Origin of the sequence: Dactylosporangium sp. NPDC050588 (assembly GCF_040654975.1) — a bacterium.
In the GTDB taxonomy this organism is placed as follows: Bacteria; Actinomycetota; Actinomycetes; order Mycobacteriales; family Micromonosporaceae; genus Dactylosporangium; species Dactylosporangium maewongense.
In genome coordinates, this window is record NZ_JBFAJA010000017.1 from 96,277 (window position 1) to 151,070 (window position 54,794).

Here is a 54,794-nt window from a genome sequence, read left to right on the forward strand (position 1 = left end):
GTGGCGCGGTGCCATCGATTGGAGCCGCGGGCTCCGGAGCCGTCATGCCGTCCGGTGGCGCGAAACCGTCTGGTGGCACGGGGGCGGCAGGTGGTGCGGGACCGTCTGGTGGCGCGATGCCGTCCGGTGGCACGGGGGCGGCAGGTGGTGCGGGACCGTCTGGTGGCGCGATGCCGTCCGGTGGCACGGGGGCGGCAGGTGGTGCGGGGGCGGTAGGTGGTGCGGGACCGTCTGGTGGCGCGATGCCGTCTGGTGGCGCGGGGACGGCGGGTGGCGGGGCCGGGCGGGGTGGGGTTCCGGGGGTGTATCCGGTGATGTTCGCCGACGGGACGGTGGTGGCGTTGCGGGTGGTCGCGGTGATCTCCGATGCGTCCATCCCGGGGGACATGGTCCTGCCGCGGGCGGTGGTGCGGGCGCATGACCTGTCGGCGTTGACGTCGGCGGTGTTTGTGCGGGACCGGGTCGAGGTGCCGGCGGGGTCTGGTGCGCGGGTCGTCGACGTAGGCACGTGGGCGGCGGAGCAGGACAGTGCCGAGGATCGGCTCGTTTGGATGTTCACGGTGTTGCTGATCGCGGTGTCTGCTGGGTATGGGGCCATCGCCGTTGCCAACACGCTGCTCATGGCGGCGGCTGGGCGGGCGGCGGACCTGCGGGCGGTGCGGTTGGCGGGGGCGACGCGGCGGCAGGTGCTGCGGCTGGTGACGGCGGAGTCGGCGCTCATGGTGTTGATCGGGGCGGTGCTCGGGGGCGTGGTCGCGCTCGGTGCGTTGCTGAGCATCAGGGCGGGGCTGGCCGAGCAGGTGGGCGCGCCGGTGGAGCTGGTCGTGCCGTGGACGGTGGTGGGCGGGGTTGTCGGGCTGTGCCTGCTGCTGGCGGTCACGGCGAGCGCTGTGCCGACGTTACGCACGCTGCGGAGTGGGCCGGCGCAGGAGCCGCTATAGGGCCTGCGGAACGGTCACGCCGGCGGCGCTGCAGAGAGGTCCGCGGATGGGCGACGCAGAGAAGTCCGCCGGCGGCGGCGCAGAGACGTCCGCCGGCGGCGGCGCAGAGACGTCCGCCGGTGACGGCGCAGAGAGGTCCGCGGATCGACGACGCAGAGACGTCCGCAGGTGGCGGCGCAGAGAAGTCCGCGGATGGTGTCGCAGAGGTTCGCGGGTGGCGGCGCAGAGGAGTCCGCGGATGGCGTCGCAGAGGTCCGTGGGTGGCGTCGCAGTGGAGTCCGCGCACGGCAGCGAAGGAGGGGTTGTTCGGCTGTGGCAGCGATTGCGGGCGTGACGAGCGCCGTGGCGACCTTACGCGCGCTGCGGAGCGGGTCGGTGCAGGGGGCGCAATGCAGGGCCGGCAGAACGGGGGCGGCTGGCTCGCGGTGCGGGTCTGCGGCGTGCGCCGGCATCCGAGGTGGTGTGTCGTGCAGGCCGCTGGAGTGACAGTGGCCGACGTCCGGCGGGGCGTGGTGACCAGCGAGGTGAAGGGAGGGTGTCGAGGTGGGACCGTTGCGAGGAGTCGGTGGGCAGCCTGGTCAGGCGACGTCCATGACCTTGGTGGTGGCGGTGGCGAGGCCTTCGGGGCTGAGGACCTCGACCTGGTCGGCGAGGAACACTTCGACCTGGCCGAGCCGGTCACGGACCTCGACGAGGGGGATGCCTCGGTCGATGCCCAGCTTGAAGCGTTCGGTGGTGGTGGGCATGCGGCAGGTGAGCCGGCTGCCGCGGCCCATCACCACGATGCGGCGGGCGGGGCGTTCGCGGACGATCGAGGCGGCGCCGCGGCGGGAAGTGACAAGGCCTTCCTCGCGCAGGATGGCGAGGGCGCGGCGGACGGTGGTGAGGCTGACCGCGTACCGGTCGCAGAGCTCGCGTTCAGCAGGCAACGGCTGCCCGGAGGGATGGATGCCGCGGGTGATGTCGTCGCGGAGGAGGTCGGCGATCTGGTGGTACATGGCCGGGACGTGTCGCTGCACATTCACGGTGTTCACCCTATCACGATGTAGCCATAAGGCCATGTCTCGGGAACGGATAGACTTCCGCGCCGTGAACGTATCCGCCGCACCGATCGACGTGGCCGTCTCGCTCATGCATGAAGGGCGGTTCGTCGAGGCCGAGGAAGTGATGGTGCGCGAGCTGCGGGCGGTCACCGTCCGGCACGGGCACGGCAGCGCCGCGTGGGCTTCGGCGCAGTGCGACCTGGGCAACATCCTGCTCAACTGCGACCAGCCCGACCGGGCCATCGCCTGCTACCGGGCGGCGATCGCGGTGCCTGCTGTGGACCGCAAGGAGCATCTCACGTACCGGCTGAACCTCGGCCTCGCGCTGCGCATGACCGGCAGGCTCGAGGACGCCGAGGCCGAGTTGCGCCGTGGGGCTGAGGGGCGGCAGGCGTTCTACGGCCGGGACCACGCCGGGTACGCGTTCGGCCTCGAGCCACTGGCGGACGTGCTGTTGCAGCGGGGCAACGTCGGGCAGGCGCGGGACGTGATCGAGGAGGCGGTGCGCAACCTGTGGAGCAACGGGCACGACCAGGTCGCGTCGGCGCTCGCGCTGCGCGCGGAGGTCGTGCACGCCGGCGGGACCGGCGAGCCGCTGTTCGCAGGGCTGGACCAGCTGCCCGACGGGGTCGTCGAAGCCATGGCGTCGGCGGTGCTGCTGCGGCAGGGGCTCGCCGAGCCGGCCGCGCACCGGGCCGTCATCGCCGTGCTCGCCGCCGCGGTGGAGGCCAGGCTCGGCCCGGACCATCCCGTGACGCTCAACGTCCTCACCGCGCTCGCGAACACCGGCCGCGACCTGGGTGACCCGGCCGGGCGGGTCGACGCGATCCGCCGGGTCCTCGCCTCCCACGACCGGCAGGGGCGCGCCGAGGACGCTCTCACGGCGGAGCTCGGTCTCGCCCTCGCGTACGGCGACGCCGGTGACCGGGACGGTGCGCTGCGCACGTACGAGGCGGCGCACCGGCGGGCGCTGCGGATCGACCGGCCAGAGCTGACCAGTCTGGTGCTGCGCAACTGGGGGCTGGCGTTGCGCGACGCCGGCCAGACGGCGGAGGCGGAGCGGTGCCTCACCGAAGCGGTGACCCATGCGCAGCGCGGCGCGGACTTCGAGATCCTCGGCCGGGCCGGGGTCGCCCTCGGGATCTTCCTGCAGCATCAGGAGCGGCTGGCGCAGGCGCGGACCGCGTTGGAGCAGGGGCTCGCCGCGCTGCCGGACGCGCATCCGGACGCGATCGCCGGGCGGAGTCACCTCGGCGCGGTCCTGCAGGGCCGGACCTGCGGGTGCGGGGATGTGGCGGGCGCGGTCGAGGAGGCGTTCCGCGAGTTCGTGGTGCGCCGGTTGCCGCAGGATCTGCTGGAGCGGTTCGAGGCGAGGATCGTCGACGGGGACTTCAAGATCGAGGTGCACCTGCGCCGGGAGCCGACCGAGGAGGAGTTGCAACGGCTCAACGGCGTGGTGCAGTCAGCGCTCGCGGAGTTCCGGCACCGGGTCCAGGATCAGGGGTAGTGATCGACGTCGTTTCCTTGCCGGCCTGTGTACCGGATGACCGCATCGATGCCAGCATCGGCGAGCAAGGGTGGCGTCGTCGCTGGTGAGGACGAGGGCGGCCCGCCGGCCGACGCAGCACGGTCGGCAGAACAGCACGGCCGGCAGAGCAGCACGGCCGGCAGAGCAACGCGGCCGGCAGAGCAACGCGGTCGGCAGAGCAACGCGGTCGGATCGCCGACGGGCAGGGACGGCGGGGCGCAGGATGCGGACGGCACCGGCGGGATCCTTCGGTTTCTGGACCGGCGCGCGGCTCGACGCCCTCGGCTCGGGCGCGGGCGGGGCACGCCAACCGAAACCGACGGTCGGGTGGCGCGTCCAACCGGAGCGAGCGGCTGGGTGGGCGTGCCGCCCAGAGCGAGCGGCGGGACGAGCGTGCAGCCGAAACCAGCAGCCGGGCGGTGCGTCCGACCGAGACCAGCAGCCGGGCGGGCGTACCACCAGAGCGAGCGGCGAGACGAGCGTGCAGCCGAAACCAGCAGCCGGGCGGCGCGCCCACCGCAATCGGCAGCCAAGCGGCCCGCCCAACCGGAACCGGCAACCGGGCGGCGCGTCCAACCGAAACCGGCAACCAGGCGGCGCGCCCAACCGGAACCGGCAACCAGGCGGCGCGTCCAACCGAAACCGGCAACCAGGCGGGCGGGCCAGCAGAGCGGAGCGGCGGGACGGGTATGCAACCGAAACGAGGGGTGGGGCGCACCTAGGGGCTAGGGAGGTGCGATGCCGAGCGGAGAGAGCGAAGAGCAGCGCCAGTTCCGGGAATACTTCACGGCCCGGCGGGATGTGGTGCGCAGGACGGCGTACCTGTTGTGTGGGGACTGGCACTGGGCTGATGACCTGACGCAGACGGCGTTCATGCGGCTGGCGGTGGGCTGGCGGAAGGTGCGCGACCGGGAGGCGCTCGACGGGTTCGTGCGGACGTGTCTGGTGCGCGCGTACCTGGCGGACGTGCGGCGGGTCTGGCGGCGGCGGGAACGCAGCGTCGCGGAGCCGCCGGACGTGGCGGGGGCGGCCGGCGCGGCGGAGGGCAGCCCGGGCCGGATCGCGTTCGCGGAAGCGCTGCGGCAGTTGCCGCCGCGGCAGCGGGCGGTGCTGGTGTGCCGGTACTACCAGGACCTCGACGTCGCCGCGACCGCGGCGGTGCTCGGGTGTGCACAGGGGACGGTGAAGAGCCAGGCCGCGCGCGGGCTGGCGAAGCTGCGGGAGCTGCTCGAGGCCGACGGTGAGCTCGCGTTGACGGAGGGGCTGCGATGAACCAGATCCGGGAACGGTTCGACGAGGCCGCCGGCGAGGCGCCGCCGAGCAGGTTGTCCGCCGACGCGGTGTACGAGCGGGCGTTCCAGCGCAGGCGCCGGTGGGTCGCGGGGTGGACGGCGGTCGCGGCGGCGGTGGCCACCACCGCGGTCGTCGCCGCGGCGACGCTCACGCCGTCAGGGGGGCAGCCCGCGGACCCGCCGACGCAGACCGCCGACGGGTGGCCGGCGGGCACCCGCGACGGGTCCATCGTGTCGATCGCCGCCGCCGACGCCGAGCACCTGTACGCGAAGGTGAACGCGTGCGGTGAAGGGGCGCGGTGCACGGTGAACCTGGTGGGCTCCGACGACGGCGGCAAGACGTGGACGGTGCGGTCGAAGGACTTCGCCGGTGACGTGTCCGCGCCGTCGCCGGGGGTGCTGGCGCAGACCGTCGAGCAGCAGAACACCGACCCGGCGGGCCCGCAGCTGCTGCACATCCCGATGGTGAGCCGGGACGGCGGCCGGAGCTGGCGGGTCGTGGAGACGGTCGCCGGGAAGGTGCCGAAGGTGCCGGCGGGCGGCTGGATCATCTGCGCGCCGCCGACGAGGCCCGCCGACCTGTGCACGATGCTCGCCGTCGACCCCGTCACCGCCCGCGCGACGCTGCTGGCGAACCCGCCGGACATCGACGTCCACGACACCGTCGCGGTGCCGGCGGCGGGCGGGTTGTGGGTCAGCGGGTGGGAGCGCGGCGGCGAGCACCGGCCCGCGGTGTCCGTCAGCCACGACGGCGGTGTCACGTGGGCGACGTCCGTGTTCGGCCGCGGCGACGCCGATGTCCCGGCGCCGGAGATGTACGTGTACCCGACGGTGGACAGCGTCGACGGCGTCACCGGGTACACGGTCATCACCCAGCCGGACCCGGCGGACACGACCGGTGTGGGCCCGACGTCGGCGGCGACCGCGGGGGTCAGGACGCTGGTCTACCGGACCGGCGACGGGGGCCGCACCTGGCAGCGCGTGCACTCCGGGCAGACGTTGCCGCGGGCGGCGTACCAGGAGGGCGACGGCTATGTCGCGGCCGGCGGCATCCACGTGGTGCTGACCCGGATGGACCCGCCGCAGGAGTGGTACGCCAGCACCGACGGCGGGCAGACGTACCGCCCGGCGAAGCAGCCGGGTCTCGGCACCGCGCTGCTGCACACCGCCGGCGAGCGGGTCCTCGCCGCCGGCCCCGGCGCCTACTTCGCGTTCGACGCCGACGCGCTGTACCGCTCCAGCGACGGCCTGCAGTGGACCAGGACGGTGATCAAGGTGACGACCTAAGCGGTGGTGGGGTGATGCCGGAGAATGAGGGCCGTGCGGATCGAGGACGTGACCCCGGAGACGCTGCGGCCGGTGCGCCGCTCGATGCTGGTGCAGCGCTGGCACGACCTCGCGTTCCTGCACTGGGCGGTGCCGCCGGAGACGGTCGCGCCGTTCCTGCCCGCGGGCACGGTCCCTGACACGCTCGGCGGGGTGTCGTTCGTGGGGCTCATCGGCTTCCGGATGGTGCGGCTCGGCCTGTTCAGCGGGCCGGGCCTGCCTTATCTCGGCACGTTCTGCGAGACGAACGTGCGCCTGTACAGCGTCGACGGCGCCGGCCGGCGCGCCGTGGTGTTCCTGTCGCTGGACGCGGCGCGCCTGCTGCCGGTGCTGACCGCTCAGGTGTCGCTGCGGCTGCCGTACAAATGGGCGAGGATGCGGCTGGTGAAGGACGGCGACGTCGTGCGGTACACCAGCCGCCGCCGCTGGCCGGGTCCCCGCCCCGCGGTGAACGGTATGGCGGTGCGGGTCGGCGCGCCGGTCGCCGAGCCGTCGCCCCTGGAGCACTTCGTCACGGCCCGCTGGGGGCTGCACACCCGCGCGTTCGGCCGCACGCTGCACCTGCCGAACGAGCATCCGCGGTGGCCGCTGTACCGCGCGGACCTGCTCGACCTCGACGACACCCTGGTGACCGCGGCGGGCCTGCCCGCGCCGGCCGGCCCGCCGGTGAGCGTGCTCTACTCCCCCGGCGTCCCGGTCCGCTTCGGCACCCCGAACGTCGCCGCCCGCTGAACAAAGGCCACCGAAAAGCTCACAGGGTGACGACGATGCCGATGCTCACCCGCGGGCAGCGCAGCAACCGGTTGAACCAGTTGCCGATCCGCGAGGAGATGTACCGGCGGCCGATCGCCCGGCGGATGCGGTCGACCCCGTCGGCGTCCTCGACGAGCCGGGCGGTCCCCTCGAACGACGGCGCCCCCTCCGGCACCCGGCCCCGGATGTCGCTGGGGGCGACCACGACCCGGCCGCTGTTGCGCAGCCGCTTCACCTTCCCCGACCCGGGCTCGGTGAGGATCAGCACCTCGTCGCCGTCGACGACGTGCCACACGGCGGTGGAGACGGGCGTGCCGTCCTTGCGGAACGTGGTGAGGGCGACCTGCTTGCGCCGGCCCAGGATGTCCGTGCGACTGCTCATCACCCAACGGTAGGCCGCAGCCACGGCTCCACCCGCAGCAGGTCGAACCCGATGGCGTTGAGCTGCTCGTACAGCCGCGGGGTGAGCATCATGAGCTCGACGGTGGACACGTCGTCGCCGCCGACGGACCAGATGCCGCTGGCCGGGTCGGACATCAGCGGGTCGAGGCCGGCGCTGACCTGCTCCCGCAGCTGCTCCTGCCGGGCGATGCTGGGCCGGCCGGGGGCCGCGACCACGCACAGGTTGCCGTCGAACAGCTTCCGCAGCCGCTGCTCCTCGCCCGCGGCGTCACCGGCGACGACCTCGACGACCGTGACCTCGGTCGGCTGCGGGCCGGTGGTGGCCCCGGTCGGCGGCCCGTCCGGGTAGGCGATCCGCAGCGGCCGGAACCGGTCGGGGTGCTGCTCGTAGATGTACTGGTGCATCGCGTTGCTGTCGGCGCCGCCGCCGGGTTTCCAGCCGCCCTTCGGCGGCCCGCACGGCACGGTGTCGTCGAAGCCCACCGGCGCCGGCGGCTTCGGCGGCCCCTGCTCGGTGACGTGCAGCCGACCGTCGCGCCAGGTGCCGCGCAGCCGGGCCTGGCCGGTGGTGACGCCCGCCACGACGCCCGCGCCGGTGAGCTTCGCGGGGTCGACGCCGGTGACGTCGACGCCGAGCGCGCACGTCGGCGGCTGGTTGCCGGGGCGGCCGATCGCGGGGACCGGGGCGGGCGCGCAGAGCCGGGCCGGTTTCCCTGGCGCGACCAGCACCTGCCCGCTGGCCTCGACGAGGTCGCCGTCGTCGACGACGAGCGTCCTGGGGTCGGCGGCGGCCCGCGCCGACGGCGGCGGCTGCTGCTCACCCGGAGCGGCGGACTGCCGGTTGACCACCAGGACGGCGGCGACCAGGGCCACCAGGGTGCCGGCTCCCGCCGCGGCGACGACCGCCCACCGGCGGCCTCCATCGATGCTCATGGTACTGAGACGCTCCCGCGACCGAATCGGTTCCGTGGTGCTGTGGTTGCCGTGGTTGCCGTGCGGATGGGCGGGGCCGGGAAGCGGGCGCGCTGCAGGGTTCGTTTCCGGCGGACCGGAGTACGAGAAAGAAGGAAGCACGCCATGGAGCCGGCCCCGCACGCCGACAGTACCGCGTCGCGGCACCCGGGGTGCGGGCACCGCGACGCGGGGGGTCATCCTGCGATGTCGACCGTGATCCTCGACGGTGGCGGGGTGGCCGGCGTCTGGGCGTGCCGGCTCGGCCACCACAGCCGCGGCCCGACGTCGATGGCGAGCGCCGGCACCAGCAGCGTCCGCACGACGAACGTGTCCAGCAGCACGCCGAGGGCGACGATCAGGCCCATCTGCACCGCCGCGACGAACGGCAGCAGCACCAGCACGCCGAACGTCCCGGCCAGGACCAGACCGGCGCTGGTGATGACGCCGCCGGTGGCGGTGAGGGCGGTGAGCATGCCGTCGCGGTTGCCGCGGACCGCGACCTCCTCCCGCGCCCTGGTCATCAGGAAGATCGTGTAGTCGACGCCGAGGGTGGTGAGGAACAGCCACGCGTACAGCGGCATGCCGTGCACGATGTTCGGGTGCCCGAGTGCGGTGAACACCAGCCCGCACAGGCCCATCGCCGCGACGTAGGACAGCGCCACGCTCGCCGCCAGCAGCAGCGGCGCGACGAGCGCCCGCAGCAGCAGGATCAGCACGATCAGCACCACGCCGAGGATCAGCGGCACGACGACGAGGTTGTCGCGCTCCGACGCCCTGGCGACGTCCACGGCGGTCGCGGTCTCCCCGCCGACGACGGCGTCCGCGCCCGGCACCGCGTGCACGGCCGCCCGCAGCCGGTCGACGGTCGCCCGGGCGGCGGCGGAGTCCGGCGGGTCGGTGAGCGTCGCCGCGATCGATACCCAGCGGCCGTCCGCGGACCGGCCGGCCGCCGTCGCGTCCGCCACCCCGCCGGTCGCCTTCGCCGCCGCGACGACCGCGTCGACCGTCGACGCGTCCGCCAGGACGAGCGCCGGCGACGACACGCCACCCGCGAAGTGCCTGTCGATGAGGTGCTGGCCGGCGACGGAGCCGACCTCCGTGGTGTACATCTGGGAGGTGCTCTGCCCGAGCCGCAGCCCGTACACGCCGAGCCCCAGCAGCACGAGGACCGCCGCCGTGACCGTCCACAGCAGCCGCGGTCGCCGCCCCACGAGGTCGCCGGCGCGGTGCCAGAAGCCGCGCCTGGTCGTGACGGCCGCGCCGTAGCGGGGCACGAACGGCCAGAACAGCCACCGGCCGAGCAGCACCAGCATTGCCGGCAGCAGCGTCGTCATCACCGCGAACGACACGATGATGCCCGTCGCGGCGATCGGGGCGAAGCTGTGCATGTCGTTCATCCGCGCCGCGAGCAGGCACAGCACGCCGAGGGACACGGTGGCGGCGGAGGCGAGGATCGCGGGGAACGACCGGCGCACCGCGACCGCCATCGCCGCCGTGCGGTCCGGGTGCAGGTGCAGCTCCTCCCGGTACCGGGCGATGAGCAGCAACGCGTAGTCGGTGCCGGCGCCGAAGACGAGGACCGTCATCATCGTCGTCAGGTCGGCGGTGACCGTCACGTCCAGATGCTCCGCCATGAGGTAGACGAGCGCGGAGGACAGCTGGCTGGCCGCGACCGCCGCGACGAGCGGGACGATCCACAGCACCGGGCTGCGGTACGTGAGCAGCAGCAGCACCGCGACGATGCCGGCGGCGGCGAGGAACAGGGTGGTGTCGGCGCCCTGACCGGCGTCGTCGAGGTCCGACAGCGCCCCCGCGGACCCGGTGACCTCCGCGCGCAGCCCGGCGGGCGAGTCGGTGAGCGCCGCCTTCACCTGCTTGACGACGTCCTTGTCCCGGACCGGGAACGACAGCAGCAGCGCCTGCCCGTCGTCGCTCGCGGTGATCGCACCGATCTGCTGGCCGGTCGCCTTCCCGAACTCCTGCCGGTCGGCGTCCACCGCGGACCGGTCGGCGTCGGTGATGCCGCCGTCGCGGACGTACACGACGACCGCGACCGGGGTGTCGCTGCCCGGGAACGCCTCCCGCGCCCGCAGCAGCGCCTGGGTCGCCTCGGCGTTCTGCGGCAGCAGGGCCGCCGGGTCGGTGGTGGTGACGTCGCCGATCTTCCCGGCGAGGGGCAGCAGCAGGAACCCGGCGACGAGCCACAGGCCGAGGACCGCGACCGCGCGCCTCATTCGACGGTCCGCAGGATCTTCTCGATCGACGCGGTGCGGGTGCGCAGGTCCGCCACGTCGGTCGCGATCCGGTTCTGGGCGTCCATCGAGTTCTCCGCCAGCTGCTCGTAGCGGCGCACCAGCTGCCGCAGGTCCTCCTGCTGGTGGCCGGCGACCTTCAGCTTCCGGTACTCCAGCCAGCTGGCGAGGCTGAACCCGAACAGGAACAGCAGGGCCACCAGCAGGCCGAGAAACGCGGTGATCTCCGGCCAGGTGATTTCTTCCGCGCTCAGGTACATCAGGACCGCTCCTTGGGGTCGGTGAGGGTTTCGGCCGCCGCGGCGAGGGTCGCGGCGTTCAGGTGCAGGTCGAAGTCCGCGACCTCGTAGTACTTCATCGCCTTGCCGTCCTCGGAGAGCTCCAGGCTGCCGACGATCAGGCCGGCCGCCTCCAGCCGTTGGAGGTGCATGTGCAGCAGGGGCCGGCTGACGCCGATCTCCCGGGCGAGTCGGCTCACGTAGTCACGGCCGCCGGCAAGCTTCGCGACGATGCGCAGTCGCAGCGGGTTGGACAGGGCCGCCAGCATCTCGACCAGGTCGTCGCCGGTGGGCGAGCTCGCCGTCATGATGCTCCTTCACATGTAAGAACTTCCTTACACGTGAAACGCTAACACCCTGACGCTCGTGGGCACCTCAGGGTTTCCCCCTGACCCGCGGGCCGGACAGGGGTCAGGCGGTCAGGGCGGCTTCGGTCAGGACGAGCGCCATCGCGGTCTCGGCGGCGCCGATCGCCGGGCCCTGCGAGCCGAGCGCGGCGGGGACGACCGGGGGCAGGGCGTCGCGACGCCAGGCCATCACGCCCTCGGCGGTGGCGGCGTGCAGGGCCGGGCCGGCGACGTCGAGCAGGTCCACGCCGAGACCGCCGAGGGTGACGACGGCCGGGTCGACGGCGTTGATCAGGGCGCCGACCCCCCGCCCGAGGGCCGCGGCGACGGCCCGGCAAGCGGCGGCCGCGGCGGGGTCACCGTCGCGGGCCGCGGCGATGGTCCGCTCGGCGAAGGCCCGCGGGTCGGCCGGCGCGCGGCGGCCCAGGTGGCGGGCCATGGCACGGCCGTCGACCTCGAGGTCCCAGCAGCCGCCGGCACCGCACGGGCAGCGGCGGGACGGATCGCCGAACGGCAGATGGCCGAACTCGCCGCCCGCGCCCGCCGCGCCGAGCACCGGACGGCCGTCGACGATGAGCACACCACCGACGCCGACCTCGACCGTCAGGTGCAGGGCCACGCCGACGCCCTGCGCGGCGCCGCGCAGCGCCTCGGCGACACCGGCGAGGGAGGCGTCGTTGCCGACCGCGAGCGGCAGGGACGTCAGGACGCCCAGGTCGACGCCGCGCCAGCGCAGGTTCGTCGCCTCGATCAGGGTCCGGCCGTGGACGGTGCCGGGGATCGCGACGCCGACCGCCCGCAGCCGGGGGCCGTGCAGCGCGGCGAGCGCCTCCCGTACCAGCGGAAGGACGGCGGAAGCGGGCTGGCCGAGCAGCCGGTGGACGGGCGCGGCCGCGAGGGCCCCACCGATCGCCGCGGTCGTCACCGTCCAGGTCGCGTGGGTGATGTCGACGACGGCGACGAGCGGCCCGTCGGGGTGCGGGACCAGCACCGCCGTCGGCCGGCCGCGGCCGCCGGTCTGCGGGGCGGGCGCCTCCGCGAGCAGCCGCGCCGCCCGCAGCCGGCCCATGATGCCGGCCGCCGAGCCACTGCTCAGCCCCAGCCGCGCCGCCGCCTCGGCCCGCGTGATCCCCGGCGTCCGGTGCGCGCACCGCAGCATCGCGAGCGCCCCCTGCGCCCGCAGGGTCTCCGCCCGATGGTCCATGGGTGCCGATCCTGCCCGTCGTACAATATGCTCGCGTGACGAGTTTAAAGGAGGCGCCATGTCGGTGCTCGGTGTGCTCGCCGGAATCCTCACCACCGGATGCTGGCTGCCACAGCTCGCCCGGTCATGGCGGACCAGGTCCGTCGGCGACATCTCGTGGTTCTACCTGCTGGCCCTCGCCTCCGGGGTCGCGCTCTGGGTGGCGTACGGCGCATCCCAGGGCGACCTGCCGATCGTCCTCACCAACGCGGCGACCGGCGCGGCACTGGTGACCCTTTCCGTCATGAAACTCCGGTACCGACAGGAGGACACCGCATGAAAGCAGTCCTGCTCGACATGGACGGCACACTCGTCGACTCCGACAGCGCCGTCGAACGCGCCTGGCACCGGTGGGCGGCCGAACACGCCGTCCCCGTCGACGTCCTCACCCCGATCCTGCACGGCAACCCCGCCGCGACCACGATCCGCGTCGTGCGCCCCGACCTCGACGACACCGCCGTCGCGGCCGCCGCCCAGCGCAACCTGGAGCTGCAGTACGACGACCTCGCCGACGTCACCGCCACCCCCGGCGCCGCCCGGCTGCTACGGACCCTCGACGAGCTCGGCGTGCCGTGGGCGGTCGTGACCAGCGCCGACCGGCGGCTCGCCACCGCCCGCCTGCACGCCGCCGGCCTGCCCGTCCGGCACCTCGTCACCGTCGAGGACACCCCCCGCGGCAAACCCGACCCGGCCCCCTACCTGGCCGGCGCCACCCTGCTCAACGCCGACCCGCGGGACTGCCTCGTCGTCGAGGACTCCCAGCCCGGCATCGACGCCGGCCGGGCCGCCGGCATGCGCGTCGCGGCACTGCGCGGCCTGCCCGGCGACCTGCGCATCCGCGACCTCGACGAGCTCGCGGACACGTTCACGGCTTGAACAGCACCTTGACCGTGCCGTCCTTCTTCGCCTGGAACTTCTCGTACGCCATCGGCGCCGCGTCCAGCGGCACCCGGTGCGTCGCGAACGTGTCCACCCCCAGCGGGTCCCCGTCACCCGTCAGCAACGGCAGGATCGCCGGCACCCAGCGCTTCACGTTCGCCTGACCCATCCGCAGCTGGATCTGCTTGTCGAACAGCACCATCATCGGCAACGGGTCCGCGGTACCGCCGTACACGCCGGACAGTGAGATCGTCCCGCCGCGACGGACCGCGTCGATCGCGAGGTGCAGCGCCGCCAACCGGTCCACGCCGGTCTTCTCGATCAGCTTCTGCGCCGCCACGTCCGGCAGGAACCCGACGATCGTCTGCGCCAGCTTCCCCACCGGCGACCCGTGCGCCTCCATACCGACCGCGTCCACGACCGAATCGGCGCCCCGACCGCCGGTCAGGTCCCGGATCGCGTCGGCGACGTCGTCGACCTGCGTCAGGTCGATCACCTCCACACCGTTCGCCCGGGCCCGCTCCAACCGCTCCGGGACCAGGTCCACACCGATGACCCGCAGCCCCCGGTGCATCGCCACCCGCGCCGCCATGTCCCCGATCGGCCCCAACCCCAGCACCGCGAGGGTCCCGTTCGCCGGGACGGCCGCGTACTCGACCGCCTGCCACGCCGTCGGCAACACGTCCGACAGGTACACGAACCGGTCGTCCGCCGGCCCCTCCGGCACCTTGATCGGCCCGAACTGCGCCTGCGGCACCCGCAGGAACTCCGCCTGCGCGCCCGGCACCTGCCCGTACAACTTCGTGTACCCGAACAGCGCCGCACCCTTGCCCGCCGACCGCACCTGCGTCGTCTCACACTGCGTCATCAGCCCCTGCGCGCACATGAGACAGTGCCCGCACGCGATGTTGAACGGGATCACGACCCGGTCACCCTGCTTCAGGTGCGCGATGTCCGCACCCACCTCCTCCACGACCCCCATCGGCTCGTGCCCGAGAATGTCACCCTCACTCATGAACGGCCCCAGCACCTCGTACAGATGCAGGTCCGAGCCGCACAGCCCGCTGGACGTGAGCCGGATGACGATGTCGTTCGGCTCCTGAATCACCGGATCCGGGACCGTCTCCACCCGGACGTCCCGCCTACCGTGCCACACCACAGCCTTCACGGCCCCTCCTCCGTCGCGTTCCCCCTCCCCCGCTACCCGCCCCCAGCCCCTGGAAACGAACCCGACCGGCCGGTACCGTGCCCGCCCGTGAACCAGTTCGACGCGATGCTCACCCTGCTACGGCAAGGCCGGAACCCCGGCACCAGACCCGACACGGACCCGTGGCTGCCGACGTGGACGGCGGGCGAGCCCCTGTCCCCGGGCCTGCACCAGGTGCACCGGCTCGACGGCCTGCCCGAGGGCGCACACGTCGACGCCACCCACGCCTGGACGCTGATGTCCGACAAGATCCACCGCGTCGACCGCACCACCGGCGAGGTCCGGACCGTCGCCCTGGAGGCACAGCACGGCTACTCACCCGACGCGGTGTTCCTCGGCGGCACGCTCGTCACCATCTCCAAGCAGCAGGTGCTCGTATGGGACACCGACACCGGCAAGCTGCTCACCGCCACCGACCCCGACGACATCCCCGGACCCGCCGGCGACCTCTGCGCGCTCGACGCGGCCGGCGGGTTCGCGGTGACCGGGACCCGCAACGGCTACCTGCTCGCCTGGGACCTCACCGACGGCCGGCGGCTGGCGAAGGTCGCCGGTCACGACGGCTACGTCAACCGAGTCGCCGTCACCACCGACGAGCCCGCGTCGGTGCTCAGCCTCGGCGGACGCCCCACCGCCGTCCGGTTCTGGACGCTGGACGGGCTGCGGCCCGTCGCCGGACCCGCCGACCCCGGGCCGGACGCCGCGCGCGGCGCGTGGACCCGCCTCGACGGTGCGCAGCGCGCCGTCACCGTCGACCAGGACGGCGTCCTGCGGATCTGGGATCCCACCACCGCGACGGTCGCGGCGCGGTTCAGCACCTGCGTCGGGGGCAGCGGCGGTCTCGCGTTCGCGGATGCGGCCGCGGTACTGGCCAGCGGCCGATTCGCACGCGTCGTGGACCTCGCCACCGGCACCGACCGCGGGGCAGTGCGCACCACGTTCACGTCACGCGCCGACCACGTCGCCGTGCACGGGCGAACGGTGCTCGTCACGCAGGGCGGCCACACCGAAGGGCTGGTGAACGTCCTGCACCTCGACGGCCTCGAGGCCGTCCCGCCGGGCGACGACAGCGCCGGCCACCGGCTGGAGTTCCACGCGGCGGTACCAACCACCGGCGGCATCGCCGCCACCGGCACCGACGGGCTCGTGCGGATCTTCGACGCCGCTGACGGGCGGCAGCTGGGCGAGCCGCTCGGCACGCAGCGGTACGACCACATGGGCCGGCGCGGGCTCTGCCGGCTCACCATCGACGGCCGCGAGGCGTCGCCGTCGCGGCCGGGCAGGTCACGCTGCTGACTGGCGGATTCCTCGTGCACGTCGCGCGGGATTGAGCACCGTCGCTAACAAACCCGGCAGGGGAAACCGGGTTCTGGCAAATCTTGACGGAACGTTGATCAGCCAGTATGAATGCATCGAGAGCGCTCTCCCGTCCTCACCGCCACGAACGGGAGACCACCCATGTCCCGATCACGCACGGTCCGAATGCTCGCCGGTGCGGGCGCAGCCCTGCTGGGCAGCGTCTTCGTCGCGCTCGCGCAGGCACCGTCGGCGCACGCCGCCGACCTCAACCTGACCCAATACGTCAACCCGCTGATCGGCACCGACGACAGCAACTCCCCCAACCCTGTCGGCGGCGGCGCCGGCGGCTCCACGTTCCCCGGCGCCACCGTGCCCTTCGGCATGACCCAGTTCAGCCCCGACACCCCCACCGCGTCCCCGTCCGGATACCGCGACAAGGACCGCACCATCGAGGAGTTCAGCCTCACCCACTTCAACGGCGCCGGCTGCCCCAACAACGAGGACCTCGGCCTGCTGCCCGTCACCGGCGCCCTCGGCTCCTCCCCCGGCACCGCCTGGACCAGCTACGCCTCCGCGTACACGAAAACCAACGAGAGCGCGTCCGCCGGCTACTACAAGAACCGCCTCGACAAGTACGGCGTCGACGCCGAACTGTCCGCCACCACCCGCACCGGCGCGCTGCGCCTCACCTACCCCAACACCACCACTGCACGGCTGCTCATCAACACCAGCCGCTCCGCCACCGGCAACCGCAGCGGCACCGTGAACATCTCCGGCAGCAACGTCACCGGCAGCGTCACCGCCGGCGGGTTCTGCGGATCCAGCAAGACCTACCAGATCTACTACTCGATCCGCTTCGACCGGGCCCCGTCCTCCGTCGGCACCTGGAACGGCGGCACCATCAGCAACGGATCCACCAGCACCAGCGGCGTCAACACCGGCGCGATCATCACCTGGGACACCAGCAGCAACCGGACCGTCAACGCCACCGTCGCGCTGTCGTTCGTGAGCACCGCCAACGCCACCGCCAACCTCAACGCCGAAACCGGCGCGTTCGACACCATCCGCAGCAACGCCAACGCCGCCTGGAACACCGCCCTCAACCGCGTCCAGGCCACCGGCGGCAGCGCCACCGAACTGCAGAAGTTCTACACCGCGCTGTACCACGTCATGGTCAACCCCAACATCGCCAGCGACGTCAACGGCCAGTACCGCGGCTTCGACAACGCCGTGCACACCGCCAGCCACCCCGTCTACCAGAACTACTCCGGCTGGGACATCTACCGCTCGTGGGCCGCGCTCATCGCGTTCATCGCCCCCGACGTCGCCAGCGACATCATGAAGTCCATGGTCCTCGACGGCCAGCAGGGCGGCCTGCTGCCCAAGTGGTCGCAGCAGACCAACGAGGACTTCGTCATGACCGGCGACCCCGGCCCGATCATCGTGTCCAGCGCGTACGCGTTCGGCGCCCGCGCCTTCGACACCGCCGCCGCGCTCCAGCTGATGAAGAACGCCATCGCCGGCGGCACCATGCAGGGCTCCCCGATCCGCGGCCGCCAGTCGGAGTACGCGTCCAAGACGTACATCCCCGGCGCCCCCTCGGACTCCATGGAGTACTCGGCCTCGGACTTCGCCGTCGCCCAGTTCGCCAAGGCCACCGGCGACACCGCCACCTACAACTCGGCGATGACCCGCGCCCAGTACTGGCGCAACACCTTCAACACCGAATCCGGGTACATCCACCCGCGCAACAGCGACGGCAGCTGGCCGTGGCCGCTCAACCCCGCCCAGGAGAGCCCCTTCACCGAGGGCAACGCCGCCCAGTACACCTGGATGGTCCCCTACAACCTCGGCGGCGTCATCAACCTCATGGGCGGACCCACCACCGCGGTGCAGCGCCTCGACCACCACTTCACCGAGCTCAACGGCGGACTCTCCCGGCCGTACTTCTACATCGGCAACGAACCCGAGCACAACGTGCCGTGGGCGTACAACTTCGCGCAGCGGCCCGCCAAGACCGCCGGCGCCGTCCGCCGCGTCATGACCGAGTCCTTCACCACCGGCGCCGGCGGCCTGCCCGGCAACGACGACCTCGGCGCCACCTCCGCCTGGTACGTCTGGTCCGCGATGGGCATGTACCCGGTCACCCCGGGCGCCGACACCCTCGCCATCCACGGCCCCACGTTCCCGTCGGTGCTCATCCAGCGCGCCGCCGGCAACATCCAGATCAACGGCGGCAGCTCCACCAACGCCTACGTGCAGAGCCTCACCCGCGACGGCGCCGCCGTGTCCAACAACTACCTGCGCTACCCCGACCTCGCCGCCGGCGGCACCCTCCAGTACACGATGGGCGGCAGCGAGTCCAGCTGGGGCACCGGCGCCGGCAACGTCCCGCCGTCCTTCACCGACGGCGCCACCCAGCCGCCGACCCCGGCCAACCTCGGCACCAACCTGGCCCTGAACAAGGCCGCCACCGGCTCCGCCGCCTGCGCCACCGCCGAGTCCGCGGCCAAGGCCGTCGACGGCAGCCTGCAGAACAACAGCAAGTTCTGCACCAGCACCGCCCCGCGCTTCCTGCAGGTCGACCTCGGCTCCAACCAGACCGTCAGCACCTTCGTGCTCAAGCACGCGGGCCTCGGCGGCGAGTCGACCGGCTGGAACACCGGCGCGTACACCATCTCCACCTCCACCGACGGCACCACCTGGACCCAGGTCGTGTCCACCTCCGGCAACCGCTCCAGCCGCACCCAGCACTCGATCACGGCACGGACCGCCCGCTACGTGAAGGTCGACATCGGCACCCCCGCCAACGACGGCAACACCGCGGCGCGTCTCTACGAGTTCGAGGTGTACGGCGGCGGCACCCCGTCCGGCAATCTCGCCCTCGGCAGGCCGGCCACCGCCGACTCGTCCTGCGGCACCACCGAAGGCCCCGAGAAGGCGGTCAACGGCAGCGTCTCCGGCGGCAACTCCGACAAGTGGTGCTCGCTCGGCACGACCAAGTTCCTCCAGGTCGACCTCGGCAGCACCGTCCACATCGGATCGCTGGTCGTCCGCCACGCCGGCGCCGGCGGTGAGGACGCGGCCTGGAACACCCGCGACTACGACCTGGTGACCTCGACCGACGGCGCCACCTGGACCACCGCCGCACAGGTCCGCGGCAACACCGCCAACGTCACCACCACCACGACCAACGTCAACGCCCGCTACATCCGCATGAACGTCATCACCCCGACCCAGAACACGAACACGGCCGCGCGCGTCTACGAGTTCGAGGCGTACAGCTGACCCTGTGAACACAGCGAGGACCCGGGCTGGACCACGGCCCGGGTCCTCGCTGTTGTCGTTTCCTTAGTCCGGGGTCACACCCCGTAAGCCGTCCTAGGACACTAGTTCACCGTCCCAGCCAGGCAAAACGTCCGCCGGCACGGCCGGGAGACGCGAAGATCGACATGAGCCCGCAGCAGCACCGCCGACCACCTCGCCGCCCAGGGCGCGGGCCTCGGCCTCACCATCGTGAAGGCCATCATCGAGGCCCACCACGGCGACATCACCGTGGCCAGCGCCACGGCCAGGGCACCACGGTCCAGCTGACCCTGCCCGCCACGGCTCCCCCGCCGCGCGACGGCCCGGCCTGACCCCGTCCGCCCCCCGGCCGGTTCACCGGTCCGCTGCGGGACGGGTCAGCGTAAGCCCGCGTGCTGCCGGTCCGGCCGCGCCGGGACGTCCGGCTCCGCGGCGATGCGGCCGGTGCGGTCGGTGCGGTCGGTGCGGTCGGTGCGCCGGACCCGCCGCGCGACCGCCCGGACGGCGATGACGAACCCGAGTCCCGCGGCGACGGCGAACTTGACCACGCCCTTGTCCCACAGCAGGCCGTTCACGCCCGCCCACAGCAGCGACGGCCACGACCGGTCGTCGTGCTGCCCCCACAGGGCCGTCGCCAGCAGCATCGTCGTCACCGCCGCAGCGCCCCCGACCAGCAGCACCGTGCCGGCCCCCCGCCAGATCCTCCGCATACATCCGAACCTATGCCCGGCCCGCCCCTCGCTCATCGAGCCCCGGGTGGATTCCCGCCTCCACCCCAGGGTGTAGCCCGGGGTGGTACCGCAGACCGAGCCGGCCCGGCGCCGCGGGGTCCTTCAGGCCTACGCCGGGGGCGTCAGGTCGCCGACGGCGTCGGCGTAGTAGGTGCTGCCGAGGTGGAACGCGACCTGCCGCAGCGTCCACGCGCCGCCCTCGACCCGGTCGAGCCGCTCGTCGTCGAGGGCCCGCAACCGCAGCGCCCAGATCATGCCGAGGCGGTGGAGTCTGCTGTACGCCTCGTCGAAGTCCTCCTCGGTGAACGGGGCGAGATCGGCGGGCGTGGTCACGGCCGAGGCGTGCCAGTGGTCGGGCGGTGGCGGCGCGCCGGCGAGGCGGGCCTCCAGCTCGGCGAGGTGGTCGACGAGGTGGTCACCGAGGCGGCGGACGGCCTTGTGCGGCGTGTACACCCGGTCGCCGGCGGGAACCGGCCGCCCGTCCCACGCGGGCCAGGTCCTGGCGAGCCGCAGCGCGTGCGCCACGGCCTCCTCGATGACGCGGGCAGGGTCGCGGCCGTCTACTTCGGGAACGTCGTCGCTCATGCCCGCGAACGTAGCGCCGGCACCGTTCGGCCCCCGCCGAACGGACAGCGGACCCGGCACGGCTGACCCGGCACGGGCGGCTCAGGCGAAGCGGATGTGGACCGGGCTCACCCGCGCGGTCTCGGGCGCGAACGCGAACGCGGTCAGGGCCTCCCGCACCACGGCGAGGGTGTCGGCGCCCACGAGGGCGACCCAGGCCTGCTCGGCGGCGAGGCCCGCGGTGCGCATCGCGTCGACCGCGCGCGCCCCCGCCACGGTGAGCTCCAGGCGCCGCACGCGACCGTCGGCGCCCCCGGCCTGCCGCCCCAGCAGCCCCTCGGCGTGCAGGGTCGCGCAGATCTTGCTGATCGCCTGGGTGGTCATGCCGAGCCGGTCGGCGAGCTGGGTGACGGTGTCGAGGCCGTCGCCGATGAACAGCAGCGTGAGCGACTGCGACGGGGTCAGGTGACCGTAGCCGACGGTGGACAGCTCGCCGAGCACGTTGCGCACCAGCCGCTCGCAGCAGGCGGCCAGCAGCACGCCCAGGTCGTGCCCGGCGGCCGGTGCCGTCGAGGGGGCCTCACTCATGCCAGCACCTTACCGGCAGGACGGCACCTCCCGACCCTTGACTGCACAACTCGGATACGTATCTAATTTACGTAACTCGGTTACCAATAGGAGGAGTCATGGAGCTGACACCCGGCATCACGCTCGCGGAGCTGCGGGACGGCCGGCGCGGCGTCGCGGTGTACTTCGTGCGGGCGGCGAGCTGCGCGGTCTGCCTGCGGCACGTCAAGGAGCTGGCCGGGCTGCGGCTCGCCGACCGCGGGGTGACCCCGGTCGTCGTCGTGCCCGGCGAGGACGCGCAGGCCGACCGGGTCCGCCGGGTCGCCGGCCCGGTCCGCGTGGTGGCGTCGCCGGGCGCGGAGGCACACCACGCCGCCGGGCTGCCCCGCTCGATGCTGCTCCAGCACAGCGGCACCCTGCTCGTCGACGCCGCGGGCGAGGTCCGCTACCGGCTCGCCACGACCCTGCCGATGGGCAGCTTCGACGCGGCCGCGCTCACCGCCGCCGTCGACGCCCTGTAGCGGCACCTGCCGGGGTGTGACGTCCCGTACAGCCGCTCAGCTCCGCCCGCGGGATCCCGATGCCCAGGGGACACCGAACTCTGACGCACCGGGGGACAGACGACATGAGCACCACCACCGACCGCCGCGCACCCGCCGCGAGGCGCGCCGGCGCGAGACCGGGCACACCGGTACCGGCGCCGCAACCGCAAACTGGTCGGTGGTGGGCGCTCGTCGTGCTCGCCATGGCGCAGCTCATGGTCGTCCTCGACGCCACGATCGTGAACATCGCGCTGCCCACCGCGCAGCGGGACCTCGGCTTCTCCGACGGCGGCCGGCAGTGGGTCGTCACCGGCTACGCGCTCGCGTTCGGCAGCCTGCTGCTGCTCGGCGGCCGGCTGTCGGACCTGTTCGGCCGCAAGCGGATGTTCCTCGTCGGCCTGGTCGGCTTCGCCCTGGCGTCCGCGCTCGGCGGCGCCGCGCAGGGCCTCACCATGCTCATCGTCGCCCGCGCGCTGCAGGGCGCGTTCGGCGCCGCGCTCGCCCCGGCCGCGCTGTCGCTGCTGTCGATCACGTTCCCCGACCCGAGGGAGCGCGGCAAGGCGTTCGGCATCTACGGCGCGATCTCCGGCGCCGGCGGTGCCGTCGGCCTGCTCCTCGGCGGCGTCCTCACCGAGTACGCGTCGTGGCGCTGGTGCCTGTTCGTCAACCTCATCATCGCCGCGCTCGCCGTCGCCGGCGGACTGCTCAAGCTGCGCGACGAACCCGCCCGGACCGGCGGCCGCATCGACGTCCCCGGTGCGGTGACGGCCGTCGTCGGCCTGGTGTCGCTGGTGTACGGCCTGGCCAACGCCGAATCGGACGGCTGGGACGACGCGATGACCCTCGGCCCGGTGACCGTCGGCGTGCTGGTCCTCATCGCGTTCGTCGCCATCGAACGGCGGGTCGAGCACCCGCTCCTGCCGCTGCGCGTCGTGCTGGACCGCAACCGGGGCGGCTCCTACGCCGCGGTCGGCATCGCCGGCGCCGGCATGTTCGGCATCTTCCTCTTCCTCACCTACTACATGACGAGCGTCCTGGGCTTCACCCCGATCCAGACCGGCTGCGCGTTCCTGCCGATGCTCGCCGCCATCATGCTGTCGGCGACCACCGCCGGCTCGATCCTCACCCCGCGGGTCGGCCCGCGCCCGCTCGTCCCGCTCGGCGCCCTCACCGCCGGCGCCGGCATGCTGCTGATGACCCGGCTCGACCTGCACTCCACGTACGCCACCGGGGTGCTGCCCGGCCTGCTCGTCATCGGCCTCGGCATGGGCCTCATCTTCGCCCCGACGCAGAACGCCGCCACCTCCGGCGTCGCCCACACCGACGCCGGCGTCGCCTCCGCGATGATCAACACGACGCAGCAGATCGGCGGGTCCATCGGCACCGCGCTGCTCAGCTCGTTCGCGGCGAGCGCCGCCGGCGACTACATGGCCGGCCGGAAACCGACGCCGCAGCTGGCCGCGCAGGCCGCCATCGAGAGCTACCACACGGTGTTCTGGTGGTCCGCCGGCTTCTTCCTCCTGTGCGCGCTCGTGTCGGCCGTCCTGTTCCGCACCGGCCCCCTCGACGTCGACCCCGACGCCCCTCGCGCCATGGCGCACTGACCGCACGCTCTTTCGAGAAGCCGCTCCCTCCCGGGGGCGGCTTCTCGCATGTCATGCCGCCGGACCTCAGCGCGGGGACGCGCCGCCGTCGATGTCCACCGTGGCGCCGGTGACGAACCCCGCCTCCGCCGAGACGAGGTAGACGGCGGCCGCGGCGACCTCGGCGGCGGTCCCTCCGCGGCCCACGGGCAGCGCCGCCACGGTCGCCGCCCGCCGCTCCGGGGTGCTGAACGTGGCGTGGAAGTCGGTGTCGCCGATGTAGCCGGGCGCGAGGGCGTTGACGGTGATCCGGTCCGGCGCGAGCTCCTTCGCCAGGCCCTTGGTCAGGCCGATGACGCCGGCCTTCGCGGCGGAGTACGCGACAGCGCCCGGCCCACCGCCGTTGTGCGCCGCGAGGGACGCCATCGTGACGACCCGCCCCGCCCCGGACGCCCGCAGCGCCGGCAACGCGGCCCGCACGGTCCGGAACGTGGCGGTGAGGTTGACGTCGGTGACCTGCGCGAAGTGCTCGTCGCTCATGTCGGCGACCGCGACCCGCCCGACCAGGTGCCCGGCGTTGCAGACGAGGATGTCGAGGCCGCCGAGGTGCTGCGTCGCCTCGCCGACGAACCGGTCGACCTCCGCGGTGCTGGTCACGTCACCCCGCACCGCCAGGGCCCGCCGGCCCAGCCCCGCGATCCGCTCGACGACCGCGGCGGCCCGGTCCGCGGACCGCCCGTGGTGCACCACGACGTCCGCGCCGTGCTCGGCGAGCGCCACCGCGATCGCCGCACCGATCCCGTGCCCCGCCCCCGTGACGAGGGCCCGCCGCCCCGTGAGATCGAACATGCTGCCGCCTTCCGCTCGTGACTGGACGGCGCCTTCTACGGTGCCGCGCATGACAGAGACATTCTTCGCCCTCTTCGGGTTCACATTGTTGTTCGAGCCACCCGCCGTCGCCGGGGTCGTCGGGGCGGGCCTCACACTGGCGCTCCGGCGACGGCTCGGCAAGGCGTTCTGGCCGGCGCTGCTCGGCTTCCTCGTGCTGGTGGCGCGGAAGATGGTCGAGGTGTACGTCGACGTCGCCGAACTCCGCGACGACTGGATCAGGCTGGAGTTCACACTGGACGCCGCCTGGTCGGCACTGCTCACCGCCGCCTTCTTCATCGTGGCCACCCACCGCCACGCCCCCACCGCACCCCCGGACCCGGCGAGCTGACACTTCAAGGGAACCGCCGCCCTCCGCCGGGATTCTGCACGGGCATGGACGTCGCAAGCCCCTCTGCCCCGACGCGAACGGCAACGCCGGCCGGCCCACCACCACCGACGCGGACGCGGGTGGCAACGCCGGCCGGCCCACAGCCGCCAAGACCGACACCGACAGCGACGCCGACCGACACACTGCCGCCAGAACCGACGCAGACGGCGGCACAAACGCCGGGGCCGACACGAACAGCGACACGAACAGCGGGGCCAGCGCGGACAGCAGGACCGACACGGACCCGGATGCGGCTGACAGCGCCAGCCGGCCCACAGCCACCGAGACCGACACCGACAGCGACGCCGACCGGCACACTGCCGCCAGGACCGACGCAGACGGCGGCACAAACGCCGGGGCCGCCACGGACAGCGGCACAAACGGCGAGGCCGACACGGACAGCGGCACGAACAGCGGGGCCAGCGCGGACAGCAGAGCCGACACGGACCCGGATGCGGCTGACAGCGCCAGCCGGCCCACAGCCACCGAGACCGACACCGACAGCAACGCCGACCGACACACTGCCGCCAGGACCGACGCAGGCGGCGGCGCGGGCCGGCACACTGCCGCCGGGACCGACGCGGACGCGGATGCAGGTGACAGCGCCGGCCGACGCACAGTCGCCGAGACTGACACCGACAGCGACGCCGGTCGGCACGCTGCCGCCAAGACCGACGCGGACGGCAACGCGGACGGGAACGCGGACATGGACACGGGTCGCAGCGCCGGCCGGCACACAGCCGCTGAGACCGACATCGGCAGCGACACTGACCGGCACAATGCCGCCAGGAGCGACGCGGACGGCGGCACGGACGGCAGCACAGCCGCCGAGACCAACACGGACTGCGACGCCGACTGGCGCACTACCGCCGAGACCGACAGCGACGCCGGTCGGCGCACTGCCGCCAGGAGCGACGCGGACGGCGACGCTGGCCGGCACGCTGCTGCTGAGGCCGATGCGGGTGGCGACGCTGGCCGGCGTGCTGCTGCTGTCGGCGTGCACCACCGCACCGGTGTCGAATCCGCGACCGTCGCCGACCGACTCCACGGCACCGCCGACCGTGTCCACGGCACCGCCGTCCGTGTCCACGGCACCGCCGTCCGTCTCCGTGGCGCCGGCGGCCCCGCGGGACTGCGGGAGCCTGGTCAGCGTCGGGCTGGGCGGCGACGCGTGGCGTGCGGCGCCCGTGGCGGGGCCGGCCGCGTTCGGGGCGCTCGACTACCGCTGGGGCGACAGGGCCGCCTTCGCGGAACGGACCCCGGACGCGCAGGGCTGGCGCCGGTTCAAGGTGGCGCTGCGGCTGCGCGGCGGCACACCCGCGACGGTCACCGTGCCGGCCGCGGCGTGAGGTCGCCGCCCTCACGTACCGCAACGGCCTCGACGACACCGTCTCCTTCGCCGGCTGCGGCGCCGCGTCGGACCCGCCCGCGAGCGAGTTCGCCGGCGGCTTCGCGGTGCGGGACGCGGCCTGCCTGCCGGTCGAGGTCACCTGGCCAGGCGGCACCGCCCGGGTCGTGCTCGACTTCGGCGTGGGCGGCTGCTGAGCCACGACGGCCCGCAGGTCGGGCGGACCCGGTGCACGTAAACGATCCCCGTCATGCCCAGAACCTACCGCGGGGGTACGACAGAAAACCCGGTCAGGAGGCGGGCCACCTCCGGCGTCGCAGCGGCGTCCACCGGGGTCTGACCGGCGTGGTCCGCGGCGGCGGGGTCGGCGCCCGCGGCGAGGAGCGCCCGGATGAGAGTCGGCGACGCGCCGCGGCGGACCGCGAAGTGCAGCGGCGTGCGGCCCAGCCGGTCGCGGGCGCCGGCGTCGAGGCCGGCGGCCAGGAGCCGGTCCAGGACCCGCAGCCGCGCACCGGCGGGGAACAGCCACGGCAGCAGGTGCACGAGGGTCCGGCCGTGCGCGTCCAGCAGCCTCGGGTCCAGGCCCTCGTCCAGGAGCGCCTCGATCGCGGTCGCCTCGCCGTGCATGACGTACTCCAGCAGCTGTGACCGCAGCTCCAGCAGCGGCGTCGGCAGCCAGCCGCCGAGGGTCCGCCAGCCGCGGACGGCGACCGCGCAGCCCGGCTCGACCCGGCCCGCCAGGGCCTGCAGGGCCAGCTCGCGGGTCAGCTCCTCCGGCGGGTGCGGCACGTGCAGCGTCCCGTCGCGGACGGCGACCTCGTGCCACGTGCCGCCGCAGCTGAGCTCCACCGGCCCGGGCAGCCGCGGAGGCGCCGGCATCGTCACAGCGCCGCGGGCCGGAAGGAGCATGCCGCGGGCCGGGAAGAGCGCGGCGCCGACGAGCGGGTGCAGCTGCGCCGGGTCGAGCTCGCCGCCGCGCAGCTCGTCGAGGACGGCCGGCCAGTGCTGGGCGGCGTGGGGCAGTGCGGGCACGCCCGCCGGCGGGCCGTTGTGCGTGGGCACGACCCGCACTCGGGGCCGGGGCCCGTCGAGACGGTCGAGCAGCAGCCCGAGGAACGACGGCATCGGCGCCAGGACGACGTCGGCGCCGGTGGTCTCCGCCAGGTGGCGGGCCCGTTCGGCGAGCATCGTGAGCCCGGGCCGGTAGTGCCGCAGCAGGTGCTCGGGCGCGTCGACGTCGAACCCGGCCTCGTCCCACGCCTCCGCGATCCGCCCCTTCGCGAGCAGCTGCGTGGCGCGTTCGGTGCGGCCCTCGTGGTCGTCGCGGCCGAGCTCCGCCACGGGCAGCGGCGTCCCGGCGGCGGTGAAGAACGGCAGCCGGGTGCGGCCGCCGCAGCGGGCCAGCAGCTCGGTGGTGTGCCGGTCGTCCCAGCGTTCCCGGTTCAGGTGCAGGCCCTGCTCGACGTGCCCGGCAGCGACCGGCTCGGCGCGCAGCCGCAGCCGCTGCGGCTGGTCGGTCACGTCCGGGCCGTGCACGGTCAGGCCGACGCCGCCCTGGTACAGGGCGAGCGGCGTCACCGCGCGGGCACCGTTGAGCGGCTCGGGCCTGAGCGGCAGGTGCCAGCGCAGCAGGTCCGGCACCAGGTGGGCGAGGTCGTCGGCGACCCGTCCGGCGACGTCCGCGCCGTGCCGGTCGGCGACGGCCGCCAGGTCCAGCTCGACGGCGACGTTCGCCACCACGCAGGCGCCGCGCCAGTCACCCGCGAGGCGCAGCCGCGTGGCCTCTTCGATCATGTCCGCCGGCACCCCGTAGCGCCGCACAGGCAACCCCCGTTCACGTGAGTGGCATCCCCCGGTCACCGGCCGGACAGCTTAGTGCGCGGGGTGTTCGCGTTTCGTACAGTGCCCAGTGTGAAGGGCTCAGTGAACGGCGACGGCGGGCTCCCGGCCGGGGTCGAGGTGTACTCGCTGACGGCCGACGGCACGGCGCTGCTGACGTCCCGGACGGGCCGCGGCGACCTGCTCGACCCGGCCGAGCTGCTGCCGTTCATCGACAGCGGGCAGCACGCCCGGTATCTGATCGGCGACGCGCTGACGTCGCCGGAGCGGCCCAGCAACGCGACCTACAAGCTGGGCCTGATGCGGGGGCACAGCGCGTTCACGCCGCACGCGCACGGCGGGGAGCACTTCGTGCTGAGCCTCGGCTACGCGGCGTGCGGGCTCTACGACGACGAGCGGCAGGAGGCGGTGACGGTGCGGCTGACGCCGGGCGTCATGCTCCGCATCCCGGCGCTGCTGCCGCACTCGTTCATCAACCGGGGCGACGGCCGGCTGCTGATCCTCGCCGCCAACACCGGCTTCGGCATCGACCACGAGGACTACGCGATCACCGCCGAGGAGGCGGAGCGCCGCGCGACCGCGGAGCCACCGCACCACAGCGAGCTGGACTATCCGGCCCTGGCGAAGGCGCTGCGCGCCGTCGGCGAGGCGCCGTCACCGGGTGGGATGACCTTGCGGGAGCGGGCGGCCCGGGCCGCCCGCCGTCTCGCCGTGTGTCTGGAGGGATCGGCATGATCTGCCCGCACTGCACCGCCAACCTGAAGCGCACCGAACGCACCGGCAAGACGTGCGGCAAGTGCCGGAAGTCGTTCGTGTTCGAGCCGAAGGAGAACCCGTTCGCGCTGCACGACGTGAAGGTGCGCCGGCTCACCGGCAAGCTCAGCGAGGACAACCACTGGTACACGGTGACGCAGCTCTGGTACGCGGCAGCCCGCAAGACCAACAAGTCCGCCAACGACGGCACCGCCGGCTGCGGCGTGGTCGTGCCGCTGCTGATCGGCACCATCCTGCTCGCTGTCGGCGTCTTCGGTGACGTGGTGCCGCTCGCGATCGTCGGCGGGGCGCTGCTCACCATCGGTATCGTGATCGTCGTGCTGCGGCTGGCCGGCGTCCTCAAGCGCGAGGTCGCCGTGAAGATGCCGCTGGACCAGTTCCGCAAGGAGATCCTCGGCGGCTGGAGCCGGATCTACCTGAAGCCGCCCGGCGGGATCATCGACGAGGCGCACGTGCGGCCCGGGCCGCCGCCGCAGCAGCCGGCGTTCGCGATCCTGTCCCCGGACCCGTCCGTGCTCGCCTGCCTGCGCGTCAACGAGGTCGAGCGCTACTTCAACGCCGCGCTCGCCGCGAACGTGGCCGCGCTGCCGCCGTCGGTCCCGGTCGCGGTGCTGCGCGACGCGAGCCTCGACGGTGAGGTGTTCCTCGCGACCACCCGCCACGAGCTGCGCGGCCGGCGGGTCATCGACCTGGGCCTGCGGCCACGGACCGTGCTCGCGACGAAGGACCCGTTCAAGCTGCGCACGAAGGCCCGGCAGCCGGAGCGGGTCGCGTGGCTGAAGGCGCAGACGGACCTCACGCCGAAGGAGCTGGACTGGCTCGGCGAGGGCTGGTCGTCGCCGGTGGCGGCGCTGCGCCCGGCGCAGCTGCTGGCCCGGGTCAAGAAGGTCGCCGAGCACCTGCGCACGTCCACCGGGCCCGACCGTGACGAGAAGGCCGCGATGGCGGTCGGCTTCATGACGTGGCCGGGCGAGTGAGCGCCGTCGACCGGGCGCTGGCCTCGGCGGCGGTGCGGGCCGGGGCGCCGGGACGGATCCGGTTCACCCGCCGGCAGCTGTACTACGAGGTGTGCCGGGGCCTGCTGCCGCTGCACCGGCTGCCGCGCCGGCTGCGGTTCACGCTGCCCGCGCCCGTCGGCTACGACCGGTTCCTCGCCGCGCTGGACCGGCACGGTCCCGTGCCCGGGCTCCTCGACGATCCCGCGTCGCGGGTCGCGGCGCCCGCCGACGACGTGCCCGACCTGTACGACTACGGCCTCCCCCGGCTCCTCGTCTGCCAGGACGCGGCGATCGCCGGGATGCTGCTCGCCAACGAGCTGCACATGGAGTCGGCGTGCCCGGTGTTCGCGGAGCGGGACCTGCCGCTCGACCCGCGCCTGACCGACGCGCTGCGGCGTACCGGCGACGCGGCCGTCTTCGTCCTGCACGACGCGAGCGCCGCCGGGTACGCGACCGTCGACGCCGTCCGCGAGTGGGCCGGTGAGCTGCGCGTCCACCCGCTGGGGCTGCGACCGGTGCACGCCGCGGCGCTGCACCTGACCACGGCCTCACGAAGGCTGACCGCCGGCCCGCGCACCACCGCCGTGGACCTGGACGCGCCGGCGGGGCTGGAGCCGTGGGAGGTGCGGCGGCTGCGGGCCGGGCACACCGTCGAGGTCGCCGCCGTCAACCCGGCCCGCCTGCTGCGCACCGTGCACCGCCTGGTCCGGGGGCAGTCCCGGACGCGCCGCCGATCCGCCCGCCTCCGGCAGCTGCAGGCCGCGGGCTTCATGACCTGGCCCGCCGCATGACAGGAGAGCTGTGAGCCACTACCGGGAGATCCAGTTCACCGACGAGCTGCTCAGCGACCGCAGCGTCCATCGCCGCTTCGCCGACGGCCGGGAGGAGTGGCGCCGCCGCGCCGGCGACCATTACGTGCAGTGGCAGGACAACTCCGGCCGCAGCGGCATCGACGAGATCCTCGGCAACCGCATCATCAAGCGCACCTACAGCACCGGCCAGTTCGTCTACGGGCGCGACCAGGGCTACGGCCGCACCGCCTGGGGCGACGGCACGCTGACGGTGAACCGCACCTCGTTCGGCGGCCGCACCGGGGCGATCCTCGCCGCGGTCGGCGCCGGCGCGCTGCTCGGCGCGGTCGTCGCGCCGCCGCTGATGATGTCGCCGATCGAGGAGGAGGAGCTGCGCCGCCAGGCCCAGCAGCAACAGCAGTCCTCCTCCGGCGACGGAGGCGACGGCGGCGACGACGGAGGCAGCTGGTCCGACGACCACGACGGCGACAGCGGCTCCGACGACGACTTCGGCTGAGCCACAGGAAGCTGAGCCGCAGGAAGCTGAGCCGCAGGAACAGCAACACGGAACGGACAGGAGGACCCCGTGGCACGCATCGCGGCGACGCTCGGTGACCCGCAGGCGCTGACCGGGCTCGGCGCCCGGCCGGTCGCCTCGGCGGGCCCGGTCACGCTCGGCATCGTCGACGGCGAGCCGGGGTTCGCGGAGGGGCCGTTCGCCGCCGGTGACCTGCACGCCGTCGGCGAGGTCGTCCTGCACAACCGGGCCGAGCTGCTCGCCGCCCTCGCGAAGGCCGGCGACCCCGCACCGCCGGAGACCCCCGACGGTGCGCTGCTGCTGCGGGTGTACGCCCGGCTCGGCGCCGCCGGCGTCCGCGCGGCCGACGGCATGTTCGTCCTGGTCGTCGCCGACGGGACCGACCTCGTCGTCGTCCGCGACCACGTCGGGGCGCGCACCGCCTTCCACGCCCGGTCCGGGTCCGGCACGTGGGCCGTGTCGACGTCGCTGCGGGCGCTGCGGCACTGGCCGGACCTCGGCACCGGGCTCAACCTCGCCGCCGTGCGGTCGTTCCTCACGTTCGCGTACCTGCCCGGCGACGAGACCCTCCTGCGCGGCGTTCACGAGGTGCTCCCCGGCCGGATCGTGCGGCTGCGCGGCGGAGCCGGCCACGAGGGCACCGTCCGGGAGGAGGTGTTCTGGGAGGCGACCGAGGCGATCGACGAGACGGTCACCGCCGACGGGCACGCCGCGACGCTGCGGGCGCTGCTGGAGCGGGCGACGAGCCTGCGCCTGCCGCAGGCCGAACCCGCCGCCGTCCTGCTGTCCGGCGGCGTCGACAGCAGCCTCGTCACGGCGCTCGCGGCGAAGCTGCACGACCAGGAGGTCCGCACGTACAGCATCAGCTTCGGTCATGAGCTGCCGAACGAGCTGGCGTACTCGGGGCTGGTCGCCGCCCACTGCAACACCCGCCACCAGATCCTCAGCGTCTCCGGCGAGGCGGTCGCGGCGCGGCTCGCGGACACGGTCGCGCTGCTGGACAGCCCCGTCGGCGACCCGCTGACCGTGCCCAACCTGATGCTCGCCGAGGCGGTCGCCGGCGACGGGATGCGGGTCGTGCTCAACGGCGAGGGCGGCGACCCGGTCTTCGGCGGCCCGAAGAACCTGCCGATGCTGCTGTACGAGTTGCACCGCGACGACCCGTCCCCGGACGCACGGTCGCTGGCGTACCTGCGCTCCTACCGCAAGTGCTACGGCGACCTGCCGGCGCTGCTGACCGCGGACACGCTGCGCGCCCTGGACGGCGAGCCCGGGCCGGAGCGCTTCGTCGCGCCGTACCTGTCCCCCGGCACGATGCGCTCCCACCTGAACCGGCTGCTGCACTGCAACCTGCGCACCAAGGGCGCCCACCACATCCTCACGAAGGTCGAGCGGCTCACCGCCGCGCGCGGGTTGCAGGGGCGCGCGCCGCTGTTCGACCGCCGGGTGATCGACCACGCGTTCACGGTCCCGCCGAGGTTGAAGCTCGCCGGTACCGACGAGAAATGGATCCTGAAAGAGGCGGTCCGGGACCTGCTGCCGGCGACGATCATCGACCGCCCCAAGAGCGGCATGCGGGTGCCGGTCCAGCAGTGGCTGAGCGGGCCGCTGAAGGCGCTCGCCGACGACGTGCTGCTCGGCAGCCGCACCAGCGGCCTGTTCGACCCCGTCACGATCCGCGCCTGGCTGCGCGGCGAGGGTGCGCTGCTGCCCCGCCAGGGCGGCAAGGTGTGGCTGGTGCTCACGCTCGAGCTCTGGCTGCGTGCCTACGATGTCGTGTGAACTTCGTTGACCTTCCCGACCCGCGCACCGGCCACATCCGCAGCCGCCTGGACTGCGGTGGCCCCGCCGAGGTGTCGGCGGCCGTCGCCGCCGCCCGCGCCGCCCTGCCCGCCTGGGCCGGACTGACCGCGAAGGAGCGCTCGCACCGGCTCCTCGCGCTGGTCGCGCTCATCGAGCAGCACCTCGACGCGTACGTCACGGCCGAGGTCGCGGGCACCGGGAAGCCCACCGCGGACGCCCGGGCGGAGGTGCTGAACGCCGCCGACGTGCTGCGCTTCTACGCCGGTGCGGTCCGCGCCGACCTCACCCCGGCCGCCGGTCACCGCCTCCCCGGCCGGGAGAGCTGGGTGCGGTGGGAGCCGCTCGGAGTCGTGGCGGCGATCGTACCGTGGAACTATCCGCTGCTCATGGCGGCGTGGCGGCTCGGTCCGGCGCTCGCCGCGGGCAACGCCGTCGTGCTGAAGCCGGCCGAGACCACCCCCGACACCGCGGTGCTGCTGGCCTCGCACGCCGCTTCGACGCTCGGCGCGGGCGTGCTGGTCGCGCTGCCCGGCGACCGCGACACCGGGCGGCTGCTCGTCGGCGGCGACGTCGACGCGGTCGCCTTCACCGGCAGCCAGGCCGGCGGGCTCGACGTCGTCGCCCGGGCCGGGCTGCGCCGGGTCAGCCTGGAGCTCGGCGGCAACTGCGCCGCCGTCGTCCTGCCCGACGCGCCCCCGTTCACCTACGACGAGCTGGTCGGCGCGTGCACGTACAACGCCGGGCAGAGCTGCGCCGCCCCGGCCCGCGTCATCACGCTGCGCTCCCACCTGGACGAGGTCGTCGACGGGCTCGCCGCCGCCATGCTCGCCCGCCGCGCCGGCCCCGACTTCGGACCGCTGAACAACGCCGCCCAGCTCGCCCGCTTCGACGCGATCGTCTCCTCGTCCGCGGCCGGCGTGCGCCGCTCCGGCACCCTGACGGTCGGCTCCGGCGAGGCCGACGGGTTCTGGCGGGCCGGCCTGATCCTCGCCGACCTGCCGCCGGACGACCCGGCGGTCACGCAGGAGATGTTCGGGCCGGCGCTGACGGTACAGGCGGCGGACGACCTCGACGGCGTGGTCTCCCTCGCCAACTCCGTGCCGCAGGCCCTCGCCGCCAGCGTGTGGGGCACCGCGGTCGGTCCGTCGCTGCGGGTCGCCGGCCTGCTGGACTGCGGCGAGGTGTGGGTGAACTGTCACCTGGAGCAGACCGCGGAGCTCCCGCACGGCGGCCGGCGCGGCTCAGGGCACGGCACCGACCTGAGCGTCCTGGCGCTCGCGGAGTACCAGCGCCCGAAGACCGTCACCGTGCGGCTATGAACACGTGCTCCAGACCGGGCCGGTCTGGCGCGTCGCGCACGTCCAGGACCGTGAACCCGGCGTCCTCGAGCGACCTCGTGACCTCCTGCCGGTCGCGGAAGCGGAGCGTGGAGTCGGAGTGCACTGTTTCGCCGTTCTGGAAGGTGTACGTGTAGCGGAACGACACGAACGGCGGCCGGACCTCGGTCACCGACCTGCGTTCCTCCACGACGCCGACCCCGGGCACGTCACGTGTGTGCGGCCCGGGGTCGCGCGCCCAGCCCTCCCAGGCGCGGCGCTCGGGGCGCCGGGTCTCGAACACCAGCACACCGCCGGGCCGCAGGGCGTCGTGGATGCCGCGCAGGGTCGCGGCCCAGTCCCGGTCCTCCAGGAACACCTGGGCGACGTTGCCGGTCATCGTGGCCAGGTCGGCCTTCGCCGTGTCTTCTGGGATGCTGGTGGCGTCGCCGAGGATCCAGGTGACGTCCGGTGTCTTCGTTCTTGCCACATCCAGCGACGCTTCCGCCGGGTCGACCGCCGTCACCTTCGTCCCCCGGGCCGCCAGCAGGAGCGGGAGACTTCCCGTGCCGCACCCGATGTCGAGGACATGAGCGGCCTGGAACTCCTCGACGATGCCCAGGTACAGGTCGAGATCGCAGCGGTCGCCGTCGAACGCGTCGTAGATCGCGGCGAGGCGCGGATGGGTGAAGATGGCGTCGGGCACCCCCGCACTGTGGCACGATTCCGGGCGTGACCGGCAGACCCCCATCGCCGCAGCAGCTCAGCGACCTGGTCCGGCTGCGCCGCGTCCGCGACCGCATCGACCGTGACTACGCGCAGCCGCTGGACGTGGAGGCCCTCGCCCGCGGCGTCCACATGTCGGCGGGCCACCTCAGCCGCGAGTTCCGCGCCGCGTACGGCGAGTCGCCGTACAGCTACCTGATGACCCGCCGCATCGAACGCGCGATGTCGATGCTGCGCCGCGGCGACCTCAGCGTCACCGAGGTGTGTTTCGCCGTCGGCTGCTCGTCGCTGGGCACGTTCAGCACCCGGTTCACCGAGCTGGTCGGGATGCCGCCGAGCGCCTACCGGGCCCGCGCCGCTTCGACCACGGACGGCATGTCCCCGTGCGTCGCCAAGCAGGCGACCCGTCCGGTCCGCCATCCTTCTTGATTCCTGACCGGGCCGCCGCTCCGGCGGTCTCGCATCTGGTCAGGAATCAAGAAGCAGACGCATCCCGTTCTCACATAGCGTGACCGGTATGGACATCGTCATCCACTCATCGTTCCTGCCGCACACCGACCCGGACGCGTCCCTGACCTTCTACCGCGACGTCCTCGGCTTCGAGGTCCGCGGCGACACCGGCTACGAGGGCATGCGCTGGATCACCGTCGGCCCCGCCGGCCAGCCCGGCACGTCGCTCGTCCTGGAGCCCGTCGCGGTCCCCGGCAGCGGCGTCACCGACGACGAGCGCCGCACCATCACCGAGATGATGGCCAAGGGCACGTACTCCGGCGTGAACCTCGCCACCGACGACCTCGACGGCGTGTTCGAACGCCTCCAGAAGCACGACGCCGACATCGTCCAGGAGCCGACCGACCAGCACTGGGGCGTCCGCGACTGCGCCGTCCGAGACCCCGCCGGCAACCTCATCCGCATCCAGCAGCTGAGCCACCCCGCCTGACCCACCACTCTTACACTCGATGACGTTAACGTTACGCTCTCGAAGATCAATGCGGCGTTGCCGAACCTCAGCGCCGGTGGTCCACGCCGCCGTGGTCGCAGCCTGGAGGATCAGGCCGTCCACGGCCGGCCGGGCGCCCGGCGCGACGTGGCTGAGCAGGGCGGGCCCGGCATCGATTGGCACGCCGGCGAGCGGGGGTGGGGCCGGGGCGGCGCGGCTGGGCGGGGGGTCAGCGGCGTTGCCAGATCTCGGCGTCGGCGGTCCAGCGCAGGGTGGTCACGGCTCGGAGGATCAGGCCGCCGGCGGTGGCTGGGGTGAGGTACAGCTCGTCGGCGAGGGCGCGGATGATGTGCAGGCCGCGGCCGTGCTCGTCGAGGACGGCGAAGTCGGTGGCGGCGAGCTCGGTCGTGGTCATTTCCGTGGCGAGGACGAGGCGGCCCGGGTCGATGACGGAGCCGTCGTTGACGACGTGGATCACGCAGCGGAGGTCGGTGACCTCGATGCTGATCTCGTAGTCGTCGATGTTGCGGGCGTGTTCGATGACGTTGGCGCAGGCCTCGGTGAGGATCAGGCCGATGTCGTCGCGGCAGGTGGGTTCGACGCCGAGGGTCTGCAGCGCCTGGTCGAGCAGGCGGCGGGCCATGGGCACCGTCGCGGCGTCCCGCGGGAGATGCAGTGCGAGTCGCAGCGCGATCGACACGTGGTCGTCGCCTCCTTCCGAGTGGTCGTTCCCAGCGACCGTACCCTCAGCACCACAGGTTTCATGTTTGTCACACAGCAAGAATCCTCACCCGGTGCGGGTGAGGGTGGGTCGCGCGGATCTGGGAACGGGTCGGCAATGCGGCGAACACAGTGGTTGCTGGCCCTCTCGGTCGGGTACGTCGACGGCATCTGCCTGCTGTTTCTCGGCGGTGTGTTCGGTGGCGTCGTGGCCGGCAACCTGGTCGTCCTGGGTGTGGCGGGGGTGCAGCGGCTGCCGGATACGGCGCTTCGGGCGGGGCTGTCCGTGGCCGTGTACGGCGGGACCGCGCTGCTCGCCCGGCGGGTCGCCCCGAGCCGCTGCCTCGTCGGTGCGCTGCTCGCGCTCTGCACGCTCTGCGGCGGCTGGATGGTCGCCGCGCACGACCCGCGCGGCCTCACGCAGCTGCCGCTGCTCGCCCTCGCCGCCATCGCCGCGGCCCTGCAGCACACCGCGACCCGCGAGCCCGGGGACACCCCGGTGGCGGGCGTCCAGCAGCTGCTGCCCCTCGGCTGCATCCCGGTCGGGGCGTTGGGCGCCGGGCTGCTGCTGGAGCACGTACCGTGGATCGGCCCGCTACCGGCCGTGCTGCTCGTCGCCGCCGCCCTCGTGGTGGGGTCGCTGCGGACCCGGACGGAGACCACCGCACCCACCAGGCATCGCGAGCCCGCCAGGCTCTGACCGCCGCGCCCGCCGCGCATCGCGAGCCCGCCAGGCGCGAGCCCGCCAGGCGCGAGCCCGCCAGGCCGTGACCGCCAGGCCGTGACCGCCGCACCTGCCCGGCATCGTGAGCCCGCCAGGCCGTGACCGGCCGTACAGTTGCGGCATGGGCATGGTGCACACGGTCGGGCTGGTTCTGCACCCCCGCCGCGACTCGAAGCCGGCGATCGACGCCATCATCGACTGGGCGAAGACCCGCGAGGCGACGGTCCTCGGGCTGCCCGACGAGGTCGACCGCATCGACTGCACCGCCGTCGCGGTCGACGCCGACGAGCTGGTCAGCCGGGCGTCGCTGGTCGTGAGCCTCGGCGGCGACGGCACGATGCTGCGCAGCATGCGGCTGCTGTCCGGCAAGCCGACGCCGGTGCTGGGGGTCAACCTGGGGCGGCTCGGGTTCCTCGCGGAGGTCGCCGTCGAGGACCTGGCGGCGGCGCTGAGCTCGATCGACGCCCACCGGTACACCGTGGAGCCGCGCATGGCGATCCGCACCCAGCTGCCCGACGGCACCGGCGTCACCGCCTTCAACGACATCGCGCTGGTGCGGGTGCCGGGGCAGGGCCTCGCCGCGGTCGGCATCTCGATGCAGGGCTACCCGTTCGTGCGGTACTCCGCGGACGCGCTCATCGTCGCCACGCCGACCGGCTCGACCGCTTACAGCTTCTCCGCCGGCGGGCCGATCGTCTCGCCGAACGTCGAGGGCATCCTGGTCGTGCCGGCGGCGGCGCACTCCGCGTTCAACCGGGCGATGGTCCTCTCACCCGACGAGGACCTCGACCTGGAGCTGCTGCCGACCAGCGGCCGGCTGGTGGTGGAGGTCGACGGCATCCTCGGCGGCGAGCTGAAGGCCGGCGACATGCTCACGGTGTCGGCGGTCCCGTCCGCGGCGAAGGTGGTGCGCCTCGGGTACACCACGTTCTACGAACGGGCCCGCCGCAAGCTGCGGGTCAACGGCAGCCTGGAGGTGGAGGAGCCGTAGCTCATCCGAAGGCGACGTGATCCAGCCAGTGGCGCAGCACCCCGGAGTCGCCGTCGATCGCCAGACCGTCGGCGTCGCGGCGCCGGTACACCAGCAGCAACAGCTCCTGGACCGGCGCTCGGACGGTGACGGCCGCGGGTCCGCCGCCGCGGCGCCAGGTGTTGACGTCCCCGGTCAGGTCGACGAACCACGCCGCGGGCAGATCGTCCGCGCTCAGCGTCAGCGTGCGGCCGGGGCCGAGGACGGCCCGTTTGCCGGGGGTGAGGTCGAAGTGGATCGGGTGCGCGTCGAGCGCCATCCACTCGTCGAGCGCGTCGGCGGCGACGTCCGGCGCGACCGCGAACGGCACCCCGGCGGCGAGGCACGCGTCGGCCCGGTGCATGAGCGTCTCGTGGGCGAAGCGGCGCGCCCAGAAGGGCATGCCGCCCAGGTCGAACGGCGTCCACACGGCCGGGGACGGGCCGGCCTCGCGCAGCGCGCCGGCGAGCTCGCGGGCGCCGTCGAGCAGCCACGCCGCCGGGACGGGTCCGGTGTCGTCGCCGGCGACGTCGCGGACGATGCCGTCGGGCAGGAACCCGGTCGCCCTGGTCCGGACGATCTCGGCGGCCCACCGGTGCCCGCCGCCGATGTGCCGCAGCAGCGCGCCCAGGGTCCAGGCGGGGCACGACGGCACGGGTGCGGTCAGGGACGCGCCGTGCAGTCCGTCGACGAGCAGCTCGGTCTGGGCGACGATCCACCCGCAGTGGTCCTCGAAACGCATGGCTCTCCTCAGGTACGCGACGGTGACGCTGTCACGAGGAGGTCGGAGCCACCACGGCTTCCTCGACATGCGGCACGTCCGAAGACACCGAAGACACCGAAGACTCGGACGACGACGACGACGCCGCGGCGGCGACCGCGATCGACTCCATCGCCCACAGCAGCGCCTCGGCCTCGGAAGGGGCCATGAGGTGGCTGTCGACGTACATCGTGATCTCCACCGCCTCGTCGGAGCCGTCGACGCTCAGGAACAGCGCCGAGGACGGCTCGTCGGAACGGTCGACCCAGGCGAACTCGCTGCGCTCCGGGCGGGGCACGTCCTGCAGCTCGCCGCCGAGGCGCCGGTCGTTGAGACTGACGTCGAGGGAGAACTGCGGCCCCCGGTCGGCGACCACGCCCGCGATCACCGCGTTGAGGTCGTGCCGGTTGTAGTAGGCGTGCTTGTACGCGGTGAGCGCGGCCCGGCGGGTGCGGTCCAGCACGTCGGTGAAGCCGCCGGCGGTGTCGATGACGCACAGCCCCATCTGCGAGACGGGAGCGACGACGCCGGCCAGCCCGGCCCGGTAGCGGTTGCTGGAGATCAGCCGCAGCGGCACCACGGTGACGCCCGTGACCTGGGCGAACGCGATGGCGAACGCGGCCGGCAGGGCGGGCGCCGGCTCGACACCGGCCCGCAGTGCCGCCGTGCGCAGCGCCGCCGGCAGGACCGTGGAGTGCAGGACGCCGGTCCAGTGCCGCGGGGTGCGCACGTCGCGGGACGGGGCGAGGCCCGGGTCGGGGATGGCACGCAGGTGGGTGTCCCAGTGCCGCAGCGAGGCCGCGTTCTGCCGTACGCCGGCCGGTGACGCCTGCAGCCGGGCCTGCTCGAGCGCGGAGTGCCCCTCGACGGGGGTGTCGGTGCGGGCGTCGGTCTCGGTCATCATCCGCACCGCGCCGGCGCCGTCCATGACGAGATGCGACATGATCAGGACCACGTGGGAGCACACCCCGGCCGTGCGGACGACGGCCATGCGGACCGGCCACTCGTGGACGTGGTCGAAGGGGACGGCGCGGAACCGGGCCTCGACCCCGGCCGGGTCGGCGTCGTCGAGGACCTCGAGGTCGATCGCGCCGGCGCCGTGCACGACCTGGTGCGGCGGCCCGTCGCCGGCGAAGACCAGCCGCGTGCGCATGCTCTCGTAGCGGCTCATCAGGTAGCGCAGCTCGCCGGCGACGTCGTCGATGGTGGTCCCGGGCGGCAGCGGCCGGGTCCCGCCCATCGCCAGGGAATGCCCGAGCGTGGTCATCTTGAGCCAGATGTCCAGCTGCCCCCAGGACAGCGGTCCGGTGCCCGCGCCGCCGCCTTCGAACGTCACCCGCATCCGCTTACTTTAGGACGCGGAAAAAACGCCGGCCTATGGGTGGGACCGCGACGGCAGGCCGTCGACCTTGAGCAGGGCGTCGTCGGCGTAGCACCACACCCACTCCTCACCCGGCTCGAAGGACTGGACCAGCGGGTGACCGCCGGTGTGGTAGTGCGCGGTGGCGTGCTTCGCCGGGGACGAGTCGCAGCAGCCGACGTGCCCGCACGTCAGGCACAGCCGCAGGTGCACCCAGCGTCCGCCGGCGGCGAGGCAGTCCTCGCAGCCGTCCGCGCTCGGCTGGACGTCGTGGATCTGGTCGAGGTGCTCACACGGGTTGCTCACGGAGCACACAGTATCCAATGGGCGATCGAGGAAACCCGTGGTTGGATTGGGTCCATGGCCAAGCCAGCGATCTTGACCGTGGACGACGATCCCGCGGTGTCCCGGGCGGTCGCCCGTGATCTCCGGAAGCAGTACGCCGAGGACTACCGCATCATCCGCGCCGACTCCGGTCAGGAGGCCCTGGACGCGCTCAAGGAGCTGAAGCTGCGCGGCGAGCAGGTCGCGGTGCTGCTCGCCGACTACCGCATGCCGAACATGACCGGCCTGCAGTTCCTCGAGGCCGCGATGGACCTGTTCCCGCGCGCCCGCCGGGTGCTGCTGACCGCGTACGCCGACACCGACGCCGCGATCCAGGCGATCAACGTCGTCGACCTCGACCACTACCTGCTCAAGCCGTGGCACCCGCCGGAGGAGAAGCTGTACCCGGTGATCGACGCCATGCTCGAGGCGTGGAAGGCCGCCCCCGACCGGCCGGTCGCCGACGTGAAGGTCGTCGGGCACCGGTGGTCGGCGCCGTCGTTCAAGGTGCGGGACTTCCTGGCCCGCAACATGGTGTCGTACCGCTGGTACACCACCGACGACGACGAAGGGCAGCGGCTGCTGACGGCGGCCGGGCTGACCGAGGCCGACGTCCCGCTCGTCGTCACCCAGGAGGGCAAGACCCTGGTCGCGCCGGGTGAGGCCGAGCTGGCGGTGCAGGTGGGTCTGACCACGACGCCCGCGTCCGACTTCTACGACCTCGTCGTCGTCGGCGGCGGGCCCGCCGGTCTCGGCGCGGCCGTCTACGGCGCCTCCGAGGGCCTGCGCACCGTGCTGCTGGAGGAGCGGGCGACGGGCGGGCAGGCCGGGCAGAGCAGCCGGATCGAGAACTACCTCGGCTTCCCCGACGGCGTGTCCGGCGCGCAGCTCACCGACCGGGCCCGCCGGCAGGCGGTGAAGTTCGGCGCCGAGCTGCTCACCGCGTGCAAGGTCACCCGACTGGCGGTGCAGGGCTCGGCGCGGGTCCTGCACTTCGAGGACGGCACGACGATCGCGGCGCACAGCGTCATCCTGGCCACCGGGGTCGCGTACCGGCGGCTGCGCGCACCGGGGCTGGAGCAGTTCCACGGCCGGGGCGTCTACTACGGCTCCGCGTCGACGGAGGCGCCGAGCTGCTCCGACCAGGACGTCTACATCGTCGGCGGGGCCAACTCGGCCGGGCAGGCCGCGATGTTCTTCAGCCGGTACGCGCGCCGCGTCCACCTCGTCATCCGCGCCCCCAACCTGGACGCGTCGATGTCGCGGTACCTGATCGAGCAGATCGCGGCGGTCCCGACGATCGAGGTCCACCCGTGCACGGAGATCGTCGGCGCCGACGGCGACGAGCACCTGGAGCGGCTCACGCTGCGGCCGGTCGACGGCGGCGCCGAGCGGACCGTCGACAGCTCCTGGCTCTTCATCTTCATCGGCGCGGAGCCCCGCACCGACTGGCTGGACGGCGTGGTGCAGCGCGACGCCCGCGGGTTCGTGCTGACCGGGCCGGACGTCGCCGCGAGCAGCGACCATCTGGCGCTCGGCCGTGACCCCTATCACCTGGAGTCGAGCGTCCCGGGAGTGTTCGCCGCGGGTGACGTGCGCGCAGACTCGGTGAAGAGGGTCGCATCGGCGGTCGGCGAAGGCGCGATGGCGGTCTCACTGGTGCACCGGTACTTGGTGGAGGGGCAATGAACAGGCCGGAGCGCAGCGAAGTGGCTGCTCATCATGGGCGCAGGTTTGGCTCAGTCCGGCGCCGGAGCGCCGCGGAGGTGACGGAATGAGCCGACGGCTTACCCAGGAAGAGCTCCGCGGGCTGTTCCTCTTCGAGGCGCTCGACGACGAGCAGCTGGACTGGCTCGCCGCCCGCGGCACCGCGGTGCGCTACGAGTCCGGGCGGCCGGTGTACCAGGAGGGCGAGCCGGCGACCTGCTTCGTGGTGCTGCTGTCCGGCACCGTGAGCCTCAGCCGGAACGTGCACGGCGACGACATCGAGCTCAGCCGCACCGACCAGGTCGGCGTCTACGGCGGCGCCACGCAGGCGTACCTCGGCGACCGGGTCCCGCAGGTCTACAACAACACGATGCACGCGATCACCGACTCCGAGCTGTACGAGCTGCCCGCCGTCGAGCTCGGCGCCGCGATGCGCGAGTGGTTCCCGATGGCGATGCACCTGCTCGAAGGCCTGTTCTTCGGCATGCGCAACGTCAACAACGCCGCCGCCGAGCGGGAGCGGCTCCTCGCCCTCGGCGCGCTGTCCGCCGGCCTGACCCACGAGCTCAACAACCCGGCCGCGGCGGCCGTGCGCGCCACCGCCGTCCTGCGCGACCGGGTCGCCGGCATGCGGCACAAGCTCGCGATGATCGCCGACGGCCGGCTCGACGGCCAGCAGCTGCACGGCCTCGTCGAGCTGCAGGAGCGCGCCGTCAAACTGGCCGCGACCGCCCCGAAGCGCTCCGCCCTGGACGCCAGCGACGCCGAGGACGCCGTCGGCGACTGGCTCGACGAGCGCGGCGTCAACGGCGCCTGGGACCTCGCCCCGACCCTGGTCGCCGGCGGTGTCGACGTGCCGTGGCTGGAGGACGTGAAGGTCTGCGTCGGCAAGCTCGACCTCGAGCCGGCCGTGCGCTGGCTCGTCTACACCATCGAGACCGAGCTGCTGATGGGCGAGATCGACGACGCCGTCACCCGCATCTCCGGTCTCGTCGGCGCGGCGAAGCAGTACTCGCAGCTGGACCGCGGGCCGTTCCAGGTCGCCGACGTCCACGAGCTGCTCGACGCGACCCTCATCATGCTCAACGCGAAGATCTCCAAGCAGGGGGTCAAGGTCGTCACCCGCTACGACCGGGACCTGCCGCCGATCCCCGCGTACGCCGCCGAGCTCAACCAGGTGTGGACCAACCTCATCGACAACGCGGTCGCCGCCATGCACGGCGACGGCACCCTCACCATCACCACGTCCCGCGACGGCGACTGCCTGGCGGTCGAGTTCGCCGACACCGGCACCGGCATCCCCGCCGAGGTCCGGCCGCGCATCTTCGAGCCGTTCTTCACCACCAAACCGGTCGGTGAGGGCACGGGGCTCGGGCTGGACATCTCGTACCGCATCGTGGTGAAGAAGCACCACGGCGACATCCGGGTCACGTCAAGCCCCGGCGACACCCGCTTCCTCGTCCTGCTGCCGCTGACCGAGCCCGCCCCCACCGCCTGACGCCGGTCGCCGCGGCCCGCCCGGCGCGGTCACGGTGCGGTGGGTCAGCAGCGTGACCACCGCCGCGGCCACCGCACCGGCCAGGGCCACCGCGACCGCCGCCCGGGCCGACGCGCCGTCGACGGCCGCACCCGCGAGCGCGCTGCCGAGGGCCGCCCCGGCCGCCGTCGCCGTGCTCGTCCACATGCGGGCCTCGGTGCCGGTGCCCGGCGGGGCGGCCAGGTCGGTCAGCTCGTAGGCGAGCGCGTTCAACGGCGCGAGGGGCACCCCGGCCAGGACGAACAGCCCCGCCAGCCACCAGAGGCCGGCGGGGAGCAGCAGCGGTGCCAGTACCAGCGCCATCGCGGCCGACAGCAGGGTGAACCTCGCCGGCGCCACGTGCGGCCCGAGGCTGCCCAGCAGGCTGCCCGCCGCGAACCCGCCCAGCAGGACCCCCGCGAACCCGGCCCGCCCGCCGGCGGTGGCGAACGCGGCCGCCGCCACCTGCACCGCGCCGATCGCGACGCCGAGCGCCGCTCGCGAGCCGACCAGCGACAGCACCGCCGGGGCCCGCAGCGGCCCGAGGACGCCCGCCCGTGCCGCGCGCGGCGCCGGCCGCCACGCCCGGGCCGGTGGCAGCAGCGCGAACCCCGCCGTCGCCACGACCGCGAGCGCCGCCGTCAGCACCAGCCCGAGCGCCGGCCGCCCGACCGCGACGACCGCGCCCGCCACGACCGGCCCGGCGATGAACCCGACCTCCAGCAGCGCGCTCTCCAGGCGGTACGACGCCCGCAGCTGCGCGCCCTCGCCGAGCATCGCGATCCAGATGCCGCGCATGCACGCCGCGACCGGTGGCCGTGCCGCGCCCGCGACGCCGGCGAGCGCGGCGAGGACCCACAGCGGCGCCGACGGCCGGGCCGCCAAGCCGAGCAGGGACCCTCCGTGCAGGGCCGCGGTCACGAGCAGCACCGGTGTCTGGCCGGTCCGGTCGACGAGCCGCCCGACGATCGGCGCCGCGGCGGCGGTACCGACGGCGAACACACCGGCGACGAGCCCTGCCGCGCCGAACGACCCCCGCTCGTGCTCCAGCAGCAGGACCAGCGCAAGGGCGACCGCCCCGGCCGACAACCGGGTGAGCAGGTTCGTGACCGCCAGGGCCGTCGCGAACGGCCGCCGCAGCACCGCCGCCCAGAGTTGTAGCACCCGGCAGTTCTACGCGACCGGCACCGCGACCCGCACGCGCTTTTTCCGGGTGTCCGTGTATGGTGCGAGCGCCGTTCGTCGATCGGGGAGATCAAGTATGGACACGCCGGAACCGGCACCGAGGTCGCGTCGCGGATGGGTCGACTGGGTCACCGGGCTCGCCGGTGCGCTCACCCTCGGGGCGCTGGGCGCCGGCCTCGGCGGCTGGCTCGCCTGGCAGGTGTCCGACGACCTGCCCGCCGACCGGTTCGCGCTGGAGACCGTCCAGCCGCTGGTGCCGGGCACCCGCCTGCACGCCCCGGACCAGCGGCACGAGCCACCGTTCGGCTACGACCCGCCGTACGAGGGCGTGCAGGCGCTGCTGTTCGGCGGCGACGACTACAACGGCGGCTACATCGCCTACCACGTCGACCCTCCGGCGCAGAACGTCACGGGCGCGATCGGCGTCGCCCGGGAGGCGCTCGTCAAGGACCACTACTGGAAGGTCGACACCCGCGCCCCGGACCTGCCCGGCCAGGCCGAGGGCGTCACCGCGGTCAGCCGCCACCTGGTCGTGCAGGTGTACCAGGAAGGGGCCGGCGGGCTCGTCCTGGAGATCGGCCGGCGGGAGCCGTCGGTGGTCGCCCCGCTGGTCGCCCTCTTCGGCCTGGTCGGGTTCGCCCTCGGCTGGGTCGGGATGCGCCGGGCCGTGGGCAGCGGCCGGGTGGCGGCCGGGACCGCATGGGCCGGCGTCGGGTGCCTGGCGCCGTGCACCCTGCTGACGTTTGCGGTCGTCGCCACGATGTACCTGGCGCCGGTGACCGAGCCGATCCCGTCCTGGGACGCCTACACCGGCATCGGCTTCCGCCTCCTGGCCAACATCGGGGTCCTGCTGCTGCTCGCCGCCACGGCCGCGACCGTGCTGGCCGAACGCCGCCGCCGCCGTTTCCCGCTGTCCTGACCCCTTTCGCGGCGCCGCCTCCGGCTGCCCCGGCCCTTCGCGGCGTCGCCTCCGGCTGCCCCTGACGCTTTCGCGGCGTCGCCTCCGGCTGCCCTGACCGTTCGCGGCGTCGCCTTCCGCTGCGCTGACCGTGTGGTCTTCGCTCGATTCGCGGGTGCCGCTGGCCGTTTCGGCAGGGCGGGCCGCACCTTCGGCGGCTGGCAACGCCGGTGAATGCCCGGCTACGGTGAGCGTCCGCTGTTGCCTCCATGGATGGATGCTGTGACCGCTCCCGCGGAACGACCCGTGCTCTCCCCGGAGGTCGCCGGGCGCGCGCCGACGACCGTGACCCCCGCGAACGGGTTCTCCCGGATCAGTTCGCCGGTCACGATCCTCGTCGCCGGGGCGCCCGGAGCGGGCAAGGACATGCTCTGCGACTCGTGGACGACGGCGCAGCGGGGCAGTCCCGACCCGACCGAGATGAGCGACGACCGCGAGGACATGAACTTCGTCGTCGCGCGGTCCCGGACCATGTGGTTCCCGAAGCGGACCAAGGTCACCCTGACCATCGTGCCCGGCCAGGCGAGCCGCGAGCGGACCAGGACCTTCGGCGACCGGCTCATGCCCGGGCACACGACGATGGGCGCGGTCTACGTGACCTGCTGGGGGCACAACGAGATCTGGGACACCCGCGGCGACGCCGCCCTGGTCCGTAAGGTGCTGCGCACGACCGCGGGCAGCCCCGGCCACCGGCTCGCCGAGGACCACCTGAAGAAGCTGCGGGAGCTGCTGCTCAAGCGCGAGGAGCAGGACCTGGAGGACGCGCTGCAACGCCTCGCGGCGTCCTGGGTCCGCAACCCGGCCGGCGGCCGGCCGCGGTTCCTCATGGTCGCCGTCAACAAGGCCGACCTCTTCTGGTCGCGGATCGACGAGGCGCTGGAGTACTACCGGACCTCGGCGTTCGGGCGGCGGCTGGCGGCGTTCGGCCGCCGGTTCGGCCTGGAGGTCGACGTCGTCCCGGTGAGCACCGGACCGCAGCGCTGGGACCCCGACCCGCTGCTGGCCTGCAGCGTGGAGCCGGAGCTGGAGCCGGCCGACTCACTGGTCCTGCTGACCGAGTTCTTCGCCCGTCTGGAGGCGCACTGTGGCGTTCGGTGAGGCCGGCTCCCGGGAACCCACCGGCGCCGAGTTCGAGGAGTACCTGGCCACCGCCGAGCGTCTCCTGCGCGACTCGGACGCCCTGCGCCGCCGGGGCGCGACCGCCCGGATCGCGGGCTCCGCGGCGTCCATCCTGCTGCTGCCGGTGGTGGTCGCCGTCGCCATGGCGGCACGGACGGACGCCGTGAGCCTGGTCGTCACCGCGCTGGTGTGGCTCGGCGCCTCCGTCGCCGCCACGCGGGTGGTGCAGCAGATGGTCGTGGCCGCCGCCCGGGAACAGCTCTCCCGCGACTCCGAGGCCGCGGCCCGGATCGCCCGGCTGCTCAGCGACGTGTTGCCGATCATCGCGGAGGACGAGGGCTGGACCCACATCCGCGTACGGGTGGCGGAGAGCCGGCTGGCCCGCCTGCCGCTGGGCGTGGAGGACCGCTGATGAAGGGCCCCTCACCGGAAGCCGTCGGCCGGGCAGCCGACTGGTCGGCGGTCCTCGCCATCGTGGTCACCGGGTCGGTCTTCGTGCTGAAGCACTTCGGCCCCTGGGACCCCGACACCGACGCCGGGGACCTGCTGCTCGTCGGCATCTGCGCGACGATCCTGGGCATTCGTGTCGTCTGGCGCCTCCTCAGCCCGGTCTCCGACGACGGCGTGCACTTCGAGACCGGCGGCGGCCGGAGCTGGCTGTTCCTGGCCCTGTTCGCCGGCGCGCTGATGGCCGCCGGCGGGGTGGTCGCCGTGGTGTGGGCACTGATCGCCGGCAAGCAGGGCGGCCCACCCACGTAGACGCGCGTGATGCGCGGGGGCGGGCGGCACGTCGGCGGCGGTCACGGGTCGGGGGTGGGTGGTGGCACGTCTAGGCGTTGGTGGATGGCGCTACCGGAGCGGCGCCGACCGCTTCACTAAGCACCGTAACGCATACCACCTAATTGATCTTCAATGGCGTAGCGTCGGAGTCACCAAGTGTAAGAGTCGCGGGTCAGGCAGCGTCGCGGGCGCCCAAGTGCTGGCCGGTCGACTCCCTGGTGCGTGCCCTCGACCATACGGGTGCGTGGACGGTGCTGGTCGTCGGTGGCCCGTGACACCGGCTCGAGGATGGCGATCCTTGCCCTGGCAAGGGGCGGTCATGCGAACATATGTTCGTGTCCGACGGGGCCTCGATCCTGCACGCTGACCTGGACGCGTTCTACGCGTCGGTGGAGCAGCGCGACGACCCGCGCCTGCGGGGGCGGCCGGTGATCGTCGGTGGCGGGGTGGTGCTCGCGTGCAGCTACGAGGCGAAGCGGCGCGGGGTGCGCACCGCGATGGGTGGGCGGCAGGCGCGGCAGCTGTGCCCGGAGGCGGTCGTCGTGCCGCCGCGGATGCGGGCGTACTCAGAGGCCAGCCGGCGGGTGTTCGAGGTGTTCCGGGACACGACGCCGGTCGTGGAGGGGATCTCGATCGACGAGGCGTTCCTCGACGTGCGGGGGCTGTGGCGGATCGCGGGGACCCCGCGGCGGATCGCCGAGCAGCTGCGGGCCGACGTGCTGCGGGAGGTCGGGCTGCCGATCACGGTCGGGGTGGCGCGGACGAAGTTCCTGGCGAAGGTGGCCAGCGGGGTCGCCAAGCCTGACGGGCTGCTGGTCGTGGAGCCCGCCGACGAGCTCACGTTCCTGCACGCGCTGCCCGTGCAGCGGCTGTGGGGTGTCGGGGCCGTCACGGCGGCGAAGCTGCACGCGCACCGGGTCATGACGGTGGGGCAGGTCGCCCGGCTCGGTGAGGCGACCCTGGTGTCGATGCTCGGCGAGGGCACGGGGCGGCACCTGCACGCCCTCGCGCACAACCGGGACCCGCGGCCGGTGCAGACCAACCGGCGCCGCCGGTCGATGGGGGCGCAGCGGGCCCTCGGCCGCGGGCCGCACCAGCCGGCGTTCGTCGACGCGGTCCTCGCGGAGCTGGTGGACCGGGTCTGCCGGCGCCTGCGGGCCGCCGAGCGGGGCGGCCGCACGGTCGTGCTGCGGATGCGGTTCGCGGACTTCACGAAGGCGACGCGCTCGCACACCCTGGCGAAGGAGACGTGGCACACCGCGACGATTCTGGACGCCGTACAGATGCTGCATCACAAAGAAGCGTCGCTGATCGCGAACCGGGGGCTGACGCTCATCGGCATCGCCGTGGCGAACCTGGACGGGGACGGCGCCGTGCAGCTGGAGCTGCCGCTGCGGGCGCACACCGGCGGTGAGCTGGACCAGGCGATGGACCAGGTCCGGGACCGGTTCGGCTCGGCGGCGCTGACGAGGGCGTCGCTGCTGGGCCGGCAGCAGGGGCCCACAACTCCCCTGCTGCCGGACTAGCTCAGCCGCGCAGTGCCTTGATGGTGTCGCGGTACCAGTGCGCGGACTGCTTCGGGGTGCGCTCCTGCGTGTCGTAGTCGACGTAGACGATGCCGAAGCGCTTGTCGTAGCCGTAGGCCCACTCGAAGTTGTCCATGAGCGACCACGCGAAGTAGCCGCGGATGTCCGCGCCCTGCTGGCGGGCCACGGCGACCGCGCCGATGTGGGAGTCGAAGTAGGCGACCCGGTCGTCGTCGCGGACGAAGCCGGTCTCGTCGGGCTCGTCGTAGAAGGCGGAGCCGTTCTCGGTGACGAAGATCGGCAGCCGGTAGTCCTCCCACAGGCGCACGAGGAGCTGGGTGAAGCCCTCGGGGACGATCTCCCAGCCCATCGCGGTGATCGGGCGGCCGGTCGGGATGGGGCGGCTGACGGGCAGGCCGGTGGCGTCGTGGGTGTTGCCGTCCTCGTCGACGCCGGAGACCGTCTCGCTGAAGTAGTAGTTGACGCCCAGGACGTCCAGCGGCGTCTTGATGACCTCGAGGTCGCCGTCCTGCACGGGCAGCTCGATGCCCTGCGCGGCGAGGTCCGCGACGAGGTCCGCCGGGTACCGGCCGTGCACGAGCGGGTCGAGGTAGATGCGGGTGCTGAGCGCGTCGCTGCGCCGGGCGGCGTCGCGGTCGGCGGCGCTGTCGGTCTCGGGGGTGCTGACGCCCATGTTGAGCGTGATGCCGAACTCGTGGTGCGGGGCCGCCGCCGCCTTCATGCGCTGGGTCGCGAGGCCGTGACCGAGCAGGAGGTGGTGCACGGCGTGCATGCTGGCGGCGAAGTCGCGCCGGCCGGGGGCGTGCACGCCGTAGGCGTAGCCGAGCATCGCCGAGCACCACGGCTCGTTGAGCGTCGTCCAGGTCTTGACGCGGTCCTTGAGCGCGTCGAAGACGAGCATGCTGTAGTCCGCGAAGCGGTAGGCGGTGTCGCGGACGGGCCAGCCGCCGGCGTCCTCCAGCTCCTGCGGCAGGTCCCAGTGGTACAGGGTGATCCACGGCTCGACGCCGTTGGCGAGCAGCTCGTCGGTGAGCCGGTCGTAGAAGCCGAGCCCGGCCGGGTTGACCGGGCCGCGGCCGCGGGGCTGGACCCGCGGCCACGCCACGGAGAACCGGTAGAGGTCGACGCCGAGGTCGCGGATCAGCGCGACGTCCTGCGGCATGCGGTGGTAGTGGTCGCAGGCGACCTCGCCGGTGTCACCCTTGTCGATCGCGTCGGGCACCTCGCAGAACGTGTCCCAGATGGACCGGGTCCGCCCGTCCTCGTCGACCGCGCCCTCGATCTGGTAGGCCGAGGTCGCCACTCCCCAACGGAAGGAAGGCGGGAGTGTGGCGATCGGGTTCTGCACATCGAGGGGTGTCGCGGTCGTGTCCATGGTTCTCCTGTTTGCAGTTACTGGGACGGTGTGCCCGTGGCAGGCTCAGCCGGCGGTGACCGGATGCAGCCAGCAGGCGACGGTGCGGGGCTCACCGACGTGATCGTCGGGCTTGCCCAGGATCGGGATCTTGGTCGGGCACGGCTCGAACGCCTTCGGGCAGCGCGGGTGGAACGCGCAGCCGGACGGCATGCCGCGCAGGTCGGGCGGCGAGCCGGGGATGCCGGCCAGCTCCCGCCGTTCGCCGCGCAGCGCGGGGAACGAGCGCAGCAGCCCGGCGCTGTACGGGTGCTTCGGGTCGCGGTAGATCGCCGCCGAAGGCGCCTCTTCCACGATCCGCCCGCCGTACATGATCGCGATCCGGTCGGAGAACTCGACCAGCAGCGACAGGTCGTGCGTGATGAACAGGACGGAGAAGCCGAGCCGCTCGCGCAGCTCGACGAGCTGGCCGAGGATCTGCCGCTGCATGACGACGTCGAGCGCGGTGGTCGGCTCGTCCATGATGACCAGCTGCGGTTCCAGGGCGAGCGCCATGCCGATCATGACGCGCTGGCGCATGCCGCCGGACAGCTGGTGCGGGTACGCGTCGAGCCGGTCCTCGGCAATGCCGACGAGCCGCAGCAGCTCCTTGGCCCGCGCGACCCGGGCCGCCTTGGTGGAGCTCGGGTCGTGCGCCTTGATCGCGTCCATCAGGCCGACGGAGATCTTGTGCACCGGGTTGAGCGAGTTCATCGCGCCCTGGAACACGATCGACGTCTCCGCCCACCGGTACTTGCGCAGGTCCTCGTTGGAGAGGTTCAGCACGTCGTACGGGTCGCCGGTCGGCGGGTGGTAGATGACGGAGCCGTTGGCGACGACGCCGGGCGGCGGGAGCAGCCGGGTGACGCCGTAGGCGAGGGTCGACTTGCCACTGCCGCTCTCGCCGGCGAGGCCGACGACCTCGCCGCGGTGGATGGTGAGGCTGACGTCGCGGACCGCCTTGACCCCCTCCTCGCCGAGACCGTAATCGACGTCGAGGTTCTTGATCTCCAGCAGCGGCCGGGTCAGGGTGCGGGTCATGGCTTCGCTCCATACTCCACCGAGCCGACGGCGTCGTCGAGGTCGTCGGTCGGGCCGGTCTGCTTGGTCTGGTGCTTGATCTCGATCTCGGGGGTGCTGTCGGCGCGGCCGCGGATGACGGGCGTGAACCCGACCCGCATGGTGACCTTGTCGCCGTTGGGGGCGCGCCGGGAGCCCGCGCCGGAGGTGCGCAGGCGGGGGCTGACGAACTCGTCGATGCCGAAGTTGATCAGGCTGAGCGCGGTGCCGAGGAACGCGATGGCCAGACCGGCCGGCACGAACCACCACCAGGCGCCCTGCGCGAGGGCCTGCTGGCCCTGCGCCCAGAACAGGATCGTGCCCCAGTTCCAGGTCGACACCGACGAGATGCCGATGAACGCGAGGGTGATCTCGGACATGACGGCGAAGATGACGGTGCCGACGAAGCTGGACGCGATGATCGCGGTCAGGTTCGGCAGGATCTCGAACAGCACGATCCGCCAGGTCTTCTCGCCGGTCGCGCGGGACGCCTCGACGTAGTCCCGCCGTCTCAGCGACAGGGTCTGTGCTCGGAGGACCCGGGCGCCGTACGCCCAGGACGTACACCCGATGACCAGCGCCACGACGATGTCGCCGGCGTTGGTGATGGTGGACGTCACGATGATGATCAGCGGCAGGCCGGGGATGACCAGGAAGACGTTGGACACCGCGGAGAGGCTCTCGTCGGCGGCGCCGCCGAGGTAGCCGGACGTGACGCCGATGAGCACCGACAGGATCGTCGCGACGATGCCGGCGATCGCGCCGACCACGACGACGCCGCGGGCGCCGACGAGGATCTGGCTGAAGATGTCCTTGCCGAGGTGGTCGGTGCCGAACCAGTGCGAGCCGGACGGCGCCTGCAGCTTGTCGGCCGTGATGAGGTCCGGGTCGTACGGCGAGATCCACGGCCCGATGATCGCGATGAGCACGTAGATGCCGAGCACGATGAGGCCGGTCGCGGCCTTGCCGTTGGCGATGAACCGGAACCGCTTGCGCTTCGCCTTCGAGGCCGGCTTCACGCTCGGCTGGGCCATCGAACCCTGGCCCGGGATCACCTGCTCGATGCTGGACGGGGTGACGGTCATCTCAACCACTCTTTCGGGTGCGCGGGTCGAGCAGCAGGTAGGCCACGTCGGCCAGCAGGTTGGCCACCAGCACCGAGATCGTGATGACCAGGAAGATGCCCTGCATCAGCGGGTAGTCGTAGGCCTGGACACCCTGGAAGAGCTGGTAACCCACGCCCGGGTAGGAGAACACGATCTCCACCAGGAGAGTGCCGCCGACGATGTAGCCCAGCGACAGCGCGAAGCCGGACACGTTGGGCAGCAGCGCGTTGCGGGCGGCGTAGCTGAAGGCGACCCGCTTGTCGGACAGGCCCTTGGCGTGCGCGACGGTGATGTAGTCCTCCGAGGAGACGGTGACCATCATGTTGCGCATGCCGAGGATCCAGCCGCTCATCGAGGAGATGAGGATCGTCGCCGCGGGCAGGATGCTGTGGTTGAGCGCGCTGCCGATGAAGTACTGGTCGAACGCCGGCACCAGGCCGGGGGTGAAGCCGCCGGACGACGGGAACCAGCTGCCGGGGCCGGCGAGCAGGGCGATCGCGACGAGACCGAGCCAGAAGTACGGCACCGAGGACAGGAACGTGGTCGCCGGCAGCAGGCTGTCGATCCACGAGCCGCGCTTCCAGCCGGCGCCGACGCCCAGCGCGGTGCCGATGATGAAGCTCAGGATCGTGGTGATGCCGACCAGGCCGATCGTCCACGGCAGGCTCTGGCCGATGACCTCGGACACCGACGTCGGGTAGAACGTGAACGACAGGCCGAGGTCGCCGTGCAGCAGCTGCTTCCAGTAGCCGATGTACTGCTCCCAGAGGCTCTGGTCCTTGTCGAGGCCGAACAGCACCTTGATGGACTGGATCGCGTCGCTGGACAGCCGGCCCTGGTTCTTGGAGATCAGGGCGCTGACCGGGTCGCCGGGCATGACCCGCGGGATGAAGAAGTTGAGGGTGATCGCCGCCCACGCCGTGAACAGGTAGAAGGCGAAGCGTTGCAGCAGGAACTTCATCGTGCCTCCTCCGTCAGCGTCAGAGCCGGCGGCGTGGGGATGGCGGCGCTGCCGTCGGCAGCGGAGCCGATGCCTTCTTTGGCGACGGTGTCCGCGTCGTACAGCCAGCAGGCGGCCCAGTGCCCGTCGCGGTCACCGATCTCCAGCCGCGGCGGCAGGTCGACCTTGCAGCGGGGCATGGCGTGCGGGCAGCGGGGGTTGAAGCGGCAGCCGGCGGGGGGCCGGATCAGGCTCGGCGGCTCGCCGTTGCCCCGGTCCATGTTCGCCGGGTCGGCGATGCCTTCGATGCGGTCCGGGTCGGGCGCGGACTCGATCAGCAGCCGCGTGTACGGGTGCGCGGGGTTCTGCGTGACGGTCTCGCTGTCGCCGCCCTCGACCATCCGGCCGGCGTACATGACCATGGTCTCGTCGGCGAAGTAACGGGCCGAGGCGATGTCGTGCGTGATGTACAGGATGGCGAGGTTGAGCCGTTCCTTCAGGTCACGCAGCAGGTTGAGGATGCCGAGGCGGATCGACACGTCGAGCATGGAGACCGGCTCGTCGGCGAGCAGGGCCTCGGGGTCGGCGCCGAGGGCGCGGGCGATCGCGACGCGCTGGCGCTGGCCGCCGGACAGCTCGTGCGGGAACTTGTCGATGTAGCGCTCGGGCGGGGTGAGGCTGACCCGGGTCAGCAGGTTCGCGAGGGCTTCCTCGAGCTCGGCCGCGGTCTTGCCGGCGTTGCCGTGGATCTTCAGCGACCGGGTGAGGTGGTAGCGGACCGTGTGCACCGGGTTGAGCGAACCGAACGGGTCCTGGAAGATGAGCTGCACGCGCTTGACGTAGTTCCGGAAGCGCCTGCCCCCGTTGACCTTGGTCGACGTGCCGTGCAGCAGGATGTCGCCGCCGGTGCGCGGGTAGAGCTGCGCGAGCAGCCGGGCGACTGTGGACTTGCCGGAGCCGGACTCGCCGACCAGTGCCGTGACCCTGCCCCGTCGCAGAGTGAAGGAGACGTCGTCCACCGCGTGGACGGCTGCCTTGGTGCCGGAGAAAAGGTCACGCATTCGCCTGCGGACGGGGAAATGCTTGGTCAGGCCGACAGCCTCCAGCACCACCTCGCCGACCGGCGCCGCCGTGCTTTCGCTCAACGTCATGCCGATGTTCCTGTCTTGGGGTGTCGTCACGGGGTGGCGCTCCCCGGGTTGCCCGCGCGGGCAACCCG

At 73.1% G+C, this 54,794-nt stretch carries 54 protein-coding genes; 30 read left to right on the forward strand and 24 right to left on the reverse strand.

The features are described 5' to 3' along the window. Positions 1 to 347 precede the first annotated feature (347 nt). Positions 348 to 941, forward strand: a complete 594-nt coding sequence (locus AB0I21_RS14200; RefSeq protein ID WP_360561256.1) for an FtsX-like permease family protein — start codon at positions 348 to 350, stop codon at positions 939 to 941. Positions 942 to 1,519: 578 nt separating this feature from the next. On the opposite strand, the gene AB0I21_RS14205 is transcribed toward AB0I21_RS14200, so the two are convergent. Next, positions 1,520 to 1,966, reverse strand: a complete 447-nt coding sequence (locus AB0I21_RS14205; RefSeq protein WP_360561169.1) for a GntR family transcriptional regulator — start codon at positions 1,964 to 1,966, stop codon at positions 1,520 to 1,522. Positions 1,967 to 2,030: 64 nt separating this feature from the next. Between AB0I21_RS14205 and AB0I21_RS14210 the strand changes: the two genes are divergently transcribed. The 4 genes from AB0I21_RS14210 (at position 2,031) to AB0I21_RS14225 (ending at position 6,862) form a co-directional block, all read left to right on the forward strand. Then, positions 2,031 to 3,491, forward strand: a complete 1,461-nt coding sequence (locus AB0I21_RS14210; RefSeq protein ID WP_360561171.1) for a tetratricopeptide repeat protein — start codon at positions 2,031 to 2,033, stop codon at positions 3,489 to 3,491. Between the two features lie 759 nt (positions 3,492 to 4,250). Beyond that, entirely contained in the window at positions 4,251 to 4,784 is a 534-nt protein-coding gene (locus tag AB0I21_RS14215) for a SigE family RNA polymerase sigma factor (protein WP_360561172.1), read from the forward strand. Continuing rightward, positions 4,781 to 6,091: a hypothetical protein gene (locus AB0I21_RS14220; protein ID WP_360561174.1), complete on the forward strand. Its 1,311-nt coding sequence runs from the start codon at positions 4,781 to 4,783 to the stop codon at positions 6,089 to 6,091. Before AB0I21_RS14215 ends, AB0I21_RS14220 begins: the two co-directional genes overlap by 4 nt. A 24-nt stretch (positions 6,092 to 6,115) precedes the next feature. After that, positions 6,116 to 6,862 (forward strand): DUF2071 domain-containing protein, encoded by a 747-nt coding sequence (locus tag AB0I21_RS14225; protein WP_360561175.1) that lies wholly within the window; start codon positions 6,116 to 6,118, stop codon positions 6,860 to 6,862. Positions 6,863 to 6,881: 19 nt separating this feature from the next. Here the strand turns inward: AB0I21_RS14225 and AB0I21_RS14230 are convergent, their stop codons facing one another. The 6 genes from AB0I21_RS14230 to AB0I21_RS14255 all read right to left on the reverse strand — a co-directional run bounded on the left by AB0I21_RS14230 (position 6,882) and on the right by AB0I21_RS14255 (position 12,320). Further along, positions 6,882 to 7,265 carry a PPOX class F420-dependent oxidoreductase gene (locus tag AB0I21_RS14230; protein WP_360561177.1) on the reverse strand — a complete coding sequence of 128 codons (384 nt, stop codon included), beginning with the start codon at positions 7,263 to 7,265 and terminating at the stop codon, positions 6,882 to 6,884. Further along, positions 7,265 to 8,218, reverse strand: coding sequence for a hypothetical protein (locus AB0I21_RS14235; protein ID WP_360561178.1), 954 nt, complete (start codon positions 8,216 to 8,218; stop codon positions 7,265 to 7,267). The genes AB0I21_RS14230 and AB0I21_RS14235 overlap by 1 nt, the downstream gene beginning before the upstream one ends. A gap of 215 nt (positions 8,219 to 8,433) precedes the next feature. Then, complete coding sequence (locus tag AB0I21_RS14240) at positions 8,434 to 10,473, reverse strand: MMPL family transporter (protein ID WP_360561180.1); 2,040 nt, start codon at positions 10,471 to 10,473, stop codon at positions 8,434 to 8,436. Next, positions 10,470 to 10,751 (reverse strand): hypothetical protein, encoded by a 282-nt coding sequence (locus tag AB0I21_RS14245; RefSeq protein ID WP_344499238.1) that lies wholly within the window; start codon positions 10,749 to 10,751, stop codon positions 10,470 to 10,472. The genes AB0I21_RS14240 and AB0I21_RS14245 overlap by 4 nt, the downstream gene beginning before the upstream one ends. Beyond that, positions 10,751 to 11,077, reverse strand: a complete 327-nt coding sequence (locus AB0I21_RS14250) for a winged helix-turn-helix domain-containing protein (protein ID WP_344499236.1) — start codon at positions 11,075 to 11,077, stop codon at positions 10,751 to 10,753. Before AB0I21_RS14250 ends, AB0I21_RS14245 begins: the two co-directional genes overlap by 1 nt. A gap of 103 nt (positions 11,078 to 11,180) precedes the next feature. Then, entirely contained in the window at positions 11,181 to 12,320 is a 1,140-nt protein-coding gene (locus AB0I21_RS14255) for an ROK family protein (protein WP_360561181.1), read from the reverse strand. Positions 12,321 to 12,378: 58 nt separating this feature from the next. Between AB0I21_RS14255 and AB0I21_RS14260 the strand changes: the two genes are divergently transcribed. Further along, the gene (locus AB0I21_RS14260; protein ID WP_360561183.1) at positions 12,379 to 12,639 is read left to right on the forward strand and encodes a SemiSWEET family transporter; all 261 of its coding nucleotides are present in this window, start codon (positions 12,379 to 12,381) and stop codon (positions 12,637 to 12,639) included. Continuing rightward, complete coding sequence (locus tag AB0I21_RS14265) at positions 12,636 to 13,235, forward strand: HAD-IA family hydrolase (protein WP_360561185.1); 600 nt, start codon at positions 12,636 to 12,638, stop codon at positions 13,233 to 13,235. The genes AB0I21_RS14260 and AB0I21_RS14265 overlap by 4 nt, the downstream gene beginning before the upstream one ends. Here AB0I21_RS14265 and AB0I21_RS14270 read toward each other — a convergent pair. Continuing rightward, a complete protein-coding gene (locus AB0I21_RS14270) occupies positions 13,225 to 14,406 on the reverse strand; it encodes a zinc-dependent alcohol dehydrogenase (protein WP_360561187.1) in 1,182 nt (393 codons plus the stop codon). The two genes, AB0I21_RS14265 and AB0I21_RS14270, sit on opposite strands and share 11 nt — an antisense overlap. Before the next feature lie 87 nt (positions 14,407 to 14,493). On the opposite strand from AB0I21_RS14270, the gene AB0I21_RS14275 reads away from it, so the two are divergent. Both AB0I21_RS14275 and AB0I21_RS14280 read left to right on the forward strand, forming a co-directional pair. Beyond that, positions 14,494 to 15,741, forward strand: coding sequence for a hypothetical protein (locus AB0I21_RS14275; protein WP_360561189.1), 1,248 nt, complete (start codon positions 14,494 to 14,496; stop codon positions 15,739 to 15,741). 162 nt (positions 15,742 to 15,903) lie between these two features. After that, complete coding sequence (locus tag AB0I21_RS14280) at positions 15,904 to 19,032, forward strand: GH92 family glycosyl hydrolase (protein ID WP_360561190.1); 3,129 nt, start codon at positions 15,904 to 15,906, stop codon at positions 19,030 to 19,032. 395 nt (positions 19,033 to 19,427) lie between these two features. Here the strand turns inward: AB0I21_RS14280 and AB0I21_RS14285 are convergent, their stop codons facing one another. The 3 genes from AB0I21_RS14285 to AB0I21_RS14295 all read right to left on the reverse strand — a co-directional run bounded on the left by AB0I21_RS14285 (position 19,428) and on the right by AB0I21_RS14295 (position 20,933). After that, entirely contained in the window at positions 19,428 to 19,760 is a 333-nt protein-coding gene (locus tag AB0I21_RS14285) for a hypothetical protein (protein WP_360561192.1), read from the reverse strand. Between the two features lie 129 nt (positions 19,761 to 19,889). Then, positions 19,890 to 20,366 (reverse strand): hypothetical protein, encoded by a 477-nt coding sequence (locus tag AB0I21_RS14290; protein ID WP_360561194.1) that lies wholly within the window; start codon positions 20,364 to 20,366, stop codon positions 19,890 to 19,892. Positions 20,367 to 20,447: 81 nt separating this feature from the next. Then, positions 20,448 to 20,933: a MarR family winged helix-turn-helix transcriptional regulator gene (locus tag AB0I21_RS14295; protein WP_360561196.1), complete on the reverse strand. Its 486-nt coding sequence runs from the start codon at positions 20,931 to 20,933 to the stop codon at positions 20,448 to 20,450. 98 nt (positions 20,934 to 21,031) lie between these two features. On the opposite strand from AB0I21_RS14295, the gene AB0I21_RS14300 reads away from it, so the two are divergent. After that, positions 21,032 to 21,433 (forward strand): redoxin family protein, encoded by a 402-nt coding sequence (locus AB0I21_RS14300; protein ID WP_360561198.1) that lies wholly within the window; start codon positions 21,032 to 21,034, stop codon positions 21,431 to 21,433. 104 nt (positions 21,434 to 21,537) lie between these two features. Next, entirely contained in the window at positions 21,538 to 23,058 is a 1,521-nt protein-coding gene (locus AB0I21_RS14305) for a DHA2 family efflux MFS transporter permease subunit (protein ID WP_360561200.1), read from the forward strand. 66 nt (positions 23,059 to 23,124) lie between these two features. On the opposite strand, the gene fabG is transcribed toward AB0I21_RS14305, so the two are convergent. Beyond that, positions 23,125 to 23,886 carry a 3-oxoacyl-ACP reductase FabG gene (gene fabG, locus AB0I21_RS14310; RefSeq protein ID WP_360561202.1) on the reverse strand — a complete coding sequence of 254 codons (762 nt, stop codon included), beginning with the start codon at positions 23,884 to 23,886 and terminating at the stop codon, positions 23,125 to 23,127. Between the two features lie 49 nt (positions 23,887 to 23,935). Between fabG and AB0I21_RS14315 the strand changes: the two genes are divergently transcribed. Then, positions 23,936 to 24,256: a hypothetical protein gene (locus AB0I21_RS14315; RefSeq protein ID WP_360561204.1), complete on the forward strand. Its 321-nt coding sequence runs from the start codon at positions 23,936 to 23,938 to the stop codon at positions 24,254 to 24,256. A gap of 995 nt (positions 24,257 to 25,251) precedes the next feature. Then, the gene (locus tag AB0I21_RS14320; protein ID WP_360561205.1) at positions 25,252 to 25,644 is read left to right on the forward strand and encodes a hypothetical protein; all 393 of its coding nucleotides are present in this window, start codon (positions 25,252 to 25,254) and stop codon (positions 25,642 to 25,644) included. 260 nt (positions 25,645 to 25,904) lie between these two features. Here AB0I21_RS14320 and AB0I21_RS14325 read toward each other — a convergent pair whose 3' ends face one another. Then, positions 25,905 to 27,437, reverse strand: coding sequence for an ankyrin repeat domain-containing protein (locus AB0I21_RS14325; RefSeq protein ID WP_360561207.1), 1,533 nt, complete (start codon positions 27,435 to 27,437; stop codon positions 25,905 to 25,907). Between the two features lie 117 nt (positions 27,438 to 27,554). On the opposite strand from AB0I21_RS14325, the gene AB0I21_RS14330 reads away from it, so the two are divergent. The 6 genes from AB0I21_RS14330 to AB0I21_RS14355 all read left to right on the forward strand — a co-directional run bounded on the left by AB0I21_RS14330 (position 27,555) and on the right by AB0I21_RS14355 (position 33,705). After that, positions 27,555 to 28,217, forward strand: coding sequence for a hypothetical protein (locus AB0I21_RS14330; protein WP_360561209.1), 663 nt, complete (start codon positions 27,555 to 27,557; stop codon positions 28,215 to 28,217). Next, positions 28,214 to 29,233: a hypothetical protein gene (locus AB0I21_RS14335; protein WP_360561211.1), complete on the forward strand. Its 1,020-nt coding sequence runs from the start codon at positions 28,214 to 28,216 to the stop codon at positions 29,231 to 29,233. Before AB0I21_RS14330 ends, AB0I21_RS14335 begins: the two co-directional genes overlap by 4 nt. Continuing rightward, positions 29,218 to 30,045 (forward strand): hypothetical protein, encoded by an 828-nt coding sequence (locus AB0I21_RS14340; RefSeq protein ID WP_360561213.1) that lies wholly within the window; start codon positions 29,218 to 29,220, stop codon positions 30,043 to 30,045. The genes AB0I21_RS14335 and AB0I21_RS14340 overlap by 16 nt, the downstream gene beginning before the upstream one ends. A 10-nt stretch (positions 30,046 to 30,055) precedes the next feature. Further along, positions 30,056 to 30,562 (forward strand): hypothetical protein, encoded by a 507-nt coding sequence (locus AB0I21_RS14345; RefSeq protein ID WP_360561215.1) that lies wholly within the window; start codon positions 30,056 to 30,058, stop codon positions 30,560 to 30,562. A gap of 69 nt (positions 30,563 to 30,631) precedes the next feature. After that, entirely contained in the window at positions 30,632 to 32,365 is a 1,734-nt protein-coding gene (locus tag AB0I21_RS14350) for an asparagine synthase C-terminal domain-containing protein (protein ID WP_360561217.1), read from the forward strand. Beyond that, positions 32,362 to 33,705: an aldehyde dehydrogenase family protein gene (locus AB0I21_RS14355; RefSeq protein WP_360561218.1), complete on the forward strand. Its 1,344-nt coding sequence runs from the start codon at positions 32,362 to 32,364 to the stop codon at positions 33,703 to 33,705. Before AB0I21_RS14350 ends, AB0I21_RS14355 begins: the two co-directional genes overlap by 4 nt. On the opposite strand, the gene AB0I21_RS14360 is transcribed toward AB0I21_RS14355, so the two are convergent. Then, positions 33,689 to 34,408: a methyltransferase domain-containing protein gene (locus AB0I21_RS14360; protein WP_360561220.1), complete on the reverse strand. Its 720-nt coding sequence runs from the start codon at positions 34,406 to 34,408 to the stop codon at positions 33,689 to 33,691. The genes AB0I21_RS14355 and AB0I21_RS14360 overlap by 17 nt on opposite strands. Positions 34,409 to 34,434: 26 nt before the next feature. Here AB0I21_RS14360 and AB0I21_RS14365 point away from each other — a divergent pair, with 26 nt between their 5' ends. Together AB0I21_RS14365 and AB0I21_RS14370 are read left to right on the forward strand one after the other, a co-directional pair. Continuing rightward, positions 34,435 to 34,857: a helix-turn-helix transcriptional regulator gene (locus AB0I21_RS14365; RefSeq protein WP_344499190.1), complete on the forward strand. Its 423-nt coding sequence runs from the start codon at positions 34,435 to 34,437 to the stop codon at positions 34,855 to 34,857. Between the two features lie 88 nt (positions 34,858 to 34,945). Further along, positions 34,946 to 35,368, forward strand: coding sequence for a VOC family protein (locus tag AB0I21_RS14370; RefSeq protein ID WP_360561222.1), 423 nt, complete (start codon positions 34,946 to 34,948; stop codon positions 35,366 to 35,368). 229 nt (positions 35,369 to 35,597) lie between these two features. Here the strand turns inward: AB0I21_RS14370 and AB0I21_RS14375 are convergent, their stop codons facing one another. Then, positions 35,598 to 36,068, reverse strand: a complete 471-nt coding sequence (locus AB0I21_RS14375; RefSeq protein WP_360561224.1) for an ATP-binding protein — start codon at positions 36,066 to 36,068, stop codon at positions 35,598 to 35,600. Positions 36,069 to 36,206: 138 nt separating this feature from the next. On the opposite strand from AB0I21_RS14375, the gene AB0I21_RS14380 reads away from it, so the two are divergent. Both AB0I21_RS14380 and AB0I21_RS14385 read left to right on the forward strand, forming a co-directional pair. Next, positions 36,207 to 36,788, forward strand: a complete 582-nt coding sequence (locus tag AB0I21_RS14380; RefSeq protein ID WP_360561226.1) for a DUF1275 family protein — start codon at positions 36,207 to 36,209, stop codon at positions 36,786 to 36,788. 145 nt (positions 36,789 to 36,933) lie between these two features. Continuing rightward, positions 36,934 to 37,803 carry an NAD(+)/NADH kinase gene (locus AB0I21_RS14385; RefSeq protein WP_360561227.1) on the forward strand — a complete coding sequence of 290 codons (870 nt, stop codon included), beginning with the start codon at positions 36,934 to 36,936 and terminating at the stop codon, positions 37,801 to 37,803. A gap of 1 nt (position 37,804) precedes the next feature. Here the strand turns inward: AB0I21_RS14385 and AB0I21_RS14390 are convergent, their stop codons facing one another. Genes AB0I21_RS14390 through AB0I21_RS14400 form a run of 3 tightly spaced genes read right to left on the reverse strand, consistent with a single transcriptional unit; the run spans position 37,805 to position 40,247 of the window. Beyond that, positions 37,805 to 38,563, reverse strand: a complete 759-nt coding sequence (locus tag AB0I21_RS14390; protein ID WP_360561229.1) for a maleylpyruvate isomerase family mycothiol-dependent enzyme — start codon at positions 38,561 to 38,563, stop codon at positions 37,805 to 37,807. Positions 38,564 to 38,594: 31 nt separating this feature from the next. Further along, positions 38,595 to 39,923 carry a condensation domain-containing protein gene (locus AB0I21_RS14395; RefSeq protein ID WP_360561230.1) on the reverse strand — a complete coding sequence of 443 codons (1,329 nt, stop codon included), beginning with the start codon at positions 39,921 to 39,923 and terminating at the stop codon, positions 38,595 to 38,597. 33 nt (positions 39,924 to 39,956) lie between these two features. Next, a complete protein-coding gene (locus AB0I21_RS14400) occupies positions 39,957 to 40,247 on the reverse strand; it encodes a UBP-type zinc finger domain-containing protein (RefSeq protein ID WP_360561232.1) in 291 nt (96 codons plus the stop codon). Between the two features lie 54 nt (positions 40,248 to 40,301). On the opposite strand from AB0I21_RS14400, the gene AB0I21_RS14405 reads away from it, so the two are divergent. Both AB0I21_RS14405 and AB0I21_RS14410 read left to right on the forward strand, forming a co-directional pair. Continuing rightward, positions 40,302 to 41,954 (forward strand): FAD-dependent oxidoreductase, encoded by a 1,653-nt coding sequence (locus AB0I21_RS14405; RefSeq protein WP_360561233.1) that lies wholly within the window; start codon positions 40,302 to 40,304, stop codon positions 41,952 to 41,954. Between the two features lie 85 nt (positions 41,955 to 42,039). Continuing rightward, positions 42,040 to 43,470, forward strand: a complete 1,431-nt coding sequence (locus AB0I21_RS14410; RefSeq protein ID WP_360561235.1) for an ATP-binding protein — start codon at positions 42,040 to 42,042, stop codon at positions 43,468 to 43,470. Here the strand turns inward: AB0I21_RS14410 and AB0I21_RS14415 are convergent. Further along, the gene (locus AB0I21_RS14415; RefSeq protein ID WP_360561236.1) at positions 43,405 to 44,652 is read right to left on the reverse strand and encodes an MFS transporter; all 1,248 of its coding nucleotides are present in this window, start codon (positions 44,650 to 44,652) and stop codon (positions 43,405 to 43,407) included. The genes AB0I21_RS14410 and AB0I21_RS14415 overlap by 66 nt on opposite strands. A 97-nt stretch (positions 44,653 to 44,749) precedes the next feature. Between AB0I21_RS14415 and AB0I21_RS14420 the strand changes: the two genes are divergently transcribed. From AB0I21_RS14420 to dinB, 5 genes are all read left to right on the forward strand, one after another. Next, a complete protein-coding gene (locus AB0I21_RS14420; RefSeq protein ID WP_360561238.1) occupies positions 44,750 to 45,592 on the forward strand; it encodes a hypothetical protein in 843 nt (280 codons plus the stop codon). A gap of 261 nt (positions 45,593 to 45,853) precedes the next feature. Beyond that, complete coding sequence (locus AB0I21_RS14425; RefSeq protein ID WP_360561240.1) at positions 45,854 to 46,729, forward strand: hypothetical protein; 876 nt, start codon at positions 45,854 to 45,856, stop codon at positions 46,727 to 46,729. Further along, positions 46,716 to 47,162: a hypothetical protein gene (locus AB0I21_RS14430; protein ID WP_360561241.1), complete on the forward strand. Its 447-nt coding sequence runs from the start codon at positions 46,716 to 46,718 to the stop codon at positions 47,160 to 47,162. Before AB0I21_RS14425 ends, AB0I21_RS14430 begins: the two co-directional genes overlap by 14 nt. Next, positions 47,162 to 47,509, forward strand: a complete 348-nt coding sequence (locus tag AB0I21_RS14435) for a hypothetical protein (RefSeq protein WP_360561242.1) — start codon at positions 47,162 to 47,164, stop codon at positions 47,507 to 47,509. Before AB0I21_RS14430 ends, AB0I21_RS14435 begins: the two co-directional genes overlap by 1 nt. 356 nt (positions 47,510 to 47,865) lie before the next feature. Next, positions 47,866 to 49,056: a DNA polymerase IV gene (gene dinB, locus AB0I21_RS14440; protein ID WP_360561244.1), complete on the forward strand. Its 1,191-nt coding sequence runs from the start codon at positions 47,866 to 47,868 to the stop codon at positions 49,054 to 49,056. 1 nt (position 49,057) lies between these two features. On the opposite strand, the gene AB0I21_RS14445 is transcribed toward dinB, so the two are convergent. Genes AB0I21_RS14445 through AB0I21_RS14465 form a run of 5 tightly spaced genes read right to left on the reverse strand, consistent with a single transcriptional unit; the run spans position 49,058 to position 54,726 of the window. Continuing rightward, positions 49,058 to 50,452: a GH1 family beta-glucosidase gene (locus AB0I21_RS14445; RefSeq protein WP_344499156.1), complete on the reverse strand. Its 1,395-nt coding sequence runs from the start codon at positions 50,450 to 50,452 to the stop codon at positions 49,058 to 49,060. 45 nt (positions 50,453 to 50,497) lie between these two features. Then, positions 50,498 to 51,499 (reverse strand): ABC transporter ATP-binding protein, encoded by a 1,002-nt coding sequence (locus AB0I21_RS14450; protein ID WP_360561258.1) that lies wholly within the window; start codon positions 51,497 to 51,499, stop codon positions 50,498 to 50,500. An 8-nt stretch (positions 51,500 to 51,507) separates the two neighbouring features. Continuing rightward, the gene (locus AB0I21_RS14455; RefSeq protein WP_360561246.1) at positions 51,508 to 52,614 is read right to left on the reverse strand and encodes an ABC transporter permease; all 1,107 of its coding nucleotides are present in this window, start codon (positions 52,612 to 52,614) and stop codon (positions 51,508 to 51,510) included. A gap of 1 nt (position 52,615) precedes the next feature. Continuing rightward, complete coding sequence (locus AB0I21_RS14460) at positions 52,616 to 53,596, reverse strand: ABC transporter permease (RefSeq protein ID WP_344499150.1); 981 nt, start codon at positions 53,594 to 53,596, stop codon at positions 52,616 to 52,618. Next, entirely contained in the window at positions 53,593 to 54,726 is a 1,134-nt protein-coding gene (locus AB0I21_RS14465) for an ABC transporter ATP-binding protein (protein ID WP_360561248.1), read from the reverse strand. Before AB0I21_RS14465 ends, AB0I21_RS14460 begins: the two co-directional genes overlap by 4 nt. Positions 54,727 to 54,794 lie beyond the last annotated feature (68 nt).

Bases quoted from the DNA above. Each gene is read 5' to 3' on its own strand.
- AB0I21_RS14290 (WP_360561194.1), bottom strand. From the start codon at position 20,366: ATGAGCGACGACGTTCCCGAAGTAGACGGCCGCGACCCTGCCCGCGTC.
- AB0I21_RS14220 (WP_360561174.1), top strand. From the start codon at position 4,781: ATGAACCAGATCCGGGAACGGTTCGACGAGGCCGCCGGCGAGGCGCCG.
- AB0I21_RS14420 (WP_360561238.1), top strand. From the start codon at position 44,750: ATGGACACGCCGGAACCGGCACCGAGGTCGCGTCGCGGATGGGTCGAC.
- AB0I21_RS14245 (WP_344499238.1), bottom strand. From the start codon at position 10,751: ATGTACCTGAGCGCGGAAGAAATCACCTGGCCGGAGATCACCGCGTTT.
- AB0I21_RS14215 (WP_360561172.1), top strand. From the start codon at position 4,251: ATGCCGAGCGGAGAGAGCGAAGAGCAGCGCCAGTTCCGGGAATACTTC.
- AB0I21_RS14250 (WP_344499236.1), bottom strand. From the start codon at position 11,077: ATGACGGCGAGCTCGCCCACCGGCGACGACCTGGTCGAGATGCTGGCG.
- AB0I21_RS14295 (WP_360561196.1), bottom strand. From the start codon at position 20,933: ATGAGTGAGGCCCCCTCGACGGCACCGGCCGCCGGGCACGACCTGGGC.
- AB0I21_RS14385 (WP_360561227.1), top strand. From the start codon at position 36,934: ATGGGCATGGTGCACACGGTCGGGCTGGTTCTGCACCCCCGCCGCGAC.
- fabG (WP_360561202.1), bottom strand. From the start codon at position 23,886: ATGTTCGATCTCACGGGGCGGCGGGCCCTCGTCACGGGGGCGGGGCAC.
- AB0I21_RS14230 (WP_360561177.1), bottom strand. From the start codon at position 7,265: ATGAGCAGTCGCACGGACATCCTGGGCCGGCGCAAGCAGGTCGCCCTC.
- AB0I21_RS14435 (WP_360561242.1), top strand. From the start codon at position 47,162: ATGAAGGGCCCCTCACCGGAAGCCGTCGGCCGGGCAGCCGACTGGTCG.
- AB0I21_RS14395 (WP_360561230.1), bottom strand. From the start codon at position 39,923: ATGCGGGTGACGTTCGAAGGCGGCGGCGCGGGCACCGGACCGCTGTCC.
- AB0I21_RS14320 (WP_360561205.1), top strand. From the start codon at position 25,252: ATGCGGGTGGCGACGCTGGCCGGCGTGCTGCTGCTGTCGGCGTGCACC.
- AB0I21_RS14380 (WP_360561226.1), top strand. From the start codon at position 36,207: ATGCGGCGAACACAGTGGTTGCTGGCCCTCTCGGTCGGGTACGTCGAC.
- AB0I21_RS14225 (WP_360561175.1), top strand. From the start codon at position 6,116: ATGAGGGCCGTGCGGATCGAGGACGTGACCCCGGAGACGCTGCGGCCG.
- AB0I21_RS14240 (WP_360561180.1), bottom strand. From the start codon at position 10,473: ATGAGGCGCGCGGTCGCGGTCCTCGGCCTGTGGCTCGTCGCCGGGTTC.
- AB0I21_RS14410 (WP_360561235.1), top strand. From the start codon at position 42,040: ATGAGCCGACGGCTTACCCAGGAAGAGCTCCGCGGGCTGTTCCTCTTC.
- AB0I21_RS14305 (WP_360561200.1), top strand. From the start codon at position 21,538: ATGAGCACCACCACCGACCGCCGCGCACCCGCCGCGAGGCGCGCCGGC.
- AB0I21_RS14285 (WP_360561192.1), bottom strand. From the start codon at position 19,760: ATGCGGAGGATCTGGCGGGGGGCCGGCACGGTGCTGCTGGTCGGGGGC.
- AB0I21_RS14255 (WP_360561181.1), bottom strand. From the start codon at position 12,320: ATGGACCATCGGGCGGAGACCCTGCGGGCGCAGGGGGCGCTCGCGATG.
- AB0I21_RS14300 (WP_360561198.1), top strand. From the start codon at position 21,032: ATGGAGCTGACACCCGGCATCACGCTCGCGGAGCTGCGGGACGGCCGG.
- AB0I21_RS14235 (WP_360561178.1), bottom strand. From the start codon at position 8,218: ATGAGCATCGATGGAGGCCGCCGGTGGGCGGTCGTCGCCGCGGCGGGA.
- AB0I21_RS14260 (WP_360561183.1), top strand. From the start codon at position 12,379: ATGTCGGTGCTCGGTGTGCTCGCCGGAATCCTCACCACCGGATGCTGG.
- AB0I21_RS14460 (WP_344499150.1), bottom strand. From the start codon at position 53,596: ATGAAGTTCCTGCTGCAACGCTTCGCCTTCTACCTGTTCACGGCGTGG.
- AB0I21_RS14280 (WP_360561190.1), top strand. From the start codon at position 15,904: ATGTCCCGATCACGCACGGTCCGAATGCTCGCCGGTGCGGGCGCAGCC.
- AB0I21_RS14335 (WP_360561211.1), top strand. From the start codon at position 28,214: ATGATCTGCCCGCACTGCACCGCCAACCTGAAGCGCACCGAACGCACC.
- AB0I21_RS14390 (WP_360561229.1), bottom strand. From the start codon at position 38,563: ATGCGTTTCGAGGACCACTGCGGGTGGATCGTCGCCCAGACCGAGCTG.
- AB0I21_RS14455 (WP_360561246.1), bottom strand. From the start codon at position 52,614: ATGACCGTCACCCCGTCCAGCATCGAGCAGGTGATCCCGGGCCAGGGT.
- AB0I21_RS14445 (WP_344499156.1), bottom strand. From the start codon at position 50,452: ATGGACACGACCGCGACACCCCTCGATGTGCAGAACCCGATCGCCACA.
- AB0I21_RS14465 (WP_360561248.1), bottom strand. From the start codon at position 54,726: ATGACGTTGAGCGAAAGCACGGCGGCGCCGGTCGGCGAGGTGGTGCTG.
- AB0I21_RS14370 (WP_360561222.1), top strand. From the start codon at position 34,946: ATGGACATCGTCATCCACTCATCGTTCCTGCCGCACACCGACCCGGAC.
- AB0I21_RS14405 (WP_360561233.1), top strand. From the start codon at position 40,302: ATGGCCAAGCCAGCGATCTTGACCGTGGACGACGATCCCGCGGTGTCC.
- AB0I21_RS14265 (WP_360561185.1), top strand. From the start codon at position 12,636: ATGAAAGCAGTCCTGCTCGACATGGACGGCACACTCGTCGACTCCGAC.
- AB0I21_RS14315 (WP_360561204.1), top strand. From the start codon at position 23,936: ATGACAGAGACATTCTTCGCCCTCTTCGGGTTCACATTGTTGTTCGAG.
- AB0I21_RS14325 (WP_360561207.1), bottom strand. From the start codon at position 27,437: ATGATCGAAGAGGCCACGCGGCTGCGCCTCGCGGGTGACTGGCGCGGC.